34 protein-coding genes, 1 tRNA gene and 2 pseudogenes (1 of these 37 cut by a window edge) are annotated in these 43,053 nt (G+C 59.6%); 24 read left to right on the top strand and 13 right to left on the bottom strand.

Features of this window, described 5'->3' with window-relative positions; translation table 11 throughout:
• The 9 genes and pseudogenes from HB376_RS10190 to HB376_RS10150 all read left to right on the top strand — a co-directional run.
• Positions 1-479, top strand: a pseudogene (locus tag HB376_RS10190) (lytic transglycosylase domain-containing protein); the annotation flags it as partial.
• 1 nt (position 480) lies between these two features.
• Entirely contained in the window at positions 481-3,102 is a 2,622-nt protein-coding gene (locus HB376_RS10185) for a hypothetical protein (protein ID WP_213763518.1), read from the top strand.
• The gene (locus tag HB376_RS10180) at positions 3,102-3,488 is read left to right on the top strand and encodes a hypothetical protein (RefSeq protein ID WP_213763517.1); all 387 of its coding nucleotides are present in this window, start codon (positions 3,102-3,104) and stop codon (positions 3,486-3,488) included. The genes HB376_RS10185 and HB376_RS10180 overlap by 1 nt, the downstream gene beginning before the upstream one ends.
• Positions 3,475-5,121, top strand: a complete 1,647-nt coding sequence (gene terL, locus HB376_RS10175) for a phage terminase large subunit (RefSeq protein ID WP_213763516.1) — start codon at positions 3,475-3,477, stop codon at positions 5,119-5,121. The genes HB376_RS10180 and terL overlap by 14 nt, the downstream gene beginning before the upstream one ends.
• 59 nt (positions 5,122-5,180) lie before the next feature.
• Positions 5,181-7,322 carry a tail fiber domain-containing protein gene (locus HB376_RS10170; RefSeq protein ID WP_213763515.1) on the top strand — a complete coding sequence of 714 codons (2,142 nt, stop codon included), beginning with the start codon at positions 5,181-5,183 and terminating at the stop codon, positions 7,320-7,322.
• Entirely contained in the window at positions 7,322-7,651 is a 330-nt protein-coding gene (locus HB376_RS10165; protein ID WP_213763514.1) for a hypothetical protein, read from the top strand. Before HB376_RS10170 ends, HB376_RS10165 begins: the two co-directional genes overlap by 1 nt.
• Entirely contained in the window at positions 7,648-7,884 is a 237-nt protein-coding gene (locus HB376_RS10160; RefSeq protein WP_213763513.1) for a hypothetical protein, read from the top strand. Before HB376_RS10165 ends, HB376_RS10160 begins: the two co-directional genes overlap by 4 nt.
• The gene (locus tag HB376_RS10155) at positions 7,868-8,368 is read left to right on the top strand and encodes a lysozyme (RefSeq protein ID WP_213763512.1); all 501 of its coding nucleotides are present in this window, start codon (positions 7,868-7,870) and stop codon (positions 8,366-8,368) included. The genes HB376_RS10160 and HB376_RS10155 overlap by 17 nt, the downstream gene beginning before the upstream one ends.
• Entirely contained in the window at positions 8,365-8,901 is a 537-nt protein-coding gene (locus HB376_RS10150) for a lysis system i-spanin subunit Rz (RefSeq protein ID WP_213763511.1), read from the top strand. The genes HB376_RS10155 and HB376_RS10150 overlap by 4 nt, the downstream gene beginning before the upstream one ends.
• Before the next feature lie 190 nt (positions 8,902-9,091).
• Here the strand turns inward: HB376_RS10150 and HB376_RS10145 are convergent, their stop codons facing one another.
• The 7 genes from HB376_RS10145 to HB376_RS10115 all read right to left on the bottom strand — a co-directional run bounded on the left by HB376_RS10145 (position 9,092) and on the right by HB376_RS10115 (position 14,836).
• Entirely contained in the window at positions 9,092-9,454 is a 363-nt protein-coding gene (locus HB376_RS10145) for a hypothetical protein (protein ID WP_213763510.1), read from the bottom strand.
• Positions 9,455-9,851: 397 nt separating this feature from the next.
• A complete protein-coding gene (locus HB376_RS10140; RefSeq protein ID WP_213763509.1) occupies positions 9,852-10,163 on the bottom strand; it encodes a hypothetical protein in 312 nt (103 codons plus the stop codon).
• Between the two features lie 246 nt (positions 10,164-10,409).
• A complete protein-coding gene (locus HB376_RS10135; RefSeq protein ID WP_213763508.1) occupies positions 10,410-10,742 on the bottom strand; it encodes a helix-turn-helix domain-containing protein in 333 nt (110 codons plus the stop codon).
• A gap of 245 nt (positions 10,743-10,987) precedes the next feature.
• Positions 10,988-12,217, bottom strand: coding sequence for an integrase arm-type DNA-binding domain-containing protein (locus tag HB376_RS10130; protein ID WP_213763507.1), 1,230 nt, complete (start codon positions 12,215-12,217; stop codon positions 10,988-10,990).
• A 168-nt stretch (positions 12,218-12,385) separates the two neighbouring features.
• Positions 12,386-12,460: transfer RNA gene (locus HB376_RS10125), tRNA-Arg, on the bottom strand.
• A gap of 452 nt (positions 12,461-12,912) precedes the next feature.
• Positions 12,913-14,112 carry a GGDEF domain-containing protein gene (locus HB376_RS10120; protein ID WP_213763506.1) on the bottom strand — a complete coding sequence of 400 codons (1,200 nt, stop codon included), beginning with the start codon at positions 14,110-14,112 and terminating at the stop codon, positions 12,913-12,915.
• A gap of 439 nt (positions 14,113-14,551) precedes the next feature.
• A complete protein-coding gene (locus HB376_RS10115; protein WP_213763505.1) occupies positions 14,552-14,836 on the bottom strand; it encodes a hypothetical protein in 285 nt (94 codons plus the stop codon).
• 156 nt (positions 14,837-14,992) lie between these two features.
• On the opposite strand from HB376_RS10115, the gene HB376_RS10110 reads away from it, so the two are divergent.
• Both HB376_RS10110 and HB376_RS10105 read left to right on the top strand, forming a co-directional pair.
• The gene (locus HB376_RS10110; protein WP_213763504.1) at positions 14,993-15,796 is read left to right on the top strand and encodes a hypothetical protein; all 804 of its coding nucleotides are present in this window, start codon (positions 14,993-14,995) and stop codon (positions 15,794-15,796) included.
• A 19-nt stretch (positions 15,797-15,815) separates the two neighbouring features.
• Positions 15,816-16,550, top strand: coding sequence for a class I SAM-dependent methyltransferase (locus HB376_RS10105; RefSeq protein WP_213763503.1), 735 nt, complete (start codon positions 15,816-15,818; stop codon positions 16,548-16,550).
• Positions 16,551-16,606: 56 nt separating this feature from the next.
• Here HB376_RS10105 and HB376_RS40685 read toward each other — a convergent pair whose 3' ends face one another.
• Entirely contained in the window at positions 16,607-16,789 is a 183-nt protein-coding gene (locus HB376_RS40685) for a rubredoxin (RefSeq protein ID WP_213763541.1), read from the bottom strand.
• Between the two features lie 360 nt (positions 16,790-17,149).
• On the opposite strand from HB376_RS40685, the gene HB376_RS10095 reads away from it, so the two are divergent.
• The 6 genes from HB376_RS10095 (at position 17,150) to HB376_RS10070 (ending at position 29,152) form a co-directional block, all read left to right on the top strand.
• Positions 17,150-17,557, top strand: a complete 408-nt coding sequence (locus HB376_RS10095) for a DUF4399 domain-containing protein (protein WP_213763502.1) — start codon at positions 17,150-17,152, stop codon at positions 17,555-17,557.
• A gap of 211 nt (positions 17,558-17,768) precedes the next feature.
• Positions 17,769-19,703: an ATP-binding cassette domain-containing protein gene (locus HB376_RS10090; protein WP_213763501.1), complete on the top strand. Its 1,935-nt coding sequence runs from the start codon at positions 17,769-17,771 to the stop codon at positions 19,701-19,703.
• A gap of 339 nt (positions 19,704-20,042) precedes the next feature.
• Positions 20,043-22,058 carry a DNA topoisomerase IV subunit B gene (locus HB376_RS10085; RefSeq protein WP_213763500.1) on the top strand — a complete coding sequence of 672 codons (2,016 nt, stop codon included), beginning with the start codon at positions 20,043-20,045 and terminating at the stop codon, positions 22,056-22,058.
• Positions 22,059-22,144: 86 nt separating this feature from the next.
• Complete coding sequence (parC, locus tag HB376_RS10080; RefSeq protein WP_213763499.1) at positions 22,145-24,457, top strand: DNA topoisomerase IV subunit A; 2,313 nt, start codon at positions 22,145-22,147, stop codon at positions 24,455-24,457.
• A 221-nt stretch (positions 24,458-24,678) separates the two neighbouring features.
• Positions 24,679-25,137, top strand: coding sequence for a CopD family protein (locus HB376_RS10075; protein WP_213763498.1), 459 nt, complete (start codon positions 24,679-24,681; stop codon positions 25,135-25,137).
• Between the two features lie 265 nt (positions 25,138-25,402).
• Positions 25,403-29,152: an autotransporter domain-containing protein gene (locus tag HB376_RS10070; protein ID WP_213763497.1), complete on the top strand. Its 3,750-nt coding sequence runs from the start codon at positions 25,403-25,405 to the stop codon at positions 29,150-29,152.
• Positions 29,153-29,185: 33 nt separating this feature from the next.
• Here HB376_RS10070 and HB376_RS10065 read toward each other — a convergent pair whose 3' ends face one another.
• The 4 genes and pseudogenes from HB376_RS10065 to HB376_RS10050 form a co-directional block, all read right to left on the bottom strand.
• Positions 29,186-31,594, bottom strand: coding sequence for an EAL domain-containing protein (locus HB376_RS10065; protein WP_213763496.1), 2,409 nt, complete (start codon positions 31,592-31,594; stop codon positions 29,186-29,188).
• A gap of 610 nt (positions 31,595-32,204) precedes the next feature.
• On the bottom strand, positions 32,205-32,669 hold the full coding sequence (locus HB376_RS10060; RefSeq protein WP_213763495.1) for a RidA family protein: 465 nt from the start codon (positions 32,667-32,669) through the stop codon (positions 32,205-32,207).
• Between the two features lie 84 nt (positions 32,670-32,753).
• A complete protein-coding gene (locus HB376_RS10055) occupies positions 32,754-33,962 on the bottom strand; it encodes a PLP-dependent aminotransferase family protein (protein ID WP_213763494.1) in 1,209 nt (402 codons plus the stop codon).
• Between the two features lie 401 nt (positions 33,963-34,363).
• A pseudogene (locus HB376_RS10050) lies at positions 34,364-35,035 on the bottom strand (VOC family protein); the annotation flags it as partial.
• Positions 35,036-35,372: 337 nt separating this feature from the next.
• On the opposite strand from HB376_RS10050, the gene HB376_RS10045 reads away from it, so the two are divergent.
• Both HB376_RS10045 and htpG read left to right on the top strand, forming a co-directional pair.
• The gene (locus tag HB376_RS10045) at positions 35,373-36,815 is read left to right on the top strand and encodes a PLP-dependent aminotransferase family protein (protein WP_213763492.1); all 1,443 of its coding nucleotides are present in this window, start codon (positions 35,373-35,375) and stop codon (positions 36,813-36,815) included.
• A 222-nt stretch (positions 36,816-37,037) separates the two neighbouring features.
• Positions 37,038-38,942, top strand: a complete 1,905-nt coding sequence (gene htpG / locus HB376_RS10040; protein WP_213763491.1) for a molecular chaperone HtpG — start codon at positions 37,038-37,040, stop codon at positions 38,940-38,942.
• A gap of 94 nt (positions 38,943-39,036) precedes the next feature.
• Here htpG and HB376_RS10035 read toward each other — a convergent pair whose 3' ends face one another.
• A complete protein-coding gene (locus tag HB376_RS10035; protein ID WP_213763490.1) occupies positions 39,037-39,294 on the bottom strand; it encodes a hypothetical protein in 258 nt (85 codons plus the stop codon).
• 148 nt (positions 39,295-39,442) lie between these two features.
• On the opposite strand from HB376_RS10035, the gene HB376_RS10030 reads away from it, so the two are divergent.
• The 5 genes from HB376_RS10030 to HB376_RS10010 all read left to right on the top strand — a co-directional run.
• Positions 39,443-40,012 carry a chorismate lyase gene (locus HB376_RS10030; RefSeq protein WP_213763489.1) on the top strand — a complete coding sequence of 190 codons (570 nt, stop codon included), beginning with the start codon at positions 39,443-39,445 and terminating at the stop codon, positions 40,010-40,012.
• On the top strand, positions 40,006-40,479 hold the full coding sequence (locus HB376_RS10025; protein ID WP_213763488.1) for a DNA-deoxyinosine glycosylase: 474 nt from the start codon (positions 40,006-40,008) through the stop codon (positions 40,477-40,479). The genes HB376_RS10030 and HB376_RS10025 overlap by 7 nt, the downstream gene beginning before the upstream one ends.
• The gene (locus HB376_RS10020) at positions 40,476-41,390 is read left to right on the top strand and encodes a spermidine synthase (protein ID WP_213763487.1); all 915 of its coding nucleotides are present in this window, start codon (positions 40,476-40,478) and stop codon (positions 41,388-41,390) included. The genes HB376_RS10025 and HB376_RS10020 overlap by 4 nt, the downstream gene beginning before the upstream one ends.
• Before the next feature lie 288 nt (positions 41,391-41,678).
• Complete coding sequence (locus tag HB376_RS10015; RefSeq protein WP_213763486.1) at positions 41,679-41,933, top strand: DUF3311 domain-containing protein; 255 nt, start codon at positions 41,679-41,681, stop codon at positions 41,931-41,933.
• Positions 41,933-43,053, top strand: partial view of a sodium:solute symporter gene (locus tag HB376_RS10010; RefSeq protein WP_213763540.1) — the 5' portion only. Its footprint extends 430 nt past the window's final position; only the first 1,121 of its 1,551 coding nucleotides appear in the window; it begins with the start codon at positions 41,933-41,935; its stop codon lies off the right edge, out of view. Before HB376_RS10015 ends, HB376_RS10010 begins: the two co-directional genes overlap by 1 nt.

The raw sequence follows: 43,053 nt of genomic DNA, 5'->3' as shown, positions 1-43,053 counted from the left end.
CAGCGCGCCAGATGGATGCGGGCGAACCGGTCGATGTCACGAGCGTGATGCCGCCTGAGTTCGCGCGTGGTGATGTGCTCGGCGACTATGCCCGGCAGATTGGTGCGACGCGCGTCGCGGATCAGGCCGAAAGTGTTCCAGCCAGAGCACCGTCTGATGCGGTTTCGCGCCCGGTTGGAACAGATCAACCCGTCGATGTTCCATACCGTGCACCATCTGAACCTGAAGCCGTTGCTGCCGCACCTACTCAGGCTGCGGGCGCGAAACCGGAAACCGCACCGTCACCGGTCGAACAGAACGTCCGCCAAGCCGCTATCGAGAAGCCCGACATAGTTGCACACCTCGACGCCAACGCAGGCCCGCAGGAAGGCAAGATAAGCGACCTGCTGAAGACCATCGACGACGAGCACCAAGCCACATTGCAGGACGCCAGCCTGTTGCAGGTCGCGGCTAACTGTTTCATTTCTGCAGGGGATTGAGATGCGAGATAAGTGCGTCAATGCAGTACAGCAAGCCGCCGGCCGCCAGCTCACGAAAGCCGAGATTGACGGTATCGAGAACCGCGTGCGCGCCGGTATGCGCTCGGTTGCCGCGCAGGACATCGACGCCTGGCGCGGCATGTCGACGGCAGACCGCACCGCCAAGGGCGCGGAGTTCGCCAAGCAGCAGCTTGAGCAGGAAGCCGAACTTGCCAAGCAGCGCAAGCTTCTGCAGATCAGCAAGCAGATCGAAACCACGGACCGGATTCAGGAGCGCTTGTTTTCCGATCCCGAAAAAGCTCACGCTAAAAAAGCTCGAGAAAAGGCGGTCAAGGGAGACATCGAGGAAACGTACGCGCAGATCGGCGGCATCAAAGCGGATTACATGCGCGGCACGATGGGCGCGATCGACGCCATGAAGCACGGGCAGAATTTCGTTGCTCGCGCTTTCGACGTCGACAATCCTGCGATGGAACGCGACATCATTCGCGAAATCTACCGTGGTGCCGATGGGTCAACCGGGAACGAAGTCGCCAAGGGTGCGGCGGAACAGATCAGCAAGACCACGAACGCCATGCGCGAGCGCTTCAATTCGGCGGGTGGCAACGTCGGCCAGCTCGACTATGGCTACGTGCCGATCCGTCATTCTCAGTCGAAGGTGCTCGGCAACGGCTCGGACGCGCAGCGCTCGGCGTGGGCCGACAAGGTGATGCCGCTGCTCGATCGCAAGCAGTATCTTGACGACTCGGGCAACCCCATGACGGATGCCGCGCTGCGCAAGGTGCTCACTGGAGACGATCGCGAGACGTGGGAGAAAGCGAACATCGCAGCCAAGGGCGTCGGCGTGGCGCCGCGCGAGACTGGCGTATGGGACACCATCGCGTACGGCGGCGTCAGCAAGATCGTGCCGGGCGAGACAACCGGCGGCGCTGCACGGGCGAATCAGGGTTCCGCGCACCGGGTGCTGCACTTCGCTGATGCTGACGCGCACATGGCCTATAACAATGAATTCGGTGAAGGCTCGCTGCTCGACGCGCTGAATCAGCATATCAGCGGCATGGCGAAGAACATCAGCCTTGTCGAGCGCTACGGCCCGAATCCGACGCGCAACATGCAGACGCAAATCCAACTCACCGCCGTGCACGACAACACGCAGTTGCGCACGCTCGAAGGCGGTATGACATCTGTTGGCGCCTACTGGAACTATGTCTCAGGCGCGACGAATACGCCGGTCAATCCAGCGATGGCTAATCGGTTTCAGTATGCTCGAACAGCAGTTAGCGCCATCAAGCTTCAGAGCACGCTACTCGCAGCGCTGGGCGACGTCGGTACGCTGTTCGTGACAGCCGGATATAACAAGGTTCCGTTCTTCAAGACGCTCGGCACGGCGGCCCGCCTCGCGCTTCCCGGCAGCAAGGACTTCCGCTCGTACCTGTCGTCGCAAGGGCTGATCGCCGAGCAGCTTGAGCACGGACTGAACCGGTGGGGAACGGACAACCTATCGACCACCTGGGCGAGCAACCTGTCCGCCGCCACCATGAAGCTCGGCGGCGTTACTGGATGGACTGATGCGCTGCGCACCGGCTTTCAGACGCAGATGATGAAAGGCTTGGGCGAGATCGCAAGCAAGCCGTGGGGCGATCTGACCGAATGGGATCGCCGCTCGCTTGGCCGTTCGGGTATCACCCCGGAAGACTGGGGTGTCATCAATACCGCGAAGCTCGGCGAGTACGGCGGCAATCACTTCCTCACTCCCGACGCTATCTACGGCACCGGCCACGAGCAGGCCGCCAACATCGTGCCGAAGATCCTTGGCATGATCCGCGAGGAAGGCGAGTATGCCGTGCTGAACCCTGACCTCGCCGCGAAGGTGATCACGTCGGCCACGCCGGGCACGTGGAGCGGCGAACTGCAGAAGACGTTCATGCAGTTCAAGGCGTTCCCGATCGCCATGATGACGCGGCATTGGGGGCGCTTGGCAGACATGTATCGAACGCAGGATTACAAAGCTGAAGGCGCCCCATTGTTGGCAAGCCCGATGGCCTATGGCGCCGCGCTCGTGTTGAGTACAACCCTCATGGGCGCGGTTTCAAATCAAGTAAAGGATCTACTCGCCGGAAAGGACCCTGAGGCAATGTGGGGTGATCCTAAGCAATCGGGGATGTTTTGGGTAAGGGCTTTATTGAAGGGCGGGGGCGCAGGCTTTGCAGGTGACATGCTTAATTCGGCGCTTACGAGCCGAGACTATGGCTCCGCAATTGGCTCAGTAGTCGGCGGTCCGCTCGGATCTATGATATTCGACCCAGTGCACATCGCCTATCAAAACAGCACGGATGCGGCAGAAGGAAAGGACACTCACATTGGTGCCGACGCAACAAAATTCGTCACTGGAAATCTTCCTCTCGTGAATTTATGGTTTTGGCGCACCGTCTGGAATCGACTTTTGTTCGACAATCTCGCAGAGAGCTTGTCACCGGGCGTCACACAGCGGAATATCAACCGCTCGAAGAAAACCTATGGCAACGACTTTTATTGGGCTCCTGGCACTTCGTCAATAGTTGATCCAAGCACGTGGCAACCGCAGCGCGCGCCTAACTTATCGAACGCCTTCGGGGGGCAGTAATGCGGGACGATCAATATTTGCGCCTACAGGCGTTGTCGGAAAAATTAACAGACGTGTTCCTCGATGAAGCCGATTCGGACAAGTGGCCGGGCGCGGGTGCGGCACTGCAATCGATGGACAAGGCCACGCGGGGTGATCGTTATTGGTCAAAGAAGAACGCGGCCGCGACCGTGATGCTGATCGGGCGTGTTGAGAACCTTGTGGGCTCGATCCAGGGCGACAGTAACAAAGGCCACGGCGCGGCCGCAGTAAGCGACGCGGACAGCGAACTCGATCAGGAGATCGCCAGCGCCGAGAAGGAAGCCGCAAAGCTGCTGGATAAGGTAGGCGCCGGCGCACGCAAGGCGGCGTTCGACAAACGGGCAATCGGCAATGGCAAAACCTGACGTCGGGTTCGTCGCCTTCTTTCTGATGTGGGCGCGGGTGATGGGGTGGAAAGTCCCGCTCCTCCACATCCGCATCTGCCATTGGTTAGAAACATGCGATGACCCGGTTCGCGTGCTTCAGGTCTTCCGGGGCGCGTCCAAGTCCACTACCTACGCCGTCTACAAGGCGTGGAAGCTTTATCGTAACCGCAGCAATCGCGCGCTCATCTGGGCGGCGGATGATCCGCTCGCAACCAAACTCACCCGCGACACATTGAACGTCATGCGCCGGCATCCGCTATGTGCTGGCATGTTGCCGCGCAAACCGGGCGCGCAGTCCTTCTGGGTCAATGGTGCGACCGACGCGCGCAACCCGAGCATGCAGGCCGTGGGCGTCAATTCGAACGTCACGGGTGCACGCGCGGATGACATCGACTATGACGATATCGAAGTCCCAAAGAACATTAAGACGCCGGAGGCGCGCGCGAACCTCCGAATGAAGACCGAAGAATCAACCTTTATTGCGGTACCGGGCGCGCAGGAAACCTACATCGGCACGCCGCACACGCACGACTCAATCTATCCAGAACTGATCGCGGCCGGCGCTGCATCGCTGAAGATCCCGCTGTTCGAGAATGCGGTCCGCTACGAGGACACGACGCAGGCGACCCGGTACCGCTTCGACTTCGCGATCGGCGACGATGGCTTGTATGTGATGACGGGCGTCTACAAGCACGCGCGGCTGCTAGTCGAGGGCCGTGATTACCGTGTCGATGGTCGCTTCGTCGTCTTCGATGCGCCGCCGGGCGTCGTGCTTGATATCTACGCAAACTGCGCATGGCCAGAGCGCTTCACCCGTGACGACATCGAGAAGCGCCGGAAGAAAACGCGCACGCTGAACTATTGGGATTCGCAATACCAGCTCGAAGCCAAGCCGATCAACGAATGCCGCCTCGATCCCGCGAAGATGAAGCCGTATGCCACCCATCCGACTGTCGAGCGAGCGAACGGCGAGATGCGCATGATGCTCGGCGGTGCTCGGATCATCGGTGCGCGCTGCTATTGGGATTGCTCACTCGGCAAGGTCGGCGGTGATGACTCGGCGTTGTCCCTGATCCTTGACGATTCTGCGGGCAATTACTATTGGCATGTGGCCCAGGCCATGATTGGTGAATATGCCGTGTTCTCCGATGACGAGAATTCCCAGATCGTGACAGGGCAAGTATTGCAAGCCTGCGACGTAATCGAGCGCTTCCAGATCCCACAGGTGTACGTCGAGACAAACGGCGTCGGCACCTTCGTTTCCAAGCTGCTTCGCAAGGCACTCAAGCAACGCCGCTTGCAGTGCGCTGTGCTGGAAATCAATGCCAAGGGAAATAAGAACGAGCGCATCCTCGCGGGCCTTGAACCGCCGTTGCGATCAGGCGTTATGTGGGCGCATGTCGATGTTCTCGACGGCCCGACGTGGGATCAAATGAAGGATTGGAATCCGGCGGTCGCTCAGCAGCCAGACGACTATATCGACAGCGCGGCCGGCGCAATCCTTCAGGCACCGGTTCGCATCGGCAAGATAGTCGGTAACCCCGGCTCCGATCTGCGAGAAGACTGGCGCCCCGGCACAGGCGTCTACGATGTCACTGTAGATATGGCGTAGGCAAGATTCCGACCTATGCCCTGACGAAGAATGCAGCAACCTTCGATCAGGACGCGACAATGACCGTACCCATTCAAGACCCGATCGTTTCCTACACCGGAAACGGTATCGCGACCGCCTTCACTATTCCCTTTCGCATCCTGCTCGCTGAAGACCTGATTGTGAATCTCAGCGGAGTGCTCACGAGCGCCTACACGCTGTCCGGGCTGGGCGACGATGAGTCCACCCTGACATTCACGACAGCACCGGCCAGCGGCGTCCCAATCCTTGCGTATCGACAAGTTGCCCTGGAGCGCCAGACCGATTACCAATTCAACGGCGACTTGCGTGCGGTAACGGTCAACGCTGATTTTGATCGGATCTGGATGGCGTTGCAGGACCAAGGCAGTGATATCGGCCGAGCCATCGTAGCGCCGACTGCCGATATAAACCCGCAGATGACTCTCCCGGGCGCTGTCGCGCGCGCCAACAAGGCGCTCGGCTTCGACAATAACGGCAATCCGTTCGTGATCGATTTGATTATCGGGTCTGTAGCTTCCCCTGTCGTCAACGACATCGATATGCTGCGGCTCGTCGACAAGAACGCCGCGCTCGATGCCTTCGTATTAGGCCTTAATGCCGCCTATGACGGGAACGGTGGCGGCAAGTACTTTCAAGATACGACCGACACGACCACCGACGAAAGTGTTCCCGTCATCATTGTCGCTGCCGATGGCGCGCGATGGAAGCTGATTGGAGCGCTCGCAACCGGGATGAATGTAACGGGTGGTCAGCAACTTTCTAACACTCCGTTCGGCAGTCCCCTGCAAACCGACTCAAGTTTTCTGTGCCTCGCATCGACCCAAAGCGCTAATCAACAGTTCATGGCGCAATTCGAGTTTGTCTCTAACCGGGGCACGAATCCACTCGGCGGGAATGTCACGCTGTACAGTGCTATTAAAGGCCAGGCGAACAGCGGCCCGGTATGGGCGTTCAACACGGTCACTGCACTCGATAGTGGCTTTCCGTTTGCGAGCACATCGGCTTTTGGATATGAGCTGGACATCAATAACCTTGCCGGCGCGTATGGTGACTTTGGGGTATCGAATTCAGTCGGCCTGATGTTCAACGGCTTGGGCTTTTTGAACACGGCCGCGATGTACGTCAACACCGGAACGGGCACGCCGATCTGGTATTACGGCATGCGCTTCGCCGCAGGGTCCGTCCAGCAATCAACGCTTCAGGATTTCTCGGACTCCGTGGTCAGCCTCGACATTCGCGGGGTTCACCAATACGGCCTTGACTTTGGGAACGCATCGCCCTTCACGGGCGGCGCACTTCGCATCGGTTATGACGTAACAAAGGGCACCGTAACACAGGGCATTGTGTGCTCGCAGGGTAACGATTCACCGTTCCCGGTGATCGGGTGCGATACCAACGGGCATGTGACGCTCGGCGGGTCAGCTATCGGCAACCACTTCGTAGCCGGTCACTTTCAGCCGATCACCGACAACACCTATTTCTGTGGAACCGGTAGCTTTCGGTGGGCGTCGCTCTGGTCAGCCAACGGCACTATCCAGACATCCGATCCGAAGCTCAAGACCGATATCGCACCGCTTCCTGCATCGCTGCCCATCGTCAAATCGCTCAATCCGTCGACGTGGAAATGGATAGACGGTGGCTCATCGGTGGAGATGGTCGACACCCAAGAGTCGTATCAGGTCACCGAACCGGTCACTGCGACGGAACTGTCCATCGAGATGCGCGACGGCGTGCCGGTGCAGGTAAGCAGCCAGATCACGCGCGATGTCCCGGTCTTCGACACGCTGCCGGTGGTGGACGAATCTGGCGCTCCAGTCATGCAGACGATCCCCGCTCGGCCGGAAAAGCGTGACAGCGTAACGGGTGAGGTGATTTCGCCGGCGCGCGCCGCGACGACGATGCCGCTGACGCACTCCGTTCCGCGTATGGCGACTCGCACCGTGCAGACAGCCAGCCTGGTGCCGCACGCCGGCACGCGCACGCATTGGGGCTTTCTCGCGCCCGATGTAAAGGCGGCATTCGAGACGACGGGGATGGACTTCGCCGGCTACGTCGTCGATGAGGAAGGCACGCAGCATTTGCGTCCGGACCAGCTTATTCCCGTGCTCTGGAAGGCCGTGCAGGAGCTGACAGCGCAGGTCGAAGCACTGCAAAACCCGCCGGCCGCAACGGGGGGGTGATGGAAGGCACCAGAGAAATTGTCGCGGCGCTGGATCAACTCAAAGAGGATCTGGACCAGCGCCACCTGGAAAATGTCGGCGCTCAAGCGGTGACCGATGCCAAGGTGGGGGAAGCAATCCGTGGCATCGATGAACTGCGCAAAGCGTTTCCTGACAACGATCCAGACGGACACCGCCGATACCACGAAGCGATCATCAAAAGCATCGAGGACAGGGGGGCTTTCTATCGGACTCTCCGCGATGAACTGGCTAAGAAAGGTTTATGGGCGCTGGTCATTGTTGTGGGCTTGGCGCTGTGGCAGTACTTCAAACTGAAGGTGACATCGTGAATCTCGTCTCCTACTGGCGAACCGCTCACAAGCGCAACAGCGTGCGTGCGCTCATTGTCGGCGTCGCCGTGCCGTTCGCGGGTGCAGTCTGGTCCTATCTGCCCGGGGCGTTCGTGAACCGCTTGCCGGTCGGTGTGATCTTCGGCGTGCCGTGCGTCATATCGGCGCTCGGGCTGCTCGGCGCTTACACGAAGCAACCCACGATCGAGGAAAACAATGTCGACGCCGAATAAGCCGCCTGTCGCAGGCAAAAGGACCATCCAGGCGACGGTGGGCGCGGCGTGCGCGGCGGCTCTCATTACGTGCGTGCCGAAGTTCGAGGGAACGGTGCTGCGCGGGTACAAAGACCCGATCGGCATCGTGACCGCGTGCACTGGTCACACGCAAAGCGCGGTACTCGGGCGACCGTACACCCAGGCGCAGTGCGCGCAGTTCCTGAACGACGATCTTGTGCAGCATGCCGACGGCGTTGCCGCGTGCGTCAAAGCGCCGATGGCCTATTACCAGCGGGCCGCGTTTATCAGCTTCGCGTTCAACGTTGGAGATGCGAAGTTCTGCGGGTCGAGTATGGCCCGACTGGCGAACGTAGGCGATATGCCAGCAGCCTGCGCGCAGCTATCCCGATGGGTTTATGCCGGAAAGCCGCCCGAGCCGCTCCAGGGCCTTGTAACGCGTCGCGCCTACGAACGCCAACTCTGCGAAGGAAAAATGCAATGAACGGATATTTCATCACCGGTATCGCCGCGGCCCTTCTGGGTGCTGCCATCGGCGCCGGCACAGTGCACAAGCTCGACGGCGTAGCGCTCGCGCAAGAGCGGGGCGCCCACGCCAAAGACAACGCCACACACGCAAATGAGATCGCCCAGATCAACGCCGATTCGGCGAAAGCGCTATCAGCCGCACTCGCCAAGCAGCAAGCCGCCGAAGGCCAGGTAGCATCCATCGAAACGCAGTTCAACACTGAGGTTGCCAATCATGCGAAAGATTCTCTCGATTACCGCGCTCAGCTCATTGCTGGCACTCAACGCGTGCGTGTCCGCGTCGCCTCCTGTGGTCCTGCAACCGCCGGCAGTGAAAGCGCCGCCACCACCGGCAGCGCTGATGCAGCCACCTCCGTCGGATACCTCGATGGTCAGACTGCAAGCAGCGTTTTCAAAGTAGCGGCCGACGATCAGGCCGAGATCGATAAGCTGAGCGCGTTGCAGGCGTATGTGAAGTCGTTGCAGGATCAGGGTTTCATTGGAAAGTAGGTGCGGTGTAGGATTGGTGCGAGAGCGAATGCGCAACTGATGCGCAGGTCTGGACCGTGAGACTCGGGAGGGCTTTCATGCCGAGGCATGCAGCCGGAGATCAGCGGCTACTACTCCCCATCCCTCTTACAGCCACTGCTAAAGGATCGCGAGAACCCGGGCGCCGTCCTCCAGCTTGAGCGCTGATAGTCTACTTTGCCTGGTGCCAAGTTTGCACATCGGCAATACCGCTGTGCTGTTGTACATAGAGCACCCCCACTTCATCAAGCGAATAGTGTTTGTTCTGGCCGGTGAAGACGAGTTGAACTTTATTGTCAAGCGTCACCGTGAAACCATCCGGCGTTTCAACGTATGCTCCTTTCTGCTTAAAAGACTGCCGAGCATGCGTAGTAAAAGTAGCATCTCCTTTCGATGAATCATTTGTGCTGGGAAGTAGTTGAACGTGCACGCTAAAGTTAGTGCCTGTTTCGCCTACGAGATCAATTTCGCGCGATGCGCCGAACGCTGAACTGAGGGCAAGCGTCGATGCGATGAGTACGATTAATTTTTGCATTGTGGTTGTCGGTTTGACTTAATTAACGAGGTCTATCAGCGAGTTACCAGCGAAGCAACCGTTTTGTTCCACCGGCTGCGTGACTTAACGTTGCAACGGCAATGATCAACAGCAGCGGTCCGCAGAACAAAAGAAATGATGCGAGCCACGACCACTGAAAGCCGTAATGTGCTCCGACGATGCCCAGTGGAACTGTGATGAGTGTGATCCGAAGGCCGAAGGTAAGAATGCCACCAATGATTGCGCACCCCCCAGCTTGGCCAGCCAAGCCAATACTCAATGCCCGCGATTATTGCAGCGGCCTGCAATAGGCTGTAGACGATCTGCAGCACGAAAAACAGTATGGCCATATTGATCCCCAATTTCTCGGACACTGCTGGCAGGTGGCTCGTGCGCCTTAGTTCGATCCTGCTTTCGTTCGGAGTACGCCGGGTTCTCCCGCCTGAACGAACATACCGTCCATTAGGTCTTGAACCACGCCGTCGGCATTCGGAAACTGATGCATCACTGAGTTTTTCCAATGCCCTGAAGCGATCAGGCCACCGCTCGGAGCCTTGTAAAAGCGAATATCCATCGATCGCATGTACATGACGATGTCCCAGAACCAGCTGTCGGTGTAGGAGACGTTCATGTCGGCCTTGTCGCATGCCGGTGCGATCGAAACGGATACGCCGTGGTTTTCGAGATTTCGTTGAACTGCGGCATCCATGTCTGCCGACCTGCCCCCATGCGCCGTGAAACAAGCTGTTGTCATCGGTGATAACTTCGCTTGAGGCCCGGGGACAATGCTCTGTGTGGTCGAACAACCGGACAGCACGGCCAAAGCTGCGCTCGCGACCAGCAGGGAAAGACCTCTCATGATTTTCCTTTTTATTCTTTTCGGTGGTTTACGTGTTATCGGCAGCGCATCGGATACCTTGAGCGAACGGTAGCGAAAGCCGCTTCGCGATCGGAATCATCGCGGCGATTTTCGCGATTTCCTCGGCTGGTTTAGGAGTCGGTCGAGTTCTTCTTGAATTTGACGCTGGGTCATCTCGGTAAAGTAGGGTGGAATAATTTCCTGCGTCTCGACAGTTTTCGCGGGCGCCTTCTTCACCGCTTTGTTCTCAAGCACGCGCGGATCTGCCGTTCCCAACGCCATCAGCCGTGATCGCCATACACGCCAGATCGAGCCGACTTGAAAGAAGCCGAGATCTTCCCGATGTGAGTAGACCGTGCTGTACGAGACGCGAAGTAGGGCGGCTGCTTCCTTCAGCGTGAGCGTACTGTCTTCCGAAGAATCGGTCATTTCAGCTGTCCGCATAGCCGATCATGTTCGTCTCTCGCGCGGGCTCGCGCTGAGTCGAGATACTCGGCGACGTCCCGGATATCTGTCACCCACTTGCCCGCACGTTTCTGCATAGGTATGGGGAACGCTCTGGTACCGATCTCATTTTAAGCAGTCTGTTTTCGCGTAGCCGATCGCCTCGCAGACCTCGCCAATGGAGAGAGTCAGCTTGCAATCGAACTGCCCCATCAAAAAGAAGATAGCGTTCATGCTGATCCCTCGTCTGGTCGACGCATCGCGGCGGCTGCGTCGAGATAGTCCGCCCAACGCTGCATCATCAGGCGCCGCTCTGGCAGATACTCCGCATGAACGTATGCCGCCGTGACCTGATTGCGTTCGGCGTGCGCAAGCTGGACATCGACGACTTCGCGGCTATACCCCAGTTCGCGCAGGACGGTCGCTGCTAACCCGCGGAATCCATGCCCCGTCATCCGAGATTTGTAACCCATGCGGTAGAGCGCGTAGAGCATCGTATTGTTTGAAATCGGTCCTCGGGTTCTGCCTTCGACGCTCTGGAACACGTAACGCTCGGCACCGTTGAAATCTCGGAGTTGCGCGACGATGGCCAGCGCCTGGCGGGACAGGGGAACGATATGCGGATCGCGCATCTTCATTCGCTCAGCCGGGATACGCCACTCGGCCGCGCGCTCGTCGACCTCGGGCCACTCCATGCGGATCATTTCGGTGGTGCGCGTGAAGGTGAGGGCCATAAACTGCAGGGCCAAACGGGTGACCATCTCGCCTTGATATCCTGCGATGTCGCGCATCAGCGACGGAATTTCAAGAATTTTGACCCGCGCCATATGCTGGACGCCCGGGCCTTTTTTCAGGATGGTTTCCGCATCGATGTCTGCCGCGGGGTTTCGCGAGCATCGGCCCGTCATGATCCCGTACTGAAACACCGCCCGCGAGCGTTGTAGGATCCGCTTCGCTGTCTCGCGAACGCCTCGTGCCTCGACCAAGCGGACGATCTCAAGCATCTGCGGTGCTTCAATATCAGCGATCGGTTTCGATCCAATCCGCGGAAACACGTCGACCTCCAAGGAACCGATCACTTTGCCAGCGTAAATCTCGCTCCATCCGTCTTTCTGATTGTCAAACCACTCGCGTGCGACTGCCTCGAAGGATGATGCCGCCGCCAAAACGCGCGTTCTTTTTATCGCGCGCTTTTGCTCGCTAGGGTCGAGCCCATCCGCGAGCAGCCGGCGTGCCGCTAGGCATTTTTCCCGGGCCTCAGCAAGCGAGACCTCGGGGTACACGCCGAACGATGCCAGCCGCTCCTTTTCGTCAAACCGATATTTCATTCGCCAATATCGAGCGCCGGTCGGCATCACTTGGAGGTACAGCCCTTTGCCGTCCGCGAGTCGATAGGGCGACTCGCTAGGCTTGGCCTTGCGGACTTGCATGTCGGTGAGAGGATCAGCGCGCTTCGGCATGGTGTTTTGGGGTATCGAAAATTACCGCGCGGGGCATATCCTCACTGATACCCCCAAACAATTGATCTACATTGATTCAATGTGAGGCAACCATGATAGCAAAAAGCCCCGCAGCACGAGGCTTGACGGGGCTTCTGATTCAATCTGACACAACGTGATGGGGGTATCTGGTCCCCCCGGCAGGAATCGAACCTGCATCTAGCGCTTAGGAGGCACTTGTTCTATCCATTGAACTACGGGGAGATGGATAATTCAGCGGGTGGACCCAAACCCTGTGCATATCGGCTTTGTCCCTTCCCAGCGTGCGTTTCCGGCCGATTCGCTTCTTCCTAAATGAAGCGCCGTGACGCACTGTGAAACCTGATTTCTTAACTTGGCTGCTACGCTTTTGCTACGGAACGGCGCTTTTGGCGACTTATACCAAGAGGTAGCAGTCCCAGACCGCTCGACCTTGCTGTTCAACGGTTTCGGGCAAAGAAAATGGCTTCAATCTTACCCGTCGGCGAACGCTGGTGAGCATAGATCCGGCGCAGCGGGCAGAGTATATCAAAGACATTTAAAACGAAAGGCGCCAGACACGGCGGCGCGAGCAGGACAGCGCAATCGACCGCAACCGTTATGCCGCCGATACCCACACCGCCGCAATAGCTGCGCTGATAACCAGGTATAGATTGACGTGCTTCCGTAAAAAACCGTCAGGTCGGTTTCGGTGCGTCCTTCGTGACTCCGACTGCTTCGTCGCCCGTAGAAACCGCCAACACGACGCGATTTCGTCCCATGGCCTTGGCCGAGTAGAGCGCTGCGTCGGCTCGTGCCATCAGGTTTGCCAGCATTTCACTAGCTTGATATTCATCCACGCCAGCACTGAACGTGCACGTCACTTCTCCGCAAGTCACGTTTAACGTGGACGCGGCCAGATGCAAGCGCAAACTGTTCACCAACGTGAGCGCGTCCGCCCTGGTTGTTTCAGGGAACAGAATTGCAAACTCTTCCCCGCCAAGCCGCCCAAAAATGTCTCCTCGCCGGATGCCCTGCGACACAATCGACGAAAAGTGAGCGAGCGCCCGGTCGCCGGCCGCGTGGCCGTGAGCGTCATTGACCGCTTTGAAGTTGTCGATGTCGAGGATCGCAATCGCGAAGCGGGATTTTGCGCGGTTGGTACGCTCCAGCTGCAACTCGGCCTGAGCCATAAACTCGCGTCGCACAAGAGCACCGGTCAGTTCATCGATAGCTGCCAACCGCTCCATCCTCTCCGCCATGCGGTCATACGCAAGCATGAGCGCGCCGATCGAGAGGCATGGCAGGGTGACGATGCCGACCGCGAGAAACGCAATGGTCATGGGCGTTGGCTCGAGGAACCGTGTGTGATGTTCCCAGCCGAGGCCAGCGGCAAGCCCGCGAACAATATGAACGAGGCCGCCGAGCGCGGCGATAATCGCGACGAACTGGTAGCTGTACCCAGGTCGATGCAGCGGCCTCCTGGTGTAGGTTATCCAACCCACCGACAGACGAACGTAGGCGAGAAAGGCCGACATCAAGGCAACCCGGGCCGCTTCGTTCGGCGAAAGACAGGTCCAGTAGATAACGCCAATCACCAGCATCGTGAACGCAGCGACCTCGTAAAGGCGCGAAGGTCGAAGGCCGAAGAATAGTCGGCAACCTTGTAGGACAAGGAATGCGGCGCTAGCGAATAACAAACTCGCGACCACAATGGTCAGCGGTGTCGGTGAACTGTCATCTAAAGCTAATGCGACAAGTGCGACCACCATCAGGACGTTTGCACTGATCCAGCGAAACAATCCGGGTATCCCGGACCGCACCAGCGAGCCAAATACGACCACGCTGATCGCGCCGGACATAATTCCGACAACGTAAAGTGCGACGGGACTGAACATAGGTTTTCAGTGGGAAGTGTGACTGAAAAGTGACTGAAACGATTCGTGCGAGCCGAATAGGCTGAGCGCCTGACGCTCTCGTTTCCACGTTGCACGAAGCTGCTGAACAACAACGCCCGCGGCTCAGATAATACGCTCTGGCACCCAATATTCGTAAAAATGCGCGGGGATGCCGCATTCTCGCGCACTGGCATAGTGACAAGTTGCTCGCAAGGCTGGAAGCAGCCGGGATTGGCCGACGTGCTGCGCTCGAATTCTGCCGGGTGAGGTGCTTAGCCGAGGGCTGCTGGCTGTTTTTATAGCTTTGGCGCAGCGTCAGGCAGGGACGGGGGGTTGTGCGACCGAGTTGTGCGATTGCCCGAATCAGAAGTGCTTGAGCAAGGCGGCGGAGATCCGCGGAGATGACGGGCTCGGGAGCGGGGAACCGTGAAGCAATAACCTAAAGCGGCGACCGGTCTCCGCACACGCCAGTCGCAGCCCCGCGATTGCTGCCCCCCGCCAAACCCGAGATCAAGGTCAATGCCGTTCGCAACATATCGTCCGACAGTGTGCTGTCTTTTGGCCGCGCGAATGGTTTGATCGACTTGTCCGTGCACTCGTTGCCCACGACGCGGTCGTTCGCAGGCGCTGCGCTGCGGATGACGTTATCGGCGGCGACGTTGGCGAACGCGCACCCGCTGGCTGCCAACGCAAACGCAGCAACCCAGTATTTCGTCTGTTTCATGCCCTTTCTCACGGTCGATTAACAAGTAGAACTGCCGATTATCGTTGCCGCTTCATAACAGGGTCAACTTAATCGCGCCAGACCGCCACAATAATCCTCTCGTCTGGAATAAACCGCTACTTCATCCGATAATACAAACGTCGCCCGGGCCTCGCCATGACCGAACTCGAAACCTCTGCCGTCGTGTTCTTGTGCCTGCTCGCGGCCACGGGGCTTGGTGTATTCGTGCGTCCGCTACTCCCTGAGGAACACAAGGCGCATGAAACCGTACAATTGCTGAAACTTGTGGTCGGCATGCTGGTTACGTTCGCGGCGCTTGTGCTGGGTTTGCTGACGGCATCGTCGAAAACTCTATTCGATACCACCACTGCCGACATCCGTGCCTATGCTGCTGCACTGATCCAGCTCGACGACAGCTTGCGCGAGTACGGCCCGGATGCCGACGCTCCCCGCCGGATCCTGCGCGCCTACACGGCGGCCGCGATCGCATCTACGTGGGTGCGGGAACCGCCGCCGCCCGGCAACGATTATCAAAAAACGCTGGTGCCGGGCTCCGGCACCGGTAAACTCGATAGCAGCGCACTGGGCGCGATGCTTGAACGGGCACAACGATACACACGCGAGTTGCAACCGCCTGATCCGTTCCACCAGAAGCTCGCCGAAGAAGCCCTTGATCGGTTCGACCAACTGATCCAGCAACGCTGGAAAATTGTGGAGGAAGCGCGCGGTTCGGCTTCTTCGCCGTTCGACCGGATTCTCGTCTTCTGGCTGCTCATCATCTTCCTTTGCTTTGGCCTGATCGCACCACGTAACGCATTGGCGCTTGTTACGATCACGCTCGGGGCGTTATCGATAGCGTCCACGGTGCTCGTGATCCTCGATCTCAACACGCCGTTCGCGGGCTCCATCCTCGTGCCAAGCCAGTCCATGCGCGATGCGCTTGCTCACCTAAGCCGATGAAACGCTGCCAACTTTTCCGATGCCATCCACGCTCTACACTGACTCGCGCCTCGTCGCGCTCTACGACACCCTGAACCCCTTCGCCACCGATACAACCTTCTACCTGGCGCTGGCCACAGGCATGCAGCGCGTAATCGATCTCGGTTGCGGAACGGGTCTGCTCGCGTGTGAACTGGCGTCGCGGGGGCATCGGGTCATTGCCGTCGATCCCGCGCCCGAGATGCTGCACGTGGCGCGGCATAGACCGAACGGGGACCGCGTTCAGTGGATTGAAGGCGATGCCGGCGCGCTCGCCTTGCTGCCGCCCGCCGACCTGCTGGTGATGACGAGCCACGTCGCGCAGGTTTTCCTCGACGACACCACGTTCCTCAATACGCTCAAAGCTGCACGCTACGCGCTGCGCGACGGCGGCACCCTGGCGTTCGAGAGCCGCAATCCGGCCGCGCGCGCGTGGGAATCCTGGACGCCTGCACAGTCGGGCAGGCTGATCGAGGTGAACGGAGTCGGCGAGGTGGAGGTGTGGCAGGACGACGTGAGCGCAAGCCCGGAGTCGGGCATTCGCTTCAACACGTATTATCGATTCAAGGCGACAGACGAAACGCTGACGTCCGCGAGCGAACTGCGCTTTCGTACTCAGGACGAACTCACCGCCCAGCTTGAGACGGCAGGGTTCCGCCACCTCGCGTGGCAGGGCGATTGGGACGGGGCGGCGGTATCGACCGCGAGCCGGGAACTGATTGTGGTCGCGCGCTGAACCGGCGCGAAATCAGGCTGAAACGACCGAATGCAACGGCTAAGCCCGCAGCCGGATCAGAACTCGACCGCAACGAAATCTTCTTTGCCGACGTCGCATAACGGACAACGCCACGTGTCCGGGATCTCGGCGAAACGGGTTCCGGCCGCAATGCCTTCTTCCGGCAAACCGTCTTCTTCGTTGTATATCCAACCACAAATCAGACAAACCCAGCTTTTATATTCTAAAACTTCACTCACGACAGACTCTTTCTTCTCGTTCGACAAAACATCGTTAAATATTCCACGCGGCGGCGTTGTGCCGGCAAATTCGTATTCCGGGTTATGCCGCGCGTGGCTGCCGAAACGTCCGGCGACCCGCATAGTACCGGAATGTCAGAATCGGTTCATCGAAGTGACGTAGCCCGGGCGGGGCAGAAGCACGGATCCGCGTGATTTCTTATGCTCGGTGTATCCTCTCCCCGGCGGTTTTTGAGTCCCTTGTGTGTCGTCCGGCGGGTCGCGCCGCGTCGATTACGCCACGCGTGTTATACGAAACCGTTTTGGCCTGTCTGGATGGATAGTTGATCCGGCAGCCGCATTCTTCTGGGAGCGAAAAAAATGATGTTCAAGAAAATGTTGTCGGGAGCGGTGTTGTCGAGCGTTTTCCTTGTGGCTGCTGCGGTGCACGCGCAACAGGCCCGGGTGTTTTTCGTCGAACCGAAAGACGGTGCAACCGTCACAAGCCCGGTGCATATGGTCTTCGGCCTGGAAGGCATGGAGCTCGCGCCGGCCGGCGATATGGATCCGCAAAAAGGCCACCACCATGTGCTGATCGACGCAGGCCCGATGCAAAAGGGTCTCGTGATTCCAATGAACGATAAATCGCTGCATTTCGGCAAGATGCAGACGGAAGCGGACGTGAAACTGCCCCCGGGCGATCACACGCTGACCTTGCAATTCGGCGACGGCGCACACCAGTCGTTTGGACCGGAAATGAGCCAGACGATCAAGATCCATGTGAAGTAACGGCCTCGCGCTGCGTGACATCGATCGGCGCCGGGCCGCTCTGATCCTGGCGCTCATCTCAAAAAACGCGGCGCGGCCGCGTTTTTTTGCGGCTTATCGGGCAGCTTTGCCTTGTCCTGATGGCATAGGGCCTGCAAGCGGCCGCCAGGCGCGCCGGTCAAGACCGGTACAATGGCCCCTTCCAGTATTTGCACTTTTCCGGCTGCCTCCCATGTCGCTTTATTCCATTTCGAACGCGCAACTCGCGTTCGGCCACGTTGCGTTGCTCGATCACGCTGACTTTTCACTCGAAGCGGGCGAACGCGTCGGCCTGATCGGCCGCAATGGCGCGGGCAAGTCGTCGCTGCTGAAGATCATCGCCGGGCTCACCAAGCCGGACGACGGCCTCATCACGCGGCAAAACGAGCTCACGACCGTTTACGTGCCGCAGGAACCCGAGTTCGACCTGGAGGCGTCGGTGTTCGACGTCGTCGCGTCCGGCTTGTCCCATGCGCGGGAACTGCTCGACGAATATGACGTCGTGGCGCACAAACTCGCCGATACCCCCGAAGGTCCCGAGCACGACGACCTGCTGACACGCATGAACGCGCTGCAATCCTCGCTCGACCTGCACGATGCCTGGAGCTGGCAAACCCGCGTGGCGACCACGCTGCAGCAGATCGGGCTGGACGGCGACGTTCGTTCGGGCGCGCTTTCGGGCGGCATGAAAAAGCGCGTGGCGCTGGCTCGTGCGCTGGTCGTGCAACCGGACGTGCTGCTTCTGGACGAACCGACCAATCACCTCGACTTCGACGGCATCCGCTGGCTGGAAGAGATGCTGGTCACGCTGCGCACGGGTTTGCTGTTCATCACCCATGACCGGGCTTTCCTCGACAAGGTTGCTACCCGCATCGTGGATCTGGATCGTGGACGCTTGCTGTCGTATCCGGGCAATTACAGCGCGTACCAGACGCGCAAGGCGCAACAGCTTGAGATCGAACAGGTCGAAGCGGCCAAGTTCGACAAGCTGCTGGCGCAGGAAGAGGTGTGGATCCGCAAGGGCGTGGAGGCGCGGCGTACGCGCAGCGTCGGGCGTATCGCGCGGCTGGTGGAAATGCGCAACGAGCGCGCCGAACGCCGCAACGTGCAGGGCAATGTGAAGCTGGATGTGGGCCAAGGCGAGCGCTCGGGCAAGATCGTCTCGGAACTGACCGACGTGACGAAGAAATACGGCGATCGAACGATTGTCGACAACTTCAGCGCGACCGTCATGCGTGGCGACAAGTTTGGATTCATCGGTCCGAACGGTGCGGGCAAGACCACGCTGCTCAAGATGATCCTGGGCGAACTCGCGCCGGACGAAGGCACGGTGCGCACCGGCACCAATACGCAGGTAGCGTATTTCGACCAGATGCGCGCGCAGCTCGACCTCGACAAAACGCTCGCCGACACCATCAGCCCGGGCAGTGAATGGGTCGAGGTGAACGGCGTGAAGAAGCACGTCATGAGTTATCTCGGCGACTTCCTGTTCGCACCGGAGCGCGCGCGTTCGCCTGTGCGCTCGCTGTCGGGCGGGGAACGCAACCGGCTGCTGCTCGCGCGTCTGTTTGCGCGGCCCGCTAACGTGCTGGTGCTGGACGAGCCAACCAACGACCTGGACATCCAGACGCTCGAACTGCTGGAAGAACTGCTCACCGACTACGACGGCACCGTGCTGCTGGTGAGTCATGATCGCCAGTTCCTGGATAACGTCGTGACCTCGGTCTTTGCGTCGGAAGGCGGCGGCATGTGGCGCGAATATGTGGGCGGCTTCACCGACTGGCAGATCCAGCGTGAACGTTCGGAGAGAATCGCTCTGGACGCCGCCCGCGACACGGCCAAGCAAGCGAAGAAGGAAGACGGGCCCAAAGACAGCGGCGCCGGTCGCAATTCGCAGCGCTCGACCAAATTGCCGTACAAGGAAGTGCGCGAGCTGGAGGCGCTGCCGGCGCAGATCGCCGCACTCGAAGCGGAGCAAAAGTCGATTGCGGCCAAGCTCGAAGACGGGTCGGTGTTCGCGAAAGATCCGAAAGAAGGCACGCGGCTGAGCGAACGGCATGCGGCTATCGACGAAGAATTGCTGGTCGCGCTCGAACGCTGGGAAGAACTGGAAGCAAAGCGCAAGTAAGCCGGCCTTTGGGACCTGTGTCTTCCCCATATCGAAAAAATTGTCGAAAACAGTAAAATACGTCGCGTTTTCGGGCGCACGGCCTTGAGGAAAGGGTCACCGAAGGATCTCCGCGGTTACACCGTGGTGACACCTTGCAGTGAAACGCTGTAGTCCAGGCGAGAGGCCGTCGCGGTTTCGAGTTAATAACGCGCAATCCGGCGCGGCCGGCTCAGGCGCGGTTGGCCGGGTTGGCCCGCTATGTTCACGCATTCGCCGGTTGTCCGGCGTGGCCGCTCTCTGAATTCTGCTATCGAATTCGAGTCGCGGCCACCCGGACTGCCGGACCCACGTCCAGACATGTCCACGAAAAAACCCAGCGCCGCCGACAGCGGCAAGAACAGCGGATACAGCGAAGCATCGATCAAGGTGCTCAAGGGTCTCGAGCCGGTCAAGCAACGGCCCGGCATGTACACCCGCACTGAAAATCCGCTGCACATCATTCAGGAAGTCATCGACAACGCCTCCGACGAGGCGCTCGGCGGCTACGGCAAGCAGATCACGGTCACGCTGCACGCCGATCATTCGGTATCTGTCGAAGACGATGGACGCGGCATTCCGTTCGGCATGCATCCGGAAGAAGGCGTGCCCGTCGTCGAGATCGTGTTCACGCGCCTGCACGCGGGCGGCAAGTTCGACAAGGCCGCCGGCGGTGCGTATACCTTTTCGGGCGGCCTGCACGGCGTGGGTGTATCGGTGACGAACGCGTTGTCCACGCGGATGGATGTGACCGTGTGGCGCGACGGCAAGGTCGCGGATCTCGGCTTTTCGAATGGCGACGTGGTGAAGCAGCTTGAAACCCGTGCCATGAATCGCGGCGAGAAGAAGTCCGGGACCCGTGTCACTGCCTGGGCCAATCCCAAATATTTCGATTCGCCGAATCTGCCGGTTGGTGAATTGCAGCGGCTCTTGCGCTCGAAGGCGGTGTTGTTGCCGGGCGTGGAAGTCGTGCTCATCAATGAAAAAACCGGCGAGCGCCAAAGCTGGAAATATGAGGACGGGTTACGCGGTTACCTGCTCGAAGGCATGGGCGGCAGCGACCTGCTTATTCCGTTGTTCGAAGGCGAGCGGTTCGCAGGCAATGCGAAATCGACCGAGGAAACCTTCGCCGAAGGCGAGGGCGCAACGTGGGTCGTGGCGTGGAGCGAAGAAGGCCCGTTGTTGCGCGAGTCGTACGTCAACCTGATCCCGACGCCCGCCGGCGGCACGCATGAATCGGGCTTGCGCGACGGACTGTTCCAGGCGGTCAAGAGCTTCGTCGAACTGCATAACCTTCAGCCCAAGGGCGTAAAGCTGCTGGCGGAAGACGTGTTCGCCCGGGTGTCGTTCGTGTTGTCGGCGAAGGTGCTGGATCCGCAGTTTCAAGGGCAGATCAAGGAGCGTCTCAATAGCCGCGACGCGGTGAAACTCGTGTCGTCGTTTACGCGGCCCGCGCTCGAACTGTGGCTGAACCAGCACGTGGAGTACGGCAAGAAACTCGCTGAACTGGTGATCCGCCAGGCCCAGGCGCGTACGCGTGCCGGGCAGAAGATCGAAAAGCGCAAGAGCTCGGGCGTGGCGGTGCTGCCCGGCAAGCTGACCGATTGCGAATCGACGGATATCTCGCGCAACGAACTCTTCCTGGTCGAGGGCGATTCGGCTGGCGGCTCGGCAAAGATGGGTCGCGACAAGGAATTCCAGGCCATCCTGCCGTTGCGCGGCAAAGTGCTGAACACGTGGGAAACCGAGCGCGACCGGCTGTTCGCAAACAATGAAGTGCATGACATCGCGGTGGCTATCGGCGTGGACCCGCACGGTCCGGACAGCCTGGACCAGAAAGCCGATCTCTCGAATCTGCGTTACGGCAAGATCTGCATCCTGTCGGACGCGGACGTGGACGGCTCGCACATCCAGGTCCTGCTGCTCACGCTGTTCTTCAAGCACTTCCCGCAACTGATCGAGCAGGGCAATGTATGCATCGCGCGGCCGCCGCTGTTTCGCGTCGATGCCCCCGCGCGCGGCAAGAAGCCGGCGCAAAAGCTCTACGCGCTCGACGAAGGTGAGCTCGAGGCGATTCTGGACAAGCTGAGGAAGGACGGCGTGCGCGAGACGCAATGGTCGATCAGCCGCTTCAAGGGGCTGGGCGAGATGAGCGCAGAGCAGTTGTGGGACACCACGATGAACCCGGACACGCGCCGTCTGCTGCCGGTTCAGGTGGGCGATCTTGGGTTTGACGACACGGTCACACGCATGACGATGCTGATGGGCAAAGGCGAAGCGGCGTCGCGGCGCAGTTGGCTTGAGGAGAAGGGCAACGAAGTTGAAGCCGACATTTGACGCGTTCATGCTTCGGCTTAGGCGACGCCCGATCTGACGCTGTACGTACACCCTGAACTTCGTCAACGCATAACACTGGAAATCTGATGGACGATCTCTTCGCGGACCAAGAAGCCGCGCCGGAAGGCGAAAAACTGACGCTTGGCGATTACGCCGAGCGCGCGTATCTCGACTATGCGGTGAGCGTGGTCAAAGGCCGGGCGCTGCCCGACGTTTCCGACGGCCAGAAGCCCGTGCAGCGCCGCATCCTGTTCGCGATGAACGAGATGGGCCTCGCCAACACCGCCAAGCCGGTGAAGTCGGCTCGGGTGGTGGGCGACGTGCTGGGTAAATACCATCCGCACGGCGACCAGTCGGCCTACGACGCGCTCGTGCGTCTCGCGCAGGCGTTTTCGATGCGCTATCCGTTGATCGACGGGCAGGGTAATTTCGGCTCGCGCGACGGCGATGGCGCGGCCGCCATGCGTTACACGGAAGCGCGTCTCACCCCGATCGCGAAATTGCTGCTGGATGAAATCGACATGGGTACCGTCGATTTCATGCCGAACTACGATGGTTCATTCCAGGAGCCGAAGCTTTTACCCGCGCGCCTGCCGTTCGTGCTGCTGAACGGCGCGTCGGGCATTGCCGTGGGGATGGCGACCGAGGTTCCTTCGCACAATCTGCGTGAAGTCGCGGCGGCCGCGGTTGCGATGATCCGCGATCCGAAGATCGATCACGCGCGGCTGGTCGAGCTGATTCCCGGTCCGGATTTTCCGGGCGGCGGCCAGATTATTTCGACTCAGGCTGAGATCGCGGCGGCTTATGAAACCGGCCGTGGCAGCCTGAAGGTGCGGGCGCGCTGGAAGATCGAGGACATGGCGCGCGGTCAGTGGCAACTGGTCATCACGGAATTGCCGCCGAGCACGTCCGGCCAGAAGGTGCTCGAGGAGATCGAGGAACTGACGAACCCGAAGATCAAGCTCGGCAAGAAGGCGCTGAGTCCTGATCAGTTGCAGACCAAGCAGACGTTGCTCGCCTTGCTCGACACGGTCCGCGACGAATCCGGCCGCGACGCGCCGGTGCGGCTTGTATTCGAGCCGAAGTCGAGCCGTATCGACCAGACCGAGTTCGTGAATTCGCTGCTCGCGCACACGAGCCTGGAGTCGAACGCATCGATCAACCTGGTGATGATCGGCGCGGACGGCCGGCCGCGCCAGAAAAGCATCGGCGAGATCCTGCACGAATGGGTCGGCTTCCGCTTCACGACGGTCACGCGCCGCACGCAGCATCGGCTGGGGAAGGTGAACGACCGGATTCATATTCTTGAAGGGCGGATGATCGTCTTTCTGAATATCGATGAAGTGATCCGTGTCATCCGCGAAGCCGATGACCCGAAGCAGGCGTTGATGGACAGGTTCAGTCTCAGCGAGCGTCAGGCCGACGACATTCTTGAAATCCGTTTGCGGCAACTGGCGCGGCTCGAAGCAATCAAGATCGAGCAGGAACTGAAGGAATTGCGCAGCGAAAAGGAAAAGCTCGAAGAGTTGCTGAACAGCGACGCCGCCATGAAGCGGCTGCTGATCAAGGAGATTGAAGCGGACGCCAAGCAATATGGCGACGATCGCCGCACGTTGATCCAGCCTGAAAAGCGGGCAACGTTCGAGGTGCGGGTGGTCGACGAGCCGGTGACGGTGGTGGTATCCCAGAAGGGCTGGGTGCGGGCGTTGAAGGGGCATGGCCTCGATCCGGCCAGCTTCCAGTTCAAGGCCGGCGACGGCATTTACGCTGCGTTCCAGGCGCGTACGCCCGACATGCTGATCGCGTGGGGCAGCAACGGGCGCGTGTACTCCGTGCCGGTTGCAATCCTGCCGGGCGGGCGCGGCGATGGTGTGCCGGTCACGTCGCTGATCGAACTCGAGTCGGGGTCTCACCTGCTGCATTACTTCGCCGCTCCGGTTGAGCAGCCGCTGCTGCTGGCATCGAGTAACGGCTTTGGCTTCATGGCCAAGCTCGGCGACATGGTGAGCCGGGTGAAGGCGGGCAAGTCGTTCATGACCATCGACGAAGGCGCGACGCCGCTTACGCCCATGCCGGTGCTGCCAGGCGCCACGAAGGTCGCGTGCTTGTCGAGTAATGGACGCCTGCTGGTATTCGATATAGACGAGATGAAGACCTTGTCAGGCGGTGGCCGTGGTGTCATTTTGATGGCGCTCGATCCGAAGGAGACGTTGCGGCAGGCGCTGGCTATCGACGCACGCGGTTTGGTGCTGATCGGTACAGGCCGGGGCGGCAAGGCGCGTGACGAGAAACTTGGCGGTGCGGCTCTGGAAACACACGTAGGCAAACGGGCGCGCAAGGGCCGTGCGCCCGAGTCCACTATCAAGGTGACGGAGTTGCGGCCGGTGTTCGAAGGCTGATTACTGACGCGCAATGATGGGTAATGACGCGCCCCGGGTTGGCTAAGCCGGCCCGGGGCGTTTGTTTATCTTGAAAATACTTGAACTGGCTCCGTCTGGCTGAGTCGAACGCCCGAACCTTATGAAAAAGGTGGGAGCCGAAGTGGCGGATAAGTGCTTGCGTGATCAAGCGCTTGGCCCGGCAGTGGGAACCGGTGATTCACCTGCATTTAGGAACGTTAATGAACAAGGCGATTGAAGTGGCGCTGTTCCTGCATTTGTTGGGAGTGGCGGTCTGGATTGGCGGGATGATTTTTGCTCACTTCTGTCTGCGGCCGGCAATAGCGGATTTATCGCCGCAATTGAGGTTGCCGTTATGGGAGTCGGTATTCGCTCGATTCTTTAACTGGGTGGCGGCATCGGTGTTGGTGATATTGCTGACGGGCGGGTTTTTGCTGACGCAATTCGGCGGCGCCCAGGCGGCGTTGCCGTTACACGCCATGGCAGGTCTCGGCATTGTGATGATGCTGATTTTCGGCCATATCCGCTTTGGTGTATTCCCGAAAATCCGCCGCGCAGTGCAATCGCAAAACTGGCCGGATGGCGCGAGGGCGGTGGGTACCATCAGAAGGCTGGTGCTGGTTAATATTGTGCTGGGTGTGGTGACAGTGGGTACGGCGGTTTTATCGCGGGGAATGTAGCGCGTTGTTGCACAAACCGTAGCAGAAACGAATGACGGATTGCAGCGGTCAGTCTCAGCATTTCATTCCATGTTTGAAGGTATTCCGGCTCATGGTCAATACCTTCGCGACGGTCTAGAGTGCTGGGATTTAATCGTCCGGGACATGGGCAATGCGTGCTTCGAACAGGTCAGAAAGGGAATGTTCCGGTCGTTTGGTACGTCAGTCGAAAACGGGGCGTCGTTGGCGGGACGCGTCTATAACCATCCTGATCCTGATCAATTGCATGGTGGGGAAAGCAAATGCAACTGATCTCGGCAGCTCCGCGACCGGTTATGTATTGACTCCGGCGGGCAATCCCTACAACGTGATTGCCGGCGCGTATATTGATACGAGCACGCAGAGTAGTGACGCCATATACGGGGACATCGATCACGACGGCCCCTGGACGCTAACTAACAACGGGTCCGTTATTGGCGGTCATTTCCCTATTCAGTTTGACAGCCCGGCGGTGATCGTCAATAACGGATCGGTAATCACCCAGAGCAGCACGGCCATCGCTTTGTACGACGGCGGTAACGTGACCAATTCCGCCGGTGCCTCGATCGTGGGCCACCTGGATGGTGTCTTTGCCAATAACTCAGATAGCTCGGTCACTAATGGAGGCGACATTGGCGGCTCTGCATTGGACATAACGAAAGCTCAGTCGGGAGTTCACTTGCCGAGCGGCGGAACGGTCATTAATCTCGCGACCGGAAGAATTGCAGGCTATGGCCCCGCCATTCTCGCCAACTCCGCGACTACCGTTCAGAACGCTGGCGTTATTCTTTCGGCGAACGGCACGGGAATCGATCTGACTGAAGGCACGGCCGGAGTTGGCAGCGTGGTCTACAACAGCGGCAGTATCACTGGCGCGGACGGCACGGCGATCCTGTTCGGCCCGGAGAACAATACCTTGATTCTTGCGGGCACCTCGGCGATTACCGGAATCGTCGATGCCAGTGCGCATGGCGTATCCACCACCAATACGCTGATTCTTGGCGGAACCGGTTCGGGAAGATTCGATATTTCAAGCCTTGGTGCGACCGAACAATATCGCGGCTTCGACATTCTGCAAAAAAACGATTCGGGCATCTGGACTTTCACTGGCACTAATGGCGCCGCGCAGACATGGCTCGTGAGCGGCGGCGGCGTGGAGATGGCAGGACGGTTGACCGGTAGCGTCATAGCAACGCCAGGGGCAACGGGGATCGATATCGAGGTGGTGTCCGGCGGCATGATTATCGCTTCGTCGGGAAACGCGGTGTCGGTTAATGATTCGAGCCGTGTAATCAATAGCGGATTAATAAGTAGTAGTGCCGATGGTGCTGCCGCTGTCATCGCGAACGGCGCGGGAACGAGTGTTGTCAATGCGGGTTCCATCGCAGCGATGGGTAGCGCAGCCGGGATTGCGATCAATGCGTCAACTGGCGCGGCGAGCTTGACCAACGAGCAGGGCGGATCGATTACAAGTGCAGCGGGCAATGCTGTACAGGCCGGCTCGAACGTTTCGATTCTCAACTCGGGTTCCATTGCAGCGACGGGCGGAAGCGGAGCGGGGATTACGATCGATGCGTCAACGGGTCCTACGACGCTTCTGAACAAACAAGGTGGATCGATTAACAGCGCGGCGGGTGTTGCAGTGCAGGCCGGGTCGAATGTCTCGATCACCAATGCGGGATCTATCGCAGCGGAAGGTGCAAACGGAACGGGCGTCATGATCGATGCACTAACAGGTTCATCGAGCTTGACGAATGAGCTGGGAGGATCGATTGCAAGTGCAGCGGGCAATGCCGTACAGGCTGGCTCGAACGTCTCGATCGTCAACGCAGGGTCTATTGTAGCGACAGGAGGGAGCGGAGCGGGCATGACGATCGATGCGTCAACCGGTCCTACGACGCTTCTGAACAAGCAAGGTGGATCGATCAAAAGTGCAGCGGGTGTTGCTGTCCAGGCTGGTTCGAATGTCTCGATCACCAATGCGGGGACCATCGCAACAGAAGGGCAAAACGGAACCGGCGTCATGATCGATGCATTAACCGGCGCAGCGAGCTTGACGAATGAGCCGGGCGGATCGATTACAAGTGCGGGAGGCGCTGCCGTACAGGCCAGTTCGAACGTCTCGGTTTATAACGCCGGAACCTTGGCCGGAAATAGCGCCGCGGTGAGTTTTACAGGGTCGAATAACCGCTTGACGCTCGATAGTGGCAGTCAGGTATCAGGCGATCTCGATGGCGGAAACGGTTCGGCAAATGCGCTGGTCCTGCAGGGTTCGGGAACACTGTCCAGCCGCACCTACGGTTTTTCCACGCTCGCGATGCAAGGCGCTGACTGGACCGTGTCCAGTTCTGTTCAGGTAGGTAGCTCAAGCGTTATTGAAAGTGGCACCTTGCGGCTGAAAGGCACCTTGACCAGCCCGGCGATAACCGTCGCTCCGGGCGCCACCTTGACTGGAACAGGAACCTTGAATGGCGCGCTCATGGTGCAAGGCGTCATTGCACCGGGCGTGACGGGCACCGCAGCAACAACAACCGTTCTTCAGCCTTTGGCGATCGGCACGCTGTCAGTCATTGGCTCATACGTCCAGACTGCTGGCAGCCGCTACGAAGCCAATGTCTCGCCGCAAGGAATCGATCTCATCAGCGTCGATGGCACCGCAACGCTACAGGGTGGCACCGTACAAGCGCGGTTGCGCGCTGGATTATTCACGCCAAGTGACACGTACAAGATAATTAGTACAACTTCTGGCCTGAATGGCACTTACTCGGGCATCACAGTATCTAACCCATTCGTCTTGCCGACGTTAGTCTACGACGCGAACAATGCATACATTCACGTACAACGCGGCTTCCAGTTCGCCGGTGGCACGCCAAACCAGATAGCGGTCGAGGCGGCGCTCGATCACGGCGTAGCGGGCATCGGCGCGGGTGCTTTGCCGACTCGCGATTTTCTGTCCGTCACGGGTGACCTGCTGAACCTCGAAGGTTCATCGGCTTACGCGGCACTCGACCAACTGGGCGCGGAAGCCTATACGGCGTTCCCCAACGCGCACTTCGAAGCCGCGCGGCTGGGCATGGACGCAATCGATTCAAGATTGACCGCGGCACGCACCACAGGTGCTTGTGCGGCAGGCGAGGCGACTGCGTTGCCTGCCAATGGAACACGGGCATGTTCGTGGATCAGCGTGCTCGGCAGCACGGGCAGCACAGGCGGGTATGACACGTGGCTTGGCCAGCAAACAAGTCTGGCCGGCGTGATATCCGGTGTCGATTATCGCGTTGCGCCGCAGTTCACGCTGGGCGCCGCGTTGGTTGCTATCCATGGCAATACGTCGACGGATACGCTGCCTGTTCACGGCCAATTTGATACCTATCAGGCTGCGCTTTACGGCAGCTATGTGCCGGGAGCGTATTGGCTCCAGGCCACGATTGGCTATGCACGCAATGACGATGAAATGAAACGTTCCCTCCTTTTCACCGATACCCCGCGCACAGCGCTGGGAAACGTCGATGGAAACCAGTACTTCGCATCGCTACGTAACGGCGTGGATCTGCCAATGGCGAAATTCGGTGTATTCACGCCATTCGTGGCGCTTGAAATGCAGAGTGTGGAGAGTCCGGCATTCACTGAAACCGGAGCAGATTCGGCGAATCTGGCCGTCTCCGGGAATACGGCGAATTCAATGCGGTCGCTACTGGGTGCGCAATGGCGTAAAGACGTCGACTGGATCGGCCGCGCCTGGAGCCTGAACGCGCAACTGGCCTGGGCTCATCAATATGGCGTGCAGACACAAGCGATTAACGCGAGCTTCGAAGGCGCAGCCGATAGTGATTTTACGGTTCACGGCAGCGGACCGGCGCGAGATATGGCACAAGTCGGTCTTGGTGCGCGAGTGGAATTGGGCCGGCAAATCCACGCTTTTTTACGCTATGACGGTGAATTTGGCGGTGGTGGTCACACGCATGCAGGAAGTGCAGGTGTCGATTACCGGTGGTGACGCCAGGAAACCTGAGCTAATCGACCCACACAATCAATCGACGGTATTAGACGGAGTTTCCCCCCACGGCAGGGCCGCCGCTACGTCGGCCATGAGCCCGAGGCCGCAGACCCCAAACCGGTCGAGCAGCGCTTGCACACCGTCCGCCGGAACCGCGCGAGAAAAGAGAAAACCTTGTGCTTCGATGGGCCCAAGCCGCGACAACCACGCAACCTGCTCCTCGGTTTCGGTCCCTTCAACCACAACTGTCAATCCCAGCGACCGGGCGAGATTAACGATGGCTGACACCATCACACAGACGCTGCGATCATGCGGAATCGCCTGAATAAACGAGCGATCGACCTTGAGCGTATCGACGGCAAACCGGTTCAGATAAGACAGCGACGAATATCCGGTGCCGAAATCATCCAGTGCAATCCTGACACCCAGCCGCTTCAACGCAGAAATCTTTTCCGCGACGATATCCGGAAACTCCATCATCACGGTTTCAGTAATCTCGAGTTCGAGTTTCCCCGGCGCTATACCGCTTTCGCGAATGGCAGCCGCTACTGTCTCAAGCAAATCCCCGCGCCAGAACTGCACAGCCGAGATATTCACCGCAAGCGACAACCCGTCATACCCTTGACGCTGCCAGACGGCTAATTGCCGGCAAGCTGTATGAATCACAAAGTCGCCGATAGGCACGATCAGTCCCGTCGATTCCGCGACCGGAATGAACTCGTTAGCCGGAATCAGACCGTGCTGGGGATGATTCCATCGCGCCAGCGCTTCGAAACCGGTGATACATCGCCGGGTCAGATCGATCTTTGGCTGATAAGCGAGGAACAATTGATCCTGGGTCAGGGCGACCCGTAATTGCTGTTCCCACTTCATCAAATGATCGGCGCGATGTGATAACTGCGGCGAATAGAACTGGTAACAGTTCTTGCCCGCATCTTTCGCGCTGTACATGGCCAGATCGGCCTTCTTCAACAAGTCGATTTCGCTTTCGCTCGACACGGAATACAACGCAATGCCAATGCTCGCGTGCAACACGAAGGCGCTGCCGCGCACGTCGAAAGGCGTCGCGAACATATGCGAAACCGCTTCGGCCAGTTCAACCGCTTGCCGCTCGACGTCGGCGCCCTTCACCACGACGACGAATTCATCGCCGCCAATACGCGAGAGCATGCCGTTGTCGCTGACCGTTTGCGCCAGCCGCGACGCGGTCATCTGCAGGACGATGTCGCCGGCGTTATGGCCGAGGGTGTCGTTGACCGTCTTGAAGTTGTCGAGATCGATGAAAAGCAGCGCAAGATGGCCGACGTTCTCCGGCTTGGCCACGTCGTGACGCAGCATTTGCAGCGTGGAATAGCGGTTTCGCAGACCGGTCAGCAAATCGTATTCAACCAGATGCGTCATCTCGCGCTCACGTCCGAGCAGCTTGCCGATCAGCCCGGTCGCGACCGCGAAGAAGCCAAGCATGGCGAGCGAGATGAAAGTCGCCATCAGCAGATAAACGCGCCGCGTGTGATGGAAGTCGGTAAATTCCTCCGCCTGTGACAACCCGACAAGCACACCGAGCGGATAGCCATCTATGTGCCGGTACGAAACGATGCGCGTGACGTTGTCGATCGGATCGACATAGATGCCGGATGCGTGGTCGGAGGTCGGGTACACGCCGCTTGCTGTGAACGCGGCGGGCGGGTTGCCATTGCCGTCGACCTTTTTGATCGGGTGGCCGTCCGGTCGGGCGGACGTCGCGGCTGCACCCATACCGGTGCTGCGCGCGAGCACCGAGCCGTTGTCCGAAATCACGGCGACCACGCCGTCGCGTCCGATTGACGCCACGTTGTAGAAGTCGCTCGTGAAGTAGCTGGGGTCCTCCGACACCACCACGACGCCCGCGAATGAGCCGTCGGGATGATTCAGGCGGCGCGTGATCTGCAGCGTCCATTGCCGGGAGACGCGGCCGAGGACGGGCTTGCTGATGTAGAGCAGGTCGTCGTTGGAAAGCTGGTGGATCCGGAAATGTTCCCGATCGGAGAGATCGACGGGTTTCGGCGTGACGCCCGAGGTCGAGGCGATCAGCATGCCGCGTTCGTCGATCAACGAAACCTGCACGAGCGTGTCGCTTTGCACCACGCCTTTTTCAACCGTGCTTGCGAGGTTGAACTGTCCAGGGGTCTTTTCGAACTCGTATTTGACGAAACGCGTGATCTGGTCGACCTGGTGAATGGCCTTGATCGTGTGCTGCTCGAGCGCGGACGAGAGAATGGCTGCTGAGGCCATCGACGCGTGAGTGGCGGCGTCGCGCTCCACCGACAGGCGCGCAAAGATCACCGTCCACAGCAGGACGAGCACGAGCGCGCCCAACGCCGGAATGGCGAACAATGCGCGGCGCCGTCGCGGAAAATCCGCTTGCTTCATGTCGCGTGGCGCTTTGGGCCGTGATCGATTCATGGGTTTGGTCAGTCCATGGACCCTGTGACGGGTTGCGCCGATGGTGCATCCGGAACAACAGAAATGGGTGTCGGCATTGCTGCAGCGCGTCCAATGCCGGTGAGGCGGGCGTTATTGCCGTTTTTCCGGTGAATCCGGGCCATCGTTCGAGTTTGTTTGCAGACCCTCTTTGCAGGCAGGGGCCTACGTGCGCATCAAGTACGCTTGCATTTCGCTTGCGATGGTTTTGGTAATACTGCTGTCAGAACTCCGTCCAGCGTTGACCCCGCTACCCGCCGGTTATGCAGTCTCTCCCGCGTGAGGCTGATTTCCATAATGGCTGAGTCAGATAATACCAATGACAACCGGCTTAGATATTACTGAAGCCGACTCATTTAAGGAAGCGCGGCGGCGCGGCGAAGTATCGAGGTATACACGGATAGGCTGAAACGCTTGTCTGGAGGGCCTTCGGCCCGGGGCGGCACTCATTTCGCCAATGTGAATTTAAGCGAACGAAATGCGGTAATTTGTATCCCGATTTGTATCCCGATGCCGGCCGGCATCGGGATTAAGAACAAGACCAAAATTCGTTGCTGCTATTTACGATTCTTAAGCGTTTAAAGCAAGGGTTTCAGCTCACTTCGGCAATCAATTCGATTTCAACGCAAGCGCCCAGCGGAATCTGCGCTACGCCAAATGCCGAGCGCGCATGCTTGCCACGCTCATCGAAAATATCGGCGATCAACTCGGACGCGCCGTTGGTCACCAGATGCTGCTCGGTGAACTCGAACGTGGAGTTGACGAGGCTCATCACCTTCACGATCCGCGTCACCCGGTTCAGGTCGCCGACGTGCGCGTGCAGCGTCGCGATCAGGTCGACGGCGATCGAGCGTGCGGCGGTGCGGCCTTCTTCGGTCGTCAGCGTAGCGCCCAGTTTGCCCACCCAAACCTTGCCGTCCTTCTTCGCGATGTGGCCGGACAGATAAACCGTGTTGCCGCTTTGTGCGCTCATCACGTAGGCGGCGGCGGGGGCGCCGGCCGTCGGCAATTCAATGCCGAGTTCCTTCAGCTTGTCGTAGACGTTCAGTTGGGCCATGGGGTATTCCCTAAAAATGGAAAGGATGACGCGAGAGCACGCCGAGGCGGTCGTCCGCCGCAGCGCGCTTGCAATGCAACAAGATCAGACCAGCGCGCGGATCAGCGCGCCGAGCTTGGCGACACCTTCGTCGATCTTCGCCGGCGGCACGGTCACGAACGATAGGCGCAGCGTGTTGTGTTCCGCTTCATTGGCGAAGAACGGGCCGCCGGGCACGAACGCGACGTGCTGCTCGATTGACTGCTCGAGCAGCTTCATTGTATCGATCTGCTTATTGACGTGGTTTGGCAGCTTCACCCACACGAACATGCCGCCTTCCGGACGGTTCCATTCGACGCCCGCCGGCATGTGCTGCTCGAGCGACGCGAGCATGGCCGCGCACTGATCACGATACAGCGCGCGGATCTTCGGGATATGCGTCTCGAGAAAGCCGTCCTTGACGACCTCGTACACGATGCGCTGCGTGAGGCTCGGTGTATGCAGGTCGGTCGCCTGCTTCGCCTGCACCAGCTTGAAGTGCAATTCCTCCGGCGCAATGATGTAACCCACGCGCATGCCGGGCGACAGGACCTTCGAGAACGAACCCAAATGCACGATGTGATCGGGCGCCATCGACAGCATGGTTGGCAGCGGTGCGCCCGCGTAGTCGAGCGCGCCGTACGGATCGTCCTCGATCACCGGGAAGCCGGCGCGTTGCGCAAACGCGGCCAGCGCGGTACGGCGTTCCAGCGACAGGCGACGGCCCGTCGGATTCTGGAAATTCGGCTGCGCGTACAAGAGGCGCGCACCGGCCGTCAGCGTGGCGTCGAGCGAGGACGGGATCAAGCCGTGTTCGTCGGTAGGGACTTGCACGTAGGTCGGCTCGTACATGGAAAACGATTGCAGCGCGCCGAGATACGTAGGCGTTTCGACCAGTACGCGGCTGGCGGGGTCGATCAGCACCTTGCCGAGCAGGTCGAGCGCTTGCTGCGAGCCCGTTGTGATCAGCACTTGCGACGGCCGGATCGACGCGCCGTTGACCGAGTAGCGTTGCGCGACCCATTCGCGCAGCGGCAGGTAACCTTCGGTGGCGCTGTACTGCAGCGCGGCGGCGGCGCTGTCACGCAGAATGCGGTCACACGCCACGCGCATTTCCTCGACAGGAAACGTAGCCGGTGACGGTAATCCGCCCGCGAATGAAATGACCTCGGGCCGCTCGGTGACCTTCAGGATTTCGCGAATGGCCGAACTGGTGAGCTTTCTCGCACGTTCGGAAAGCTGCCACGGCTTGGCTTGAAGGTCGGCTTGATTCATGGGGTCCTCGGTTGGTCTCGGTAAGCGGTTCTAATGCGTATGCGGGTTGATAAAATGTTGCAGGGTGCTTCGAATAAGGTCCTGCGCACTGCATGCAATCCGGCGCAATTGGTGAACGGCGGCGGACGCTTATTATGGCGTGCCCGGTGCTCCGGTGGTCGGGTCGGTTGTCAAACCCGGTACAAGTACGAAGCACGCCGGATGTTCTAGCGCTCGTCTTCCTGCATTGTTTCGTCTTGCGTCGGCTCGGCCGTGTCTTCAGGCGTGTCCGCGTCATGGGCGGCGGTCGCTTCCTCGGTCTTCTTGCTCTTGGCGCGCTTGCGGGCCGGCTTGGCCGGTGCGACCTCTGCCTGGTTGGCCGCTTCGATCGATTCCGCCGATTCCCCCAGCGTAACAATGGAACCATCCGCCAACTCAAATTCCGCGACGAGTACTGGCGTGCCCGCGGTCACCTCGACCTGCATCAGATGCGATACCCCGAGCCATGCCAGCTGCTCGGAGATCAGGTGCGCCCGCGGATGAAAACCCGTCAGCGACTTCAGCGCGATACCCGTTTCCGGCAACGATTCGCTCGGATGCTGCGGCGTGTCCCACTGGATCAGCGACGGCAGGAGCCCGTGGCCGGCACCCTGCCACGCTGGAAAAGTGCCATCCGCGGGAATGGTGAGATCCCACGCGTTCCCGCCGCGCGTCATGGGAACCACGGCCGGGATGCGCTCCGGGTATTGCGCCTGCCAGCGTGTCAGCAGCTTCGGCCGGTTCACCCGCACGACCCAGTGCACGAGTTGCGGACCGGCTTCGAGACGCAAGCGCCGCGCCGGGTCGTCGAGTCCAAAAAGGCGTGGACGCGGTGTTTTCGAGGTTTCGATTAGCTCCGCGTTCGGGTCGATCGCGATCACCTCAAGATACGCGCCGCCCCATAGGTTCAGCAGGCGGTTATGCGTGCGCATCAGCGGATGCGCACCGCCTCCGGTCATGTCCACTCCCAGCTTCGCGGCGATAAAGTCCGCGCCTTCTTCCAGCGTGCGGGCGGCGATAACGAGGTGGTCGAATTGCAGCGGATGAGCGGTCATAGTGCACGAATAGCTTGAAGGAAAATTGCCCGGACAACACCGGCTGAGCTCGTCAGCATACCCGTTCCGTCCGTCCGTGCCGCTACGTTGGCTCTGCGTTAGCCATTCGGACGGGTGAATCGGCCGGGTAATCGTCGTTTGGCTCGAAGCGGCCGAAAATCGGTCCCGAAACCTCGTCTGTGGCAGGGAAAACGCATAAATCGCGTACAAAAACCGCCAAGTTTACCTATCGTCCCGGTCTTAAATGTATCGTCAACGACCGTAACAGTAACGGTACAATCGATCCGATACCCTGCGGTACAGTCATCGAACGCATTCAATCCCGATGGAACCTGACATGTCAGTCCCGCTCGACCAGATTCCCGCGCCGCACGGCGCGCCGCAACTGACGCTCGTCGACCAGCTGGTCCAATGGGGCCGGCGCCGTATTGACGAACGCGTGTTCCGTCCGGGCATGCGCATGCCGTCGATCCGCAAACTCGCGGTGGACAAGGGCGTGTCGCGCTTCACGGTGGTCGAGGCGTACGAACGGCTGGTCGCGCACGGGTATCTCGACTCGCGGCGCGGCTCCGGGTTTTTCGTGCGCGATCGGACCAGTTCCAACGATTCCCACGTTCACCCCACATTGGCCAGTGAGCGCGCACCGGTGCCGAGCAGCATCGACGTGGTCTGGTTGCTGCGCAACATGCTGCATACATCGAGTCCGGCGAAGGGGCCGGGCATAGGTTATCTGCCGGCTAGCTGGCTGAACGGCGAATTGCTGACCAGCGCGCTGCGCTCCATGAGCCGGCAAAGCGGTGCACAAATGCTGGGTTTTGGCACGCCGCAGGGGTTTCTGCCGCTGCGCCAGCAAATTCAGACGCGGCTGGAGGAGCTGGAGATAGGCGCGTCGACGGAGCAAATCGTGATGGTGTCCGGCGTGACGCAGGCTATCGACCTGATCGCGCGAATCTTCGTGAAACCCGGCGATACGGTCATAGTCGGGGATCCCGCCTGGTTCCAGATGTTCGGCCGCTTCGTGGCGCAGGGCGCGCGGCTTGTCGGCATGCCTTACACGCCGGATGGCCCCGATCTCGACGCGCTCGAAGCCATGGTCCAGACCTGGCGCCCGAAGATGCTCGTGATCAATTCCGTGCTGCAGAATCCGACCGGTACGTCGCTGAGCGCGGCGCAGGCGTTTCGCATCCTGCAACTGGCCGAGACCTATGATTTCATCGTGGTGGAAGACGATATCTACGGCGATCTCTGCCCGACCAATTTCCCCGCGACGCGCCTCGCGAGCCTCGACCAACTGAAGCGGGTGATTTTTCTCAACAGTTATTCGAAGACGCTCGCGCCGAACTTGCGCGTGGGTTATGTCGCCGCGGCGCCTGAAGTCGCGAACGCTATCGCCGATCAGAAAATGCTGGTCGGCATGACGAGCCCTGAACTCAACGAGCGCGTGCTGTACAAAGTGCTCACCGACGGCCACTATCGGCGTCACGTCGAACGGCTGCGTGCAAAACTGGACGGAGTCCGGGAGAAAACCGTCCGGATGTTCGAAAAAGTCGGCTACAAGCCGTATCTGGTGCCATCGGCGGGCATGTTTTTATGGGCCGATACCGGCGTGGACTCCGAGGGGCTCGCCGCCGCCGGACACGAAGCCGGCTTTTTACTGACGCCCGGCAGCCTGTTTTCCCCGCATCAACTGCCCAGCACGTGGATGCGCTTCAACATCGCGAATTGCGGCGATCCAGGCCTGCCCGCGATGCTCTCCGGTTACGCGGATCGCGTGGGATAAGGGGCCCGCAGCATCGGCTTGAGCAACGTCACGCTCCCACGGCGCGCCTCTTGAAATTATCGTGGGGCGACCTCATTTGTCGCAGAATTCGCGCGATGCTTTTCCGGCAATGGCCGCCAGGGCATTTACTGTGCCGGCCAGTACCGTCCGGTCATAAAATGCCGGCCGCTTCGCTACCGCTTAAAAACCCGTCAACACTAGACACAACCAGAGGAACCGACCATGGCACAAGAAACCATGAGCTTTCAGGCAGAAGTGAAACAACTTCTGCATCTGATGATCCATTCGCTTTACAGCAACAAGGAAATTTTCCTGCGCGAGCTGATTTCGAACGCATCGGACGCGGCGGACAAGCTGCGCTTTGAAGGTATCGAAAATAGTGCGCTGTACGAGAATGATCCGGATCTGCGCATCCGCATCTCGTACGACAAGGCGGCGCGCACCGTGACCATCGACGATAACGGCATTGGCATGAGCCGCGACGAAGCGATCTCGCATCTCGGCACGATCGCGCGCTCGGGCACGAAGGAATTCTTCTCGAAACTCTCCGGCGATCAGCAGAAAGACGCTGCGTTGATCGGCCAGTTTGGCGTGGGCTTTTACTCGGGTTTTATCGTCGCCGACAAGATCACGGTTGAAACGCGTCGCGCCGGTTTGCCGGCAAGCGAAGGCGTGCGCTGGGAAAGCGCGGGCGAGGGCGATTTCGTCGTCGAACAGATTGAACGCGCGCAACGCGGTTCGAGCATCACGCTGCATCTGCGTCCGGAAGAAGACGAATTCCTCTCCACGCACAAGCTGAAATCGATCATCCAGAAGTATTCGGATCACGTCGCACTGCCCATCCTGATGAAGAAGGAAGAGTGGGATGCCGAGAAGTCCGAGATGGTCACGAAGGACGAAGACGAGACAGTGAATCAGGCGAGTGCGCTCTGGACGCGTCCGAAGAGCGACATCACCGACGAGCAGTACAAGCTGTTCTATCAGCATCTTTCCCACGATCACGACGATCCGCTCGCGTGGACCCACAACCGCGTGGAAGGCCGTAGCGAATACACGCAGTTGCTGTACGTGCCGAAGCACGCACCGTTCGATATGTGGAACCGCGACCATAAAGGCGGCCTGAAGCTCTACGTGAAGCGCGTGTTCATCATGGACGACGCGGAACAACTGGTGCCGGCGTACTTGCGATTCGTGAAGGGCGTGGTCGATTCTGCTGATTTGCCGCTGAATGTATCGCGTGAAATCCTGCAGGAAAGCCGCGATGTGAAGGCCATTCGTGAAGGCGTGACCAAGCGCGTTTTATCGATGCTGGAAGAAGTGGCATCGTCGTCGGCAGAAGCCACCGATGACGCCGAGAAAGCCAAGTACGCCACGTTCTGGAAGGAATTCGGCCAGGTGTTCAAGGAAGGTATCGGCGAGGATTACGGCAATCGCGAACGGATTGCCAAGCTCGTGCGATTTGCTTCCACGAATACGGATTCGTCGGAGCAGACCGTGGCGCTCGCCGACTATGTCTCGCGCATGAAGCCCGAGCAAACGAAGATCTATTACGTCACGGCTGACAGCTGGGCGGCCGCGAAGAACAGCCCGCACCTTGAAGTGTTCCGCAAGAAGGGCGTGGAAGTGCTGCTGCTGACGGATCGTGTCGATGAATGGATGCTGTCGTTCCTCAACGAATTCGATGGCAAGCCGCTGCAAAGCGTGGCGCGCGGCGATCTGGATCTCGGTGCGCTGAACGACGAAGAAAAGCAGGCGCAGGAGAAGGTCGGCGAAGAGTTGAAGCCGCTGGTGGAAAGCATGAAGGCCGCGCTGGAAGGCAAGGCTAAAGATGTGCGCCTGACGTTCCGCCTGACCGATTCGCCGACGTGTCTCGTTGCCGATGACGGCGACATGAGTGGCTACTTGCAACGCATGCTGAAGCAAGCAGGTCAGGCAGCGCCGCAGATGCAGCCGATTCTGGAAGTGAATCCGGATCATCCGCTGGTCAAGCAGCTTCACGCCGATGACGCCAACTTTAGCGACTGGTGCCATCTGCTCTTCGATCAGGCGATGCTCGCCGAAGGCGGCACGCTGGAAGATCCGGCGAGTTTCGTGAAGCGGACTAACGCGTTGTTGCTGGCGCGGTAAGTCAGCGTTCGGAAGAAGTAAAAAAACGCGCTGCCAGGAAACTGGCAGCGCGTTTTTTATTGCAGCTGCAGCGCAGGATACGCGGCGTTACGATTTACTTCGCCTTGCGTTCCTTGTTGGCCTGCGCGACGACCGACGCCGCCAGCGTCTTGGTGTCCTTTGAATATTTATCGCTGTGAAGAACCTGCCCGGCCTTATGTTCCATCTCGGCGCCCGTTTGATTCTTCGTATGCGTTTGTGATAACGCCGATGCAGCGAGGCTCTTGGCAATCACCGACGTCTTCGGATCATGCAACGTGTGCGATGCCAGCGTAGCGACGACCTTCGATGTTTGTTTAGTATTGACCGACATGCGTTTCCTCTCATGCTTTATAGATGGCTCGCAACAAGATTGCCGCGAGCGCCGGTCATATCCTGTCCGGTTCGTCAGTCTCCCGTGAGCGCACGCCGACATCTATACGAATCCTCCTATATACGTGTCTGGTTTTATAATCTCGCGCATGCCAAAAGCTCCTCTTGCCGGTACTCATGCCTGGCGCGACCGTCCGCTTCCCACTTTCACCGCCGACCAGAAAGATTGGCTCACGCGCGGCGGTTCGCTCACCGCCCATTTGCGTGAACTAGGCGATGTCACCGTCGATGTCACCCGCGAGACGGTCGGTCAGCCGTGGCGGGACGAAGCCGCGGCGCTGGATATCACGCCGCGCACGCCGGTATGGATCCGCGAAGTCGTGCTGAATGTGAACCGCGTGCCGTTCGTCGCAGCGCACAGCATCGTGCCGCTTGACGCCAGTTCGGGCGTCTGGCAGGCCATGCGTCGATTGCGCACGCGCCCGCTCGCCGAGTTGCTCTATAGCGATAGCAGCGTGTGGCGCTCGCCGCTCACTAGCCGAAGAATCGACGCGCGCGATCCGCTCTATAGACTGGCCGCCAGGCAAACGCCGCTTCAAACGCCGCACGCGTTTGTCGCGCGCCGCTCGGTGTTCATCAGGCAAGACGCGCCGCTGATGGTCACCGAATGCTTCCTGCCGGCGCTATGGTCTTTCCTCGCGCATCGTGAAAAATGCTGAAAGGCTTCCCACCCATCGCCGATGAAAACACGCACACGCTGATTCTCGGCAGCTTTCCCGGCGTGGCGTCGCTCGATGCCGCGCAGTATTACGCGCATCCACGTAACCAGTTCTGGCGGCTGGTGGGTACTGTGATCGGTGAGTCTTTAAACGAACTTCCCTACGATGAACGCGTGCTCAAGCTACTCACGCACGGCATTGGTCTATGGGACGTACTCGCCGCCTGCGAGCGGGAAGGCAGTCTCGACACCGCGATCCGCCACGCCAACCCCAACGATTTCGCCTCATTCCGCCTGCATGCGCCGCGACTGAAAAAGCTCTGCTTCAATGGCAAGACCTCCGGCCGTTTCGAGCCTGTGATCCGCGCGGCAGGCTATGAAACCCTGGTCCTGCCGTCGTCGAGTCCGGCGAATGCTATCCTCTCGTTCGATCAAAAATTGCGCTTCTGGCGCGACATCCTCAAATGACCCAATTAATCAAACGCGCGTCGGCGGAAGCTCGCGCGTTCGGCAGCAAGCGTCAAGACAAGCTCGACAAGCAAGACCAGAGGCGCGGCAAGCGCTCGAAGCGCGACCACGATCTCGACGACGCACCGCGCATCGATGTCCCGCGCAAACCGCGTTTCTCGCCGGTGACGTTCTCGGAAGAGGACGGTGTGCGATTCCTGCATTTCGGCACTGAATGGGTGCAGGGCGCGATGCGCCTGAAAAAGCCGAATCACCTCGAACTTGAATACGCTCAGCAGATGATGGCGTGGCTGTTGTTCATCGAAACGCCGAAGCGCATCGTGCAACTCGGACTCGGCTCGGCCGCGCTGACCAAGTTCGCCCATGCATTCCTGAAGCGCGCGAAGGTCGAAGCAGTCGAGCTGAACCCCTCCGTCGTGATAGCAGCGCGCACGATGTTCGAGCTGCCGAACGACGACGCCCGCCTCACCGTCCATGAGCAGGACGCGTGGGACTTCGTCAATGACCGTGCGAATCACGGCACCATCGGCGCATTGCAGATCGATGTCTACGACGCCACCGCGCGCGGCCCCGTGCTGGATAGCACCTCGTTCTATCGTGCGTGCCGGGCTTGCCTGACGGCTCCGGCGGGCGTGGTGACGGTCAACCTGTTCGGCGATCATCCCAGCTTCGTGCGCAACATGAAGCGCCTGAACGAAGCCTTCGACGGCCGCGTGATCGCGCTGCCCGAAGTCCACGACGGCAATCGCATTGCCATCGCGTTTGCCGGTCCCGAACTCGACGTGCCGTACGCGCAACTCGAAAAGCGCGCCAAGCTGATCGAGAAGGAATTGAAACTGCCCGCCCGTCAATGGGTGAAGGGGCTGGCAATCAGCGCCGGCGCGGACGACGCAACCCGCTTCTCCATCTGATCGCCAAGGGTCCAGGCTAAAGCCCCCACGGCGAGATACGACCGCGAACCCGCTGCCCGAATGTAATGTCTTCGACCGAAGCAGGGCAAGACAGCACGACAGCAAGACATTACATAGGGCTGTTTTCCGTCATTACGGTTCGGGTTCGCCCTGCTTGACCCGCTTTTCAGCGTCCATATACTCCACGTGTTATTTCGGGGCGCTATTAGACCGAGAGACTGAGCTTTGCCGCGAGACCCGCTCAGAGCCTTGGTCGAGCAGCACATTTCAAAAAAAGAGGAGAGCGTCATGGCTCAAGAGGCGGTGACCGCCAGTGGTCAAGTTCGCAACAAGCAGTGGCTCTGGCTGCTGGTTCTTCCGTGGATCGGCGTGGTCTGGGTGCCGTTCTACAACAAGATCGAGCCCGTGCTCATGGGCTTTCCATTTTTCTACTGGTACCAGTTGCTCTGGGTGCTGATCAGCGCGGTGATTACGGCCCTGGTCTATGTCAAGACCAAGCCCATCCACGATGTTCCCAAGCTCACGCCCGGGAGCCCGCGATGATGAATTCCACGGCAACCTTCGTCTTCGTCCTGTTTTTTGTCGGCGTGACGATCCTGGGTTTTGTTGCTGCCCACTGGCGCAAGGCCGATCTCGGACAACTCGATGAATGGGGCCTGGGCGGCCGTCGCTTCGGCACGATCGTCACGTGGTTCCTGCTCGGCGGCGATCTTTATACGGCCTACACGTTCGTCGCGGTTCCCGCGCTCGTGTTCGGCGCGGGCGCTACCGGCTTCTTCGCGTTGCCGTACACCATCCTGATCTATCCGTTCGCGTTCGTGGTGTTCCCCAAGCTCTGGGCGATCTCGAAGAAATTCGGCTACGTCACCGCTGCCGACTTCGTGCACGCTCGCTACAACAGCCGCATGCTGGCGCTGGCCATTGCCGTGACGGGCATTGTCGCGACGATGCCGTATATCGCGCTGCAGCTTGTCGGTATTGAAGTGGTGATCGGCGCGCTCGGCTTCGATACAACCGGCTTCGTTGGCGATCTGCCGCTGATCATCGCGTTCGCGATTCTCGCGGCCTACACGTACACGTCAGGCCTGCGCGCGCCGGCCATGATCGCGGTCGTGAAGGACGTGCTGATCTACATCGTGATCATCGCTGCCATGATCATCATCCCGGCACAGCTCGGCGGTTTCGGCGCGATCTTCAGTCATGTCGATCCGGCGAAGATCCTGCTGAAGGCACCGGATGCGTCGAGCCTGAACGGTTACAGCGCGTACGCCACGTTGGCGGTCGGGTCAGCGCTTGCGCTGTTCCTGTATCCGCACTCGGTGACGGCGGTGCTGTCGTCGAAGTCGGGTAACACGATCCGCCGCAACATGGCGCTTCTGCCGGCGTATTCGCTGGTGCTCGGTTTGCTCGCGTTGCTGGGTTACATGGCGCTGGCATCGGGCGTGAAGGACATGCCGGAATTCGCCCCGTACTTCAAGGCGTATGGTGCGAACTTCGCCGTCCCGGCACTGTTCCTGCACTTCTTCCCGTCGTGGTTCGTGGGCGTGGCGTTCGCAGCAATCGGTATTGGCGCGCTGGTTCCGGCGGCCATCATGTCGATCGCAGCGGCCAACCTGTACACGCGCAACGTGCATAAGGAGTTCGTGAACACGAACATGACGCC

This window comes from Caballeronia sp. dw_19 (assembly GCF_018449515.1).
Taxonomy (GTDB): Bacteria; Pseudomonadota; Gammaproteobacteria; order Burkholderiales; family Burkholderiaceae; genus Caballeronia.
This window is presented reverse-complemented; position numbering and strand designations above follow the sequence as displayed.

Bases quoted from the DNA above. Each gene is read 5' to 3' on its own strand.
- HB376_RS10025 (WP_213763488.1), top strand. From the start codon at position 40,006: ATGCTGAAAGGCTTCCCACCCATCGCCGATGAAAACACGCACACGCTG.
- htpG (WP_213763491.1), top strand. From the start codon at position 37,038: ATGGCACAAGAAACCATGAGCTTTCAGGCAGAAGTGAAACAACTTCTG.
- HB376_RS10035 (WP_213763490.1), bottom strand. From the start codon at position 39,294: ATGTCGGTCAATACTAAACAAACATCGAAGGTCGTCGCTACGCTGGCA.
- HB376_RS10170 (WP_213763515.1), top strand. From the start codon at position 5,181: ATGACCGTACCCATTCAAGACCCGATCGTTTCCTACACCGGAAACGGT.
- HB376_RS10115 (WP_213763505.1), bottom strand. From the start codon at position 14,836: ATGAAACAGACGAAATACTGGGTTGCTGCGTTTGCGTTGGCAGCCAGC.
- HB376_RS10120 (WP_213763506.1), bottom strand. From the start codon at position 14,112: ATGTTCAGTCCCGTCGCACTTTACGTTGTCGGAATTATGTCCGGCGCG.
- HB376_RS10030 (WP_213763489.1), top strand. From the start codon at position 39,443: ATGCCAAAAGCTCCTCTTGCCGGTACTCATGCCTGGCGCGACCGTCCG.
- HB376_RS10135 (WP_213763508.1), bottom strand. From the start codon at position 10,742: ATGACCGATTCTTCGGAAGACAGTACGCTCACGCTGAAGGAAGCAGCC.
- parC (WP_213763499.1), top strand. From the start codon at position 22,145: ATGGACGATCTCTTCGCGGACCAAGAAGCCGCGCCGGAAGGCGAAAAA.
- HB376_RS10180 (WP_213763517.1), top strand. From the start codon at position 3,102: ATGCGGGACGATCAATATTTGCGCCTACAGGCGTTGTCGGAAAAATTA.
- HB376_RS10085 (WP_213763500.1), top strand. From the start codon at position 20,043: ATGTCCACGAAAAAACCCAGCGCCGCCGACAGCGGCAAGAACAGCGGA.
- HB376_RS10065 (WP_213763496.1), bottom strand. From the start codon at position 31,594: ATGAATCGATCACGGCCCAAAGCGCCACGCGACATGAAGCAAGCGGAT.
- HB376_RS10095 (WP_213763502.1), top strand. From the start codon at position 17,150: ATGATGTTCAAGAAAATGTTGTCGGGAGCGGTGTTGTCGAGCGTTTTC.
- HB376_RS10140 (WP_213763509.1), bottom strand. From the start codon at position 10,163: ATGGATGCCGCAGTTCAACGAAATCTCGAAAACCACGGCGTATCCGTT.
- HB376_RS10055 (WP_213763494.1), bottom strand. From the start codon at position 33,962: ATGAATCAAGCCGACCTTCAAGCCAAGCCGTGGCAGCTTTCCGAACGT.
- HB376_RS10060 (WP_213763495.1), bottom strand. From the start codon at position 32,669: ATGGCCCAACTGAACGTCTACGACAAGCTGAAGGAACTCGGCATTGAA.
- HB376_RS10145 (WP_213763510.1), bottom strand. From the start codon at position 9,454: ATGCAAAAATTAATCGTACTCATCGCATCGACGCTTGCCCTCAGTTCA.
- HB376_RS10015 (WP_213763486.1), top strand. From the start codon at position 41,679: ATGGCTCAAGAGGCGGTGACCGCCAGTGGTCAAGTTCGCAACAAGCAG.
- HB376_RS10165 (WP_213763514.1), top strand. From the start codon at position 7,322: ATGGAAGGCACCAGAGAAATTGTCGCGGCGCTGGATCAACTCAAAGAG.
- HB376_RS10105 (WP_213763503.1), top strand. From the start codon at position 15,816: ATGCCATCCACGCTCTACACTGACTCGCGCCTCGTCGCGCTCTACGAC.
- HB376_RS10185 (WP_213763518.1), top strand. From the start codon at position 481: ATGCGAGATAAGTGCGTCAATGCAGTACAGCAAGCCGCCGGCCGCCAG.
- HB376_RS10130 (WP_213763507.1), bottom strand. From the start codon at position 12,217: ATGCCGAAGCGCGCTGATCCTCTCACCGACATGCAAGTCCGCAAGGCC.
- terL (WP_213763516.1), top strand. From the start codon at position 3,475: ATGGCAAAACCTGACGTCGGGTTCGTCGCCTTCTTTCTGATGTGGGCG.
- HB376_RS10045 (WP_213763492.1), top strand. From the start codon at position 35,373: ATGTCAGTCCCGCTCGACCAGATTCCCGCGCCGCACGGCGCGCCGCAA.
- HB376_RS10070 (WP_213763497.1), top strand. From the start codon at position 25,403: ATGGTGGGGAAAGCAAATGCAACTGATCTCGGCAGCTCCGCGACCGGT.
- HB376_RS10150 (WP_213763511.1), top strand. From the start codon at position 8,365: ATGAACGGATATTTCATCACCGGTATCGCCGCGGCCCTTCTGGGTGCT.
- HB376_RS10020 (WP_213763487.1), top strand. From the start codon at position 40,476: ATGACCCAATTAATCAAACGCGCGTCGGCGGAAGCTCGCGCGTTCGGC.
- HB376_RS10075 (WP_213763498.1), top strand. From the start codon at position 24,679: ATGAACAAGGCGATTGAAGTGGCGCTGTTCCTGCATTTGTTGGGAGTG.
- HB376_RS10090 (WP_213763501.1), top strand. From the start codon at position 17,769: ATGTCGCTTTATTCCATTTCGAACGCGCAACTCGCGTTCGGCCACGTT.
- HB376_RS10110 (WP_213763504.1), top strand. From the start codon at position 14,993: ATGACCGAACTCGAAACCTCTGCCGTCGTGTTCTTGTGCCTGCTCGCG.
- HB376_RS10155 (WP_213763512.1), top strand. From the start codon at position 7,868: ATGTCGACGCCGAATAAGCCGCCTGTCGCAGGCAAAAGGACCATCCAG.